Annotated in this window: 48 protein-coding genes (2 of these 48 cut by a window edge); 27 read left to right on the top strand and 21 right to left on the bottom strand. The window is 70.5% G+C overall.

The window, feature by feature from the left end:
• From P0592_RS05260 to P0592_RS05275, 4 genes are all read left to right on the top strand, one after another.
• Window positions 1–1,685, top strand: partial view of a GcvT family protein gene (locus P0592_RS05260; RefSeq protein ID WP_276273226.1) — the 3' portion only. The gene continues 868 nt to the left of window position 1, outside the view; the window shows 1,685 of its 2,553 coding nt (coding positions 869–2,553); the start codon falls outside the window, past its left edge; it ends in the stop codon at window positions 1,683–1,685.
• A 44-nt stretch (window positions 1,686–1,729) separates the two neighbouring features.
• Window positions 1,730–2,980: a threonine ammonia-lyase gene (ilvA, locus tag P0592_RS05265; RefSeq protein ID WP_276273227.1), complete on the top strand. Its 1,251-nt coding sequence runs from the start codon at window positions 1,730–1,732 to the stop codon at window positions 2,978–2,980.
• Window positions 2,981–3,062: 82 nt separating this feature from the next.
• A complete protein-coding gene (locus tag P0592_RS05270; RefSeq protein WP_276273911.1) occupies window positions 3,063–3,506 on the top strand; it encodes a universal stress protein in 444 nt (147 codons plus the stop codon).
• Between the two features lie 346 nt (window positions 3,507–3,852).
• The gene (locus P0592_RS05275; RefSeq protein WP_276273228.1) at window positions 3,853–5,622 is read left to right on the top strand and encodes a BCCT family transporter; all 1,770 of its coding nucleotides are present in this window, start codon (window positions 3,853–3,855) and stop codon (window positions 5,620–5,622) included.
• A gap of 62 nt (window positions 5,623–5,684) precedes the next feature.
• On the opposite strand, the gene P0592_RS05280 is transcribed toward P0592_RS05275, so the two are convergent.
• Window positions 5,685–6,290: a hypothetical protein gene (locus P0592_RS05280; RefSeq protein ID WP_276273229.1), complete on the bottom strand. Its 606-nt coding sequence runs from the start codon at window positions 6,288–6,290 to the stop codon at window positions 5,685–5,687.
• 160 nt (window positions 6,291–6,450) lie between these two features.
• On the opposite strand from P0592_RS05280, the gene P0592_RS05285 reads away from it, so the two are divergent.
• The 6 genes from P0592_RS05285 to P0592_RS05310 all read left to right on the top strand — a co-directional run bounded on the left by P0592_RS05285 (window position 6,451) and on the right by P0592_RS05310 (window position 12,374).
• Complete coding sequence (locus P0592_RS05285) at window positions 6,451–6,816, top strand: hypothetical protein (protein WP_276273230.1); 366 nt, start codon at window positions 6,451–6,453, stop codon at window positions 6,814–6,816.
• A gap of 44 nt (window positions 6,817–6,860) precedes the next feature.
• On the top strand, window positions 6,861–7,031 hold the full coding sequence (locus P0592_RS05290) for a hypothetical protein (RefSeq protein WP_276273231.1): 171 nt from the start codon (window positions 6,861–6,863) through the stop codon (window positions 7,029–7,031).
• A 331-nt stretch (window positions 7,032–7,362) separates the two neighbouring features.
• Window positions 7,363–9,897, top strand: coding sequence for a GcvT family protein (locus tag P0592_RS05295; protein ID WP_276273232.1), 2,535 nt, complete (start codon window positions 7,363–7,365; stop codon window positions 9,895–9,897).
• Between the two features lie 52 nt (window positions 9,898–9,949).
• The gene (locus tag P0592_RS05300) at window positions 9,950–10,720 is read left to right on the top strand and encodes an electron transfer flavoprotein subunit beta/FixA family protein (protein ID WP_276273233.1); all 771 of its coding nucleotides are present in this window, start codon (window positions 9,950–9,952) and stop codon (window positions 10,718–10,720) included.
• Window positions 10,721–10,722: 2 nt separating this feature from the next.
• Window positions 10,723–11,691: an electron transfer flavoprotein subunit alpha/FixB family protein gene (locus P0592_RS05305; RefSeq protein WP_276273234.1), complete on the top strand. Its 969-nt coding sequence runs from the start codon at window positions 10,723–10,725 to the stop codon at window positions 11,689–11,691.
• An 80-nt stretch (window positions 11,692–11,771) separates the two neighbouring features.
• Window positions 11,772–12,374, top strand: coding sequence for a cyclodeaminase/cyclohydrolase family protein (locus tag P0592_RS05310; protein ID WP_276273235.1), 603 nt, complete (start codon window positions 11,772–11,774; stop codon window positions 12,372–12,374).
• Here the strand turns inward: P0592_RS05310 and P0592_RS05315 are convergent.
• From P0592_RS05315 to folP, 3 genes are all read right to left on the bottom strand, one after another.
• A complete protein-coding gene (locus P0592_RS05315; RefSeq protein ID WP_276273236.1) occupies window positions 12,371–14,533 on the bottom strand; it encodes a (Fe-S)-binding protein in 2,163 nt (720 codons plus the stop codon). The two genes, P0592_RS05310 and P0592_RS05315, sit on opposite strands and share 4 nt — an antisense overlap.
• A 190-nt stretch (window positions 14,534–14,723) precedes the next feature.
• On the bottom strand, window positions 14,724–14,945 hold the full coding sequence (locus tag P0592_RS05320; protein ID WP_276273237.1) for a hypothetical protein: 222 nt from the start codon (window positions 14,943–14,945) through the stop codon (window positions 14,724–14,726).
• Between the two features lie 39 nt (window positions 14,946–14,984).
• Window positions 14,985–17,372 (bottom strand): dihydropteroate synthase, encoded by a 2,388-nt coding sequence (gene folP, locus P0592_RS05325; protein WP_276273238.1) that lies wholly within the window; start codon window positions 17,370–17,372, stop codon window positions 14,985–14,987.
• Window positions 17,373–17,469: 97 nt separating this feature from the next.
• Between folP and P0592_RS05330 the strand changes: the two genes are divergently transcribed.
• Together P0592_RS05330 and P0592_RS05335 are read left to right on the top strand one after the other, a co-directional pair.
• A complete protein-coding gene (locus P0592_RS05330) occupies window positions 17,470–18,666 on the top strand; it encodes an alanyl-tRNA editing protein (RefSeq protein ID WP_276273239.1) in 1,197 nt (398 codons plus the stop codon).
• Between the two features lie 133 nt (window positions 18,667–18,799).
• A complete protein-coding gene (locus P0592_RS05335) occupies window positions 18,800–20,527 on the top strand; it encodes a formate--tetrahydrofolate ligase (protein ID WP_276273240.1) in 1,728 nt (575 codons plus the stop codon).
• A gap of 204 nt (window positions 20,528–20,731) precedes the next feature.
• Here P0592_RS05335 and P0592_RS05340 read toward each other — a convergent pair whose 3' ends face one another.
• Both P0592_RS05340 and P0592_RS05345 read right to left on the bottom strand, forming a co-directional pair.
• Complete coding sequence (locus P0592_RS05340; protein ID WP_276273241.1) at window positions 20,732–21,112, bottom strand: Rid family detoxifying hydrolase; 381 nt, start codon at window positions 21,110–21,112, stop codon at window positions 20,732–20,734.
• Between the two features lie 91 nt (window positions 21,113–21,203).
• Window positions 21,204–21,617 (bottom strand): EamA family transporter, encoded by a 414-nt coding sequence (locus P0592_RS05345; RefSeq protein WP_276273242.1) that lies wholly within the window; start codon window positions 21,615–21,617, stop codon window positions 21,204–21,206.
• Window positions 21,618–21,781: 164 nt separating this feature from the next.
• Between P0592_RS05345 and P0592_RS05350 the strand changes: the two genes are divergently transcribed.
• Window positions 21,782–23,017 (top strand): NAD-binding protein, encoded by a 1,236-nt coding sequence (locus P0592_RS05350; protein ID WP_276273243.1) that lies wholly within the window; start codon window positions 21,782–21,784, stop codon window positions 23,015–23,017.
• A gap of 45 nt (window positions 23,018–23,062) precedes the next feature.
• Window positions 23,063–24,919, top strand: a complete 1,857-nt coding sequence (locus P0592_RS05355) for a BCCT family transporter (protein ID WP_276273244.1) — start codon at window positions 23,063–23,065, stop codon at window positions 24,917–24,919.
• Here the strand turns inward: P0592_RS05355 and P0592_RS05360 are convergent.
• Together P0592_RS05360 and P0592_RS05365 are read right to left on the bottom strand one after the other, a co-directional pair.
• Window positions 24,916–25,488, bottom strand: a complete 573-nt coding sequence (locus P0592_RS05360; protein ID WP_276273245.1) for an anthranilate synthase component II — start codon at window positions 25,486–25,488, stop codon at window positions 24,916–24,918. The two genes, P0592_RS05355 and P0592_RS05360, sit on opposite strands and share 4 nt — an antisense overlap.
• The gene (locus tag P0592_RS05365; RefSeq protein ID WP_276273246.1) at window positions 25,485–26,990 is read right to left on the bottom strand and encodes an anthranilate synthase component I family protein; all 1,506 of its coding nucleotides are present in this window, start codon (window positions 26,988–26,990) and stop codon (window positions 25,485–25,487) included. Before P0592_RS05365 ends, P0592_RS05360 begins: the two co-directional genes overlap by 4 nt.
• A 318-nt stretch (window positions 26,991–27,308) precedes the next feature.
• Between P0592_RS05365 and P0592_RS05370 the strand changes: the two genes are divergently transcribed.
• Window positions 27,309–28,202 (top strand): bifunctional methylenetetrahydrofolate dehydrogenase/methenyltetrahydrofolate cyclohydrolase, encoded by an 894-nt coding sequence (locus tag P0592_RS05370; RefSeq protein ID WP_276273247.1) that lies wholly within the window; start codon window positions 27,309–27,311, stop codon window positions 28,200–28,202.
• Window positions 28,203–28,280: 78 nt separating this feature from the next.
• Here P0592_RS05370 and P0592_RS05375 read toward each other — a convergent pair whose 3' ends face one another.
• Complete coding sequence (locus P0592_RS05375) at window positions 28,281–28,481, bottom strand: hypothetical protein (protein ID WP_276273248.1); 201 nt, start codon at window positions 28,479–28,481, stop codon at window positions 28,281–28,283.
• A gap of 123 nt (window positions 28,482–28,604) precedes the next feature.
• Between P0592_RS05375 and epsC the strand changes: the two genes are divergently transcribed.
• A complete protein-coding gene (epsC, locus tag P0592_RS05380) occupies window positions 28,605–29,471 on the top strand; it encodes a serine O-acetyltransferase EpsC (RefSeq protein WP_276273249.1) in 867 nt (288 codons plus the stop codon).
• Here the strand turns inward: epsC and P0592_RS05385 are convergent, their stop codons facing one another.
• Complete coding sequence (locus tag P0592_RS05385) at window positions 29,472–29,624, bottom strand: hypothetical protein (protein ID WP_276273250.1); 153 nt, start codon at window positions 29,622–29,624, stop codon at window positions 29,472–29,474.
• 661 nt (window positions 29,625–30,285) lie between these two features.
• Here P0592_RS05385 and P0592_RS05390 point away from each other — a divergent pair.
• Genes P0592_RS05390 through P0592_RS05410 form a run of 5 tightly spaced genes read left to right on the top strand, consistent with a single transcriptional unit; the run spans window position 30,286 to window position 37,680 of the window.
• Complete coding sequence (locus P0592_RS05390; protein WP_276273251.1) at window positions 30,286–31,773, top strand: NADH-ubiquinone oxidoreductase-F iron-sulfur binding region domain-containing protein; 1,488 nt, start codon at window positions 30,286–30,288, stop codon at window positions 31,771–31,773.
• 1 nt (window position 31,774) lies between these two features.
• Window positions 31,775–32,737 (top strand): 2Fe-2S iron-sulfur cluster-binding protein, encoded by a 963-nt coding sequence (locus tag P0592_RS05395; protein WP_276273252.1) that lies wholly within the window; start codon window positions 31,775–31,777, stop codon window positions 32,735–32,737.
• 29 nt (window positions 32,738–32,766) lie between these two features.
• Window positions 32,767–35,001 (top strand): formate dehydrogenase subunit alpha, encoded by a 2,235-nt coding sequence (gene fdhF / locus P0592_RS05400; RefSeq protein ID WP_276273912.1) that lies wholly within the window; start codon window positions 32,767–32,769, stop codon window positions 34,999–35,001.
• A gap of 1 nt (window position 35,002) precedes the next feature.
• On the top strand, window positions 35,003–35,740 hold the full coding sequence (locus P0592_RS05405) for a helical membrane plugin domain-containing protein (protein ID WP_276273253.1): 738 nt from the start codon (window positions 35,003–35,005) through the stop codon (window positions 35,738–35,740).
• Window positions 35,741–35,751: 11 nt separating this feature from the next.
• Window positions 35,752–37,680, top strand: a complete 1,929-nt coding sequence (locus P0592_RS05410) for a molybdopterin oxidoreductase family protein (RefSeq protein WP_276273254.1) — start codon at window positions 35,752–35,754, stop codon at window positions 37,678–37,680.
• A gap of 198 nt (window positions 37,681–37,878) precedes the next feature.
• Here the strand turns inward: P0592_RS05410 and P0592_RS05415 are convergent, their stop codons facing one another.
• Window positions 37,879–38,040, bottom strand: coding sequence for a hypothetical protein (locus P0592_RS05415; RefSeq protein WP_276273255.1), 162 nt, complete (start codon window positions 38,038–38,040; stop codon window positions 37,879–37,881).
• 508 nt (window positions 38,041–38,548) lie between these two features.
• On the opposite strand from P0592_RS05415, the gene P0592_RS05420 reads away from it, so the two are divergent.
• Window positions 38,549–40,465, top strand: coding sequence for an archaea-specific SMC-related protein (locus P0592_RS05420; protein WP_276273256.1), 1,917 nt, complete (start codon window positions 38,549–38,551; stop codon window positions 40,463–40,465).
• Here the strand turns inward: P0592_RS05420 and rdfA are convergent, their stop codons facing one another.
• From rdfA to P0592_RS05450, 6 genes are all read right to left on the bottom strand, one after another.
• Complete coding sequence (gene rdfA / locus P0592_RS05425) at window positions 40,466–41,062, bottom strand: rod-determining factor RdfA (RefSeq protein ID WP_276273257.1); 597 nt, start codon at window positions 41,060–41,062, stop codon at window positions 40,466–40,468.
• A 156-nt stretch (window positions 41,063–41,218) separates the two neighbouring features.
• Entirely contained in the window at window positions 41,219–42,061 is an 843-nt protein-coding gene (locus tag P0592_RS05430; protein WP_276273258.1) for an alpha/beta fold hydrolase, read from the bottom strand.
• 308 nt (window positions 42,062–42,369) lie between these two features.
• Window positions 42,370–43,362 (bottom strand): ribonucleotide-diphosphate reductase subunit beta, encoded by a 993-nt coding sequence (locus P0592_RS05435; protein ID WP_276273259.1) that lies wholly within the window; start codon window positions 43,360–43,362, stop codon window positions 42,370–42,372.
• 32 nt (window positions 43,363–43,394) lie between these two features.
• Window positions 43,395–45,833, bottom strand: a complete 2,439-nt coding sequence (locus P0592_RS05440; protein WP_276273260.1) for a ribonucleoside-diphosphate reductase subunit alpha — start codon at window positions 45,831–45,833, stop codon at window positions 43,395–43,397.
• On the bottom strand, window positions 45,830–46,333 hold the full coding sequence (nrdR, locus tag P0592_RS05445; RefSeq protein WP_419181129.1) for a transcriptional regulator NrdR: 504 nt from the start codon (window positions 46,331–46,333) through the stop codon (window positions 45,830–45,832). Before nrdR ends, P0592_RS05440 begins: the two co-directional genes overlap by 4 nt.
• Before the next feature lie 203 nt (window positions 46,334–46,536).
• Entirely contained in the window at window positions 46,537–47,244 is a 708-nt protein-coding gene (locus tag P0592_RS05450) for an SDR family NAD(P)-dependent oxidoreductase (RefSeq protein ID WP_276273262.1), read from the bottom strand.
• A gap of 96 nt (window positions 47,245–47,340) precedes the next feature.
• Here P0592_RS05450 and P0592_RS05455 point away from each other — a divergent pair, with 96 nt between their 5' ends.
• Window positions 47,341–51,207, top strand: a complete 3,867-nt coding sequence (locus P0592_RS05455; protein WP_276273263.1) for an outer membrane protein assembly factor BamB family protein — start codon at window positions 47,341–47,343, stop codon at window positions 51,205–51,207.
• A 22-nt stretch (window positions 51,208–51,229) separates the two neighbouring features.
• On the opposite strand, the gene P0592_RS05460 is transcribed toward P0592_RS05455, so the two are convergent.
• Together P0592_RS05460 and P0592_RS05465 are read right to left on the bottom strand one after the other, a co-directional pair.
• On the bottom strand, window positions 51,230–52,417 hold the full coding sequence (locus tag P0592_RS05460) for a cation:proton antiporter (RefSeq protein ID WP_276273264.1): 1,188 nt from the start codon (window positions 52,415–52,417) through the stop codon (window positions 51,230–51,232).
• The gene (locus P0592_RS05465) at window positions 52,410–52,898 is read right to left on the bottom strand and encodes a cation:proton antiporter regulatory subunit (protein WP_276273265.1); all 489 of its coding nucleotides are present in this window, start codon (window positions 52,896–52,898) and stop codon (window positions 52,410–52,412) included. Before P0592_RS05465 ends, P0592_RS05460 begins: the two co-directional genes overlap by 8 nt.
• Before the next feature lie 118 nt (window positions 52,899–53,016).
• Here P0592_RS05465 and P0592_RS05470 point away from each other — a divergent pair, with 118 nt between their 5' ends.
• Both P0592_RS05470 and P0592_RS05475 read left to right on the top strand, forming a co-directional pair.
• Window positions 53,017–53,301, top strand: a complete 285-nt coding sequence (locus P0592_RS05470; protein ID WP_276273266.1) for a DUF6360 family protein — start codon at window positions 53,017–53,019, stop codon at window positions 53,299–53,301.
• 76 nt (window positions 53,302–53,377) lie between these two features.
• Window positions 53,378–53,677 carry a CPCC family cysteine-rich protein gene (locus tag P0592_RS05475; RefSeq protein WP_276273267.1) on the top strand — a complete coding sequence of 100 codons (300 nt, stop codon included), beginning with the start codon at window positions 53,378–53,380 and terminating at the stop codon, window positions 53,675–53,677.
• A gap of 38 nt (window positions 53,678–53,715) precedes the next feature.
• On the opposite strand, the gene P0592_RS05480 is transcribed toward P0592_RS05475, so the two are convergent.
• Window positions 53,716–54,570 (bottom strand): ZIP family metal transporter, encoded by an 855-nt coding sequence (locus tag P0592_RS05480; RefSeq protein WP_276273268.1) that lies wholly within the window; start codon window positions 54,568–54,570, stop codon window positions 53,716–53,718.
• Window positions 54,571–54,652: 82 nt separating this feature from the next.
• On the opposite strand from P0592_RS05480, the gene P0592_RS05485 reads away from it, so the two are divergent.
• On the top strand, window positions 54,653–55,990 hold the full coding sequence (locus tag P0592_RS05485) for an aryl-sulfate sulfotransferase (RefSeq protein WP_276273269.1): 1,338 nt from the start codon (window positions 54,653–54,655) through the stop codon (window positions 55,988–55,990).
• Here the strand turns inward: P0592_RS05485 and P0592_RS05490 are convergent.
• Window positions 55,987–57,123 (bottom strand): site-2 protease family protein, encoded by a 1,137-nt coding sequence (locus P0592_RS05490; RefSeq protein WP_276273270.1) that lies wholly within the window; start codon window positions 57,121–57,123, stop codon window positions 55,987–55,989. The genes P0592_RS05485 and P0592_RS05490 overlap by 4 nt on opposite strands.
• A 78-nt stretch (window positions 57,124–57,201) precedes the next feature.
• Here P0592_RS05490 and thiE point away from each other — a divergent pair, with 78 nt between their 5' ends.
• Window positions 57,202–57,671, top strand: partial view of a thiamine phosphate synthase gene (gene thiE / locus P0592_RS05495; protein ID WP_276273271.1) — the 5' portion only. 181 nt of this gene lie beyond the right edge of the window; only the first 470 of its 651 coding nucleotides appear in the window; the start codon lies at window positions 57,202–57,204; its stop codon lies beyond the right edge, outside the window.

Genomic DNA, 57,671 nt, shown 5'->3' on the forward strand with positions numbered 1-57,671 from the left:
ACAACCACGAGACGCTGTCGGTCGACCCCGAGGCGATGGGGACGAACAGCGAGGAGCGCCAGGCCTCGGTGCGGGGGTTCACCGAGGAACACTGGACCAAGCCGACTCACCGCGGCCGGGACAAGTCCGCCAAGCAGGCGTTCGACGAACTGCTGCCGGCCACCGCGGACCAGGAGTACGCCGTCACCGAGAACGGCATCTTCGTGTTCACGCCCGACGGGATGCCCGCCGTCGGCCCCACCGCGGCGGTCGACGGGCTCTGGAGCGGCCTGGCCATCTGGTGGACCCACTCGGGCGGCTACGGCCGCATCCTCGCGGAGTGGATGGAGAACGGCGTCCCGCGGCTCCCCTCCGGCCCGGTCGACACGGGCGGCATCCACGTCCAGCGGTTCGAGCCCCACGCCGGCGAGAAGGACTTCTTCGTCGACCGCGGGGCCAAGCGCTACGAGCAGGTCTACAGCATCGTCGAGCCCCGCTGGCAGCCCGACGACCACCGGAACCTCCGGACGAGTCCGTTCTACCACCACCAGCAGGAGCTGGGCGCGGAGTTCTACCAGAGCGGCGGCTGGGAGTCCCCGCAGTACTACGAGTACAACGCGGACCTCGTCGAGGAGTACGAGGACCAGATCCCCGAGCAGGACGGCTGGCAGGGGATCAACCGCTCGCCCATCGAGGCCGCCGAGCACCTCCACACCCGCGAGAACGTCTCGATGTTCGACATGACGACCTTCGCGTCGATCATGGTGGAGGGATCGGACGCCGAGGCGTTCCTCCAGCGGGTGTGTAGCAACGACGTCGAGATCGACGTCGGCCAGGTGCGGTACTCGCTGCTGTTGAACGAGGGCGGCGGTATCCTCGCCGACGTCACCGTCGTCCGGCTGGACGACGACGAGTACATGGTCACCACCGGGGGCGGCAACAGCCCGCAGATCCACGGCAACTGGCTGAAAGAGCACGCCCCCGAGACCGTCTCCGTGAGCGTCGAGGAGGGCGGCAAGACGACCATCGGCCTGTGGGGACCGAAGTCGCGGCTCCTGCTCCAGCGGTGTACGGACGCCGACATCACGAACGACGGCTTCCCGTACTTCCGTGCGAAACAGCTGTACGTCGGCGAGGTGCCGGTGATCGCGCTGCGGGTCTCCTACGTCGGCGAACTGGGCTGGGAGCTGTGGGCGCCCGTCGAGTACGGCCAGAAGCTCTGGGACACCCTCTGGGAGGCCGGCCAGGACCTCGACGTCCGCCCGATGGGCGGCGGCGCGCTGAGCTCGATGCGCTTGGAGAAGGGGTACCGCCTCTGGGGGACGGACATCGACACGGACTCGAACCCGCTGGAGGCGGGCCTGCCCTTCGCCATCGACATGGACACCGACTTCATCGGGAAGGAGGCGCTCCAGACGGCCAAAGAGGAGGGGGTCGACAACCGCATCACGCCGCTGACGCTGGACGACTCGACGGACATCCTGCTGTCGGGCCGCCCGGTCCTCAAGGACGGGGAGGCCATCGGCTACGTGCAGGCCGCCGACTTCGGCTACACCATCGGCGAGTCCATCGCCTACACGTACGTCCCCGGCGAGTACGCCGAGGCCGGCACGTCCGTGCAGGTCCGGTGCGAGGGCGAGACCTACGACGCGACGATCCGCGACGAACCGCTGTTCGACGCCGGCCGGGACAAGATCATCAGATGAGCCGACCGCGCGGCTGACCCACTCGCGGACACCGACTCAAACCTATGACCACGAGCGAATCAGACGAACTCCCCGTCACGTACGCCGACATCGAGCGCGCCCGCGAGCGACTGGACGACGACAGCGTCGTCAAGAAGACACCCGTCGAGCGGAGTTCGTCGCTGGACGAGTTCGTCGGCGGCGAGGTGTACCTGAAGATGGAGCACCTCCAGTGGACGGGGTCGTTCAAGACCCGCGGGGCGTACAACAAGATCAGCCAGGACGTCGCCGACGGCGTCACGGAGTTCGTCGCGGCCAGCGCCGGCAACCACGCACAGGGGGTCGCGCTCGCGGCCACCGAGTGCGGGGCCGAATCGACCATCTTCATGCCGGAGAACGCGCCCCAGGCGAAGGTCGACGCGACCCGGGGCTACGGCGCGACGGTCGAACTGGTCGGCAAGGACTTCCAGGAGACGATGGCCCGCGCACAGGAGGCCGTCGAGGGCACCGACGCGGCGTTCGTCCACGCCTACGACGACCTCGACATCATCGCCGGCCAGGGGACGCTGGGCACGGAGATGTACCACGACCTGCCCGACGTCGACACGGTGGTCGTCCCCATCGGCGGCGGCGGCCTGATGAGCGGCGTCTCGACGGCGATCAAGCACCTCGCCCCCGAGACCCGCGTCGTCGGCGTCCAGGCAACCGGTGCCGAGACGGTCCACGAGAGCCTCGACAAGGGGATGCCGGTGACGCTTGAGGAGGTCGACACGATCGCCGACGGCATCGCGACCGGCGGCATCTCGGAGACGACGCTGCGGATCATGGAGCGAAACGTCGACGAGGTGGTGACGGTCACGGACACGGAGATCGCCCGCGCCATCCTCCTGCTGATGGAGCGGGCCAAGCAGGTCGTCGAGGGGGCGGGCGCGGCCTCCGTGGCCGCCATCCTCAGCGACGACCTCGACGTCAGCGACGAGACGGTGATGCCGCTGCTCTGTGGCGGGAACCTCGACATGACGCAGCTCCGGGAGGTGCTCATCCACGCGATGACCGAGCGCCAGCAGCTGCTGCAGCTGCGGGTCCGCATCGACGACCACCCCGGCGTGATGGAGGAGATCTCCGGCGTCATCGCCGATCAGGGGGCGAACATCCACGACGTGCGCCACGAGCGCTCCGTCGACGACCTCGACATCGGCGAGGCATACCTCGTCTTCAACGTCGAGACCAGCGGTGCCGAGCACGCACAGGCCATCGTCGAGGCCATCCGGGCGGCGGACTACCCCGTCGACGACGTCGCTCGGACGTCCGGGTAGCACCGCCCGTCCTCCCGCCGTAGCTCCGCGCTGTGGGAAAATTATTTGCCGTCAGTCGTGGAAATCTGTGTGTATCGTCACCATGTACGAGCACATGCTGATTCCCTACGACGGGAGCAAGGAGGCGAAGAAGGGGGCAGAGCACGGAATCGAACTCGCGGCGGAGCTGGGCTCGACGGTCCACGGGCTCTACATCGTCGACCTCCCCGGGACGCCGAGGGCGATGTCCCTCCGGGACGACGAGGAGGAGATGCGCGAGGAGTACCGCGAGTACGGCGAGCGCGAGCTGGACGCGCTGGGGAAGATCGCCGCCGATCACGGCGTCGAGTTCGAGCGACACATGCGCAGCGGGTCGCCGAGCGACCAGATCGTCGACTTCGCCGACGAGGAGGAGATGGACGTGATCGTGATGGGGTCGGCCTACCGTGGGAAGCTGGGGAACCTCCTCGGCGGCACCACCGACCGCGTCGTCCGGTCGTCGACGGTCCCGGTCATCACACAGCGGATGGACGTCAACGACACGTGAGACCGGCCGCGGGAGGGGGAACGGCGACGAAACACGACCTATCGAAAGGCAATCAGGTTCGGCGAGGGCGTCCGGGAGACGCGATTCTCCCGCAACAGAGCCACATTCCCGAGTAAAGTTTAATATAGTCCACTCAAACCTATGGATGAGGTTGTGTAACACGCCCGAGAGGCGAATCACCGACCAGACACACTGACGGGGAGGCTCGTCACGCGGGGGCACAGCACGACGACCGAGACCGGTTCGACCAGACTCGCCGTGTCGGCGAGCGGCGAACCGCGGGCGGAGCGGACAAGACCAATGAAACGTGGAGACTCAGCGCGCTATCGAACGATGGGGGTAACGTATGTCAGACGGTGACGAGACCACCGGCGAGATGTCGGACGGGCTCCAGGTGGAGCTGTTCCACCCGGAGTCCGACAGAGAACCGGGTGACACGAACTGGCAGGGCTACGGGTTCGACGTCCACCCCGTCGTGTTCCCGGTCGCACTGGTGATCATCGCACTGTTCATCGCGGTCACGGTCCTGCTCGGCGACACGGCGTCGCAGGCGTACACGTGGCTGTTCAACACGATCGGCAGCACGTTCGGCTGGTTCTACCTGCTGGCCGTGAACGTCTTCATCGTCGTCTTGCTGTTCTTCGCGTTCAGCAAGTACGGGAAGATCAAGATCGGCGGCGTCGAAGCCGAAAAGGAGTTCAGCGACTTCTCCTGGATGGCGATGCTGTTCAGCGCCGGCATGGGCATCGGTCTGATGTTCTTCAGCGTCACCGAGCCGATGTTCTACTTCAACACCACGCCGAGCTACTTCGGTGCCGAGGCCGGAACCGGGGGCGCGGCCGCGGCCGCGATGGCACAGACGTTCTTCCACTGGGGCTTCCACCCGTGGGCCATCTACGGCCTCGTCGGCCTCGGCCTGGCGTTCTTCTCGTTCAACCGCGGCCTGCCGCTGACCTTCCGGTCGATCTTCTGGCCCCTGCTGGGCGAGCGGATCTACGGCTGGCCGGGCCACATCATCGACCTCGTGACGGTGTTCGCGACCCTGTTCGGGCTGTCGACCTCGCTCGGACTGGGCGTCGCGCAGGTCAACAGCGGTCTCAGCTACGTGTTCGGCAGCGAGATGCTCGGGATCGCAAACGTCCCCACCGGGACGATCCCGCAGGTGTTGCTCATCGCGGGCATCACGCTCATCGCCACCGCCTCCGTCGCCGCGGGGCTTGACGGCGGCGTCAAGCGGCTGAGCACCATCAACCTCTACCTGATGTTCGCGCTGCTCGGGTTCCTCCTGCTCGCGGGCCCGACCGTGTTCATCTTGGGCGCGTGGGTCGAGGGCCTGGGCGCGTACTTCCAGAACATCTTCGGCCTGAGCCTGTTCACCGGTACCCTCGCGCCGGCGGCCAACGGCACGCCGACGGCGTGGACGGTGTTCTACTGGGGTTGGTGGATCGCGTGGTCGCCGTTCGTCGGGATGTTCATCGCACGGATCTCCAAGGGCCGCTCCGTCCGGGAGTTCGTCCTCGGCGTGCTGTTCCTCCCGTCGCTGTTCTCGACCATCTGGCTGGCGACCTTCGGCGGCAGCGCGCTGAACAGCGCGCTGGCCGGCGGCGCGGTCCAGCAGCAGTACACCGAACTGGGGTACGGTGCCTTCGAGACGCTCGGGATGTTCATCACGCTGAACCAGTACCCGCTGGGGGTCGTCTCCGGCCTGCTGGCGACGCTGCTGGTCATCACGTTCTTCGTCACGTCGTCGGACTCGGGGTCGCTGGTCGTCGACCACCTGACCTCGGGCGGCAAGCACGACGTGCCCAAGGCCCAGCGCATCTTCTGGGCGCTCATCGAGGGCCTGGTCGCCTCCATCCTGCTCATCGGCGGCGGCCTGACGGCCCTGCAGACGGCGGCCATCACGACCGGTCTGCCGTTCGCGGTCATCCTGACCCTGATGTGTTACACCGTCTATCTGGGGCTCAGCAACGAGTACCAGATCCTCGAATCGGAGGAGTTCGCGGAGACCATCCAGGACCTCAGCGACCGCGAGGACGTGGACGTCGTCACCTCCGGCGACGAGATGGTGACGGACATCCACGACCGCGACGAGTCCCCGAGCAGTAGCGACTGAGCCGGCGCGGGGACAGCGCCTCCCTTCTCGGTTCGCCGCCCGCGAGCGGCGGGTGTCGCCGGCTACTCTGCCCGCTCGGCCTCGACGGTGCGCTCGGCGTGGAACCACCGCCGGACCGCCCCGCCGAGGCCGAACGCGGCGACCAGGACCCAGACGGCGAGCCCGCCGACCGTCGGCAGGACCAGCCACCCGACGGCGCTGAGGACGGCCCCGACAGCGAGCCCGTAGGTCGGTCGCCGCCGTCCCCGCACGTCGGTGACGAGCGTCCCGACGACGAGGAAGCCGAAGGCGGTCAGCGCGACGACGGCACAGACCAGCAGGAGGGCGAGCAGCTGGCCCAGCCGCGTGTTCGCCACGCCGATACGGCCGAGCTGGCTGAGCCCGTACAGTCCCACCGCCAGCGCGAGGACGTAGCCGAACAGCCCGTACGGGACGGCGCTGTAGGGACGGTCGAGCAGGGCGTCCAGCGCACGATGGACCCGCGGCTCCGCCCGTCGGAGGTACAGTACGCCGAACGCCGCCACGAGCAGGAACGACCCGGCGGCCTTCACCGTGCCCGGGAGGCCGTCGAGCGTGGCCACGTCGACGGGCTGTGCCGCCGCCACGCCCGGGACGACTGCGACGAGGGACAGGGCCGTCGCCGGCCGCCGGACGCCGAGGGATGTCATGGCCCGTCTTTCGCCGGACGCGGGGAAAAGGTGTCGCCGGGCGCGTGTGCCGCGGAGACGGACGCGCGGGTGATTTATACAGACACAACACTTAGCGGCGGTCGTGCCGGGCCGACTCGGACGCCTCGTGGCGAAGCTCAGGTGGGTGGGGGAGAGGCTGGTGGCCCCGCTCAGGCGGGGCGACGGCCCGAACAAGTTCCGGCTGTCGAGCGTGGACACGGCGACCACGACCTACGAGGGGGACACCGGGTGGGCCAAGCGGCCGCCGGCGACGGTCGCGTGCGGCCAGTGCGGGAGCGAGATCTTCCAGCACAGCGCCCGGGACGACCTGGACTGCCCCCGCTGTGTCGCCGAGTACGGCCCAGAGGAGTTCGGCGACCTGGAACTGCTGCACCTGACCTGTCCGGTCTGCCGGAGCCGGATGGCGCAGGGCCAGCGCCACCCCGAGCAGTTCGACATCCCGGAGTGGGCCACCTGCGAGCGGTGCCGCTACCACTGGGAGTTCGAGCACTCCTACGACGGCTGACCCGGGGGACTATTGAGGGAGGGGACCGTTGACGGGGACGACAGATGGCCGACCTGATCCCGACCGCGCTGGCCGTCCTGGCGACTGCCCTCATCGGCACCGCGCTGATCGCGATGACCGTCGGGAACCTCCGGGCCGCCGGCTTCAGCTTCCTGAGTGCCAGCCTGGTGATCTACCTGCGCGAGACGCGGTACGGCGAGCGGCAGGCGGCGTAGACGGCAGCGGACGACGACGTGCCGCGCGTCTGCGAGCCATCGGCGCGGAGACGACCGCCACCACATCTCGCCGAACTGTCATACTGTGTTTTCGGCGACGCGAGCCGCGCTCACGGCCCGCCAGACCGGAGAACGGGGCCCGGAACGGCGGCTCGAACCCCCCGAGTCGGCCCCCGACCGAATAAAAGCCCGAAGAAGATTGGTGTCCATTTCACCCCCGCTGATTCGGACGGTTCACGTGTACGATGCGACGCACACACAGACCGATCAGTGTCCCGCCCGTCGCCCACGGCGGACACGAGCGACAGTATCGAGCGGGGGGACGAAGCCGATGAGCTCGCAGGACCTCCCACAGTCCGCGCAGACGGTCGTCGTCGGTGCCGGGATCGTGGGCAACAGCCTCGCGTACCACCTCGCCAGGCTGGGCCGCGAGGAGATCGTCCTGCTGGACAAGGGGCCGCTGCCCGACCCCGGCGGCTCGACCGGCCACGCCTCGAACTTCCTGATGCCGGTCGAACACTCCAAGGAGATGACCCACCTCACCCGGGACAGCATCGAGCAGTACCGGGACATGGACACCTTCACCGAGAGCGGCGGCATCGAGGTGGCCCGCACCGAGGAGCGGATCGAGGAACTCAAGCGCCGCGTCCAGTCCGCGAAGGCCTGGGGCGAGGAGGCCGAACTGCTCACGCCCGCGGAGGTCGAGGAACTGGTCCCGTACGTGAACACCGACCTCATCGAAGGGGGCTTCTACAGCAAGGGCGCGGGCACGTGTGACCCGCTCCGGGCCGGCGAGGTGATGCGGGCCCGCGCCGAGGAGTACACCGACGGCGGGCTCCACGTCTCGCCCAACACCGAGGTACTGGACCTCCACGTCGAGGACGGCGAGATCCGGGCCGTCGAGACCGACCGGGGCACCGTCCGCGCCGACGAGGTGGTCATCGCGGCCGGGCTCTGGAGCCCGAAGATCGCCGAGCTGGCCGGGGTCGACATCCCGCTGACGCCGGCCGTCCACCAGATGGTCAGCGTGGGGCCGATCTCGTTCTTCGAGGACTACGAGGGCGAGATATCCTTCCCGGTGGTCCGGGACATGGACACGCAGATGTACGAACGCCAGCACGGCAACGACCTCGAGGTGGGGTCCTACCAGCACCGGCCGATCCTCTGGGACGTCGAGGACGTCCCCTCCATCGACGAGGCACCGCTGTCGCCGACGCAGCCGCCGCTGACCGACGACGCCTTCGAGCAGTCGATGCGGGACGCCCTGGAGATGGTGCCGGACCTGCTCGACGACCCCGAGGCGGGGGTCCGCCACGAGATCGACGGCCTGCTCTCCCAGACGCCCGACGGCGCGCCCCTGGTCGGGCCGCTGCAGGACGTCGAGGGGCTCTGGTCGTGTGCGGCCATCTGGATCAAGGAGGCTCCGGCCATCGGCAAGGCGCTGGCCCAGTGGATGACCCGCGGGTGGTCGGACATCGACCTGCACGCGGGCAACGTCAACCGCTTCTACGAGTACGGCACCTCGAAGTCCTTCGTGAAAGACCGCGCCCACGAGGGGTTCCAGAAGATCTACGACATCGTCCACCCCCACGAGCAGTGGCAGTCGGCCCGGGAGCTGCGGACGACTGCGTTCTACGACCGTCAGGACGACCTGGACGCCCGCTTCTTCGAGGCGGCCGGCTGGGAGCGCCCGCAGTGGTACGAGTCCAACGAGGACCTCCTGGAGCGGTACAGCGACGAGCTCGAGGGGCTGGACCGCCCTAACGAGTGGGATTCGCGGTGGTGGTCGCCGATAATCCTCGCCGAGCACCTCCACATGCGGGACGAGGTGGCGATGGTCGGCGACATGGGCTTCAGCATCTTCGACTTCCACGGCTCGGACGCCACCGACTACCTCGAGCGGATGGCGGTCGGACGGATGGACGTCGATATCGGCAAGACCGTCTACACGCCGATCCTCGCGGAGAACGGCGGGTTCGTCTCGGACCTGACCGTCGCGCGACTGGGGCCGGAGCACTACCGGGTCGTCACCGGCGGTGCCGCCGGCGGCTCCGACCGCGCGTGGTTCAAGCGCCACATCCCCGAAGACGGCGACGTGACCCTCGTCGACCGCTCGGAGTCGCTGTGTACCCTCGGCGTGTGGGGCCCGAACGCCCGCGAGGTCGTCCAGTCGGTCACCGAGGAGGACGTCTCCCACGAGGCGTTCGCCCCCTACACCGCACAGGAGATCACCGTCGGCGAGGTCGACGCCTGGGCGATGCGCCTCTCGTACGTCGGCGAACTCGGCTGGGAGATCTACGCCCCGATGGGCCAGGGCCGCAAGCTCTGGGACACCCTCTGGGCGGCCGGCCAGGAGCACGACGTCCGCCCGGTCGGGATGGGCGTCTACGGGACCACCGGCCGGATGGAGAAGGGCTACCGGCTCTACGGGCACGAGCTCGAACTCGACTACGACCCGGCCGAGGCCGGCCTGACGTTCCACGGGGTCAAGGACGCCGACTTCGTCGGCAAGGAGGCCTACGCCGCGGCCGTCGACGGGGAGAACGCGGCCACGCTGTGTACCCTCTCCGTCGACGACCACGCGCCCGACGGCGGCGAGCGCCGCTTCATACTGGGCAACGAGCCGGTCCAGGACCTCGACGGGAACGTCCTCGTCGACGAGGAGGGCCGTCGCTCGTACGTCACGAGCGCCGGCACGGGCCCGAGCGTCGGCAAGCACCTCCTGATGGCGTACCTCCCGCGGGAGTACGCCGAGGAAGGCCGGAGCCTGCAGGTCGAGTACATGGGCCAGCAGTACCCGGTCACCGTCGAGGTGGCCGGCAGCCGGCCGCTGTTCGACCCCGAGAACGAGCGAATCAGACAGTAGCACAGGGACGCAACCACACCCGACCCACCGAGACAAGCGACAGAGTCACGATATGGACACGCTAGCTTGCATCAAGCGCGTGCCGGACACCGGCGCGAAGATCACGCTGACGGAGGACGAACAGGACATCGACACGAGCAACCTCGGGTTCACCATCTCCCCACACGAGGAGTGTGCGATCGAGGCGGCCGTCCAGCAGGTCGAGGACCACGGTGGCACCGCGACCGTGCTGTCGCTGGGTCCCGACGACGCCGCCGAACAGCTCCGGACGGGACTGGCGATGACGGCCGACGAGGCGACGCTGCTGGAGACCGACGGCGAGGAGTGGACGCCGCGGGCGACCGCGAACGCGATCGCCGACGCCGCCCGCGGGGACGACGGAGGTCCGGCGTACGACCTCCTGCTGTTCGGCAACGAGTCGGCCGACGCGGCCAACCACCAGGTCGGCGTCCGCGTCGCGCGGGCGCTTGACGTGCCGTTCCTCGCGGGCGTGACCGGCCTCGACGTCGAGGACGGCACGGCGATCGCGAGACGTGAGGTCGGCGGCGGCACGGAGGTGTACGAACTCGACCTCCCGGCGGCCGTCGCCGTCAAGGAGGGCATCAACGAGCCGCGCTACGCCTCGATGCGCGCCAAGATGCAGGCGCGCAAACAGGAGATCCGGCGGCAGACGCCCGAGCGCGACGGCGGCAGGGGCACCTTCGAGAAGGTCCGGCTGGAGGCCCCCGAGACCGACGACGCCGACGCCGAGGTGCTGGGCGAGGGACCCGAGGCCGTCCCCGACGTGGTCGAACTGCTCCGCGACGACCTGGAGGTGGTCTGACCGTGATACTCGGACTCGTCGAACACGCGGGCGGCGAACCGACCGAAGAGTCGCTGGAGGCCCTCACGCTGGCCCGCGAAGTGGCGGCCGACACGGACGCGTCGCTGGATGCCGTCGTCTTCGGCGTCGAGGGGGCCGCCGCCACCGATCGCCTCGGGGACCACGGCGTCGAGACGGTCCACCACGTCGCCGACCGGCGGCTGGACACGTACGCGCCCGAGGCCCGCGGCGAGGCCGTCGCCCAGCTCGTCGACGCGGTCGACCCGGCGGCCGTCGTCGCGCCCGGGACGACCCGGGGCAACGAGGTGCTGGCCCACGTCGGTGCCGTCCGCGACCTGCCGATGGCCGCCAACTGCACCGACGTCGACGCCGGCGAGGAGTACGAACTGGCCCGGCAGCGCTGGGGCGGGAGCCTCGTCGAGCACGCCCGCCTGGACGCGCCGACCGCGCTCCTGACCGCCGCGGCACACGAGTTCTCCCCGGAGCCGGCCGCCGAACGCGTCGAGCCGTCGGTCCGGGAGTTCGAGCCGTCGCTGGACGACGCGGCCTTCCGGGTCGGCGTCGACCGGGTCGAGGAGTCCGACGTCGAGGGCGTCCCGCTCGGCGAGGCCCGGGTCGTCGTCGGCGGGGGACGCGGCGTCGGCAGCGCCGAGGACTACGACGAGCTGGAGGACCTCGCCGACCTGCTCGGCGGGACCGTCGGGGCGTCCCGTGCCGCCGTCAACGAGGGCTGGCGGCCACACGACGACCAGATCGGCCAGACCGGGACGAAGATCAGCCCGGACCTCTACGTCGCCTGCGGCATCAGCGGGGCCGTCCAGCACATGGTCGGCTGCAAGGGTGCCGACAGCGTGCTGGCGATCAACACCGACCCGGAGGCGGCGATCATGCAGAAGGGCGACTACGCCGTCGTCGGCGACCTCCACGAGGTCGTCCCGGAGCTCAACGAGGCGCTGCGATCGGAGGCCTGAGGCCGTCACGCCCGTCCGGCTCGCGATCGGCGGACGGCATTCGGGGAAACCCCTTATTGTGACGAGCACCAGGGGTCGGTATGTCCGAGGACCGAGTCAGCGTCGCGGACCTGTCGATCGCGGAGTTCCTCGACGCGGTCGCCTCCAGAGCCGTCGCGCCGAGCGCGGGGGCCGTGACGGCCGTCAACGGCGCGGCGGGCGCGGCCCTCTGTGAGATGGTCGCGATCCACACGAGCGAGCCGTCGGCGTCGCTGTCGGACGCCCGAGACGACCTCGCCGACGCCAGGCAGCGCCTGCTGGCGTTGGCCGACGACGACGCGGCGGCCGTCGACCGCGTCCAGACCGCCTTCGAGGCCGAGACGCGGACCGACCACCCGGAGGCGGCCCTGCGCCGCGCCACCGAGGTGCCACTCGCCATCGCCCGGACGTGTTGCGTGGTCGTCGAGGCGGCCGTGCCGGTCGCCGAGGAGGGGACGCGGAACGCCGCCGTCGACACCGTCGTCGGGGCGCGGCTGGCCCGGGCGGCCCTGTCCTCGGCCGCGACCGTCGTCCGGGCGAACCTGGAGCTGCTGTCGGACGAGTCGTTCGTCGCGGACGCGAGAGGGGACCTCGACGCCGCCGAGACGATCGCCGACGAGGCCCTGTCGGACGTCCGGACGGCGACGGGGATCGGGGCCGACTAACCGTCCGCCGACGCCGGAGCGACGGCGTCGCCCCGCTCGTCGGTGACGGCCTCGACGAGCAGTTCGGCCACGTCGACGACCTCGATCTCGTCCTCGTAGCCGCCGGTCTTGCGGCCGTCCTCGTACATGGTCATACACATCGGGCAGGCGACGACGAACTTCTCGACCGCGTCGCCCGCGTCGGTGTCTTCCAGGGCCTCCCGCAGTCGTTCCTCGCTGGGTTTGGGCTCCTCGTCGAAGTCCATCCAGAGGCCGCCCCCGCCGCCGCCACAGCAGAACGAGTCCGCGCGGTTGCGCGGCATCTCGACGAGCTCGCAGCCGGTCGCCCGGACGAGCGCCCGCGGGGCCTCGTACTCGTCGTTGTACCGCCCGAGGTGACAGGGGTCGTGGTAGGTGACCGTGTAGTCGAGCTCGTCGCCCGACAGGCCCAGCCGGTCCTCCTCGACCAGCTCCTCGACGGCCTGCGTCCAGTGGTACACCGGAGCGCCGTCCCAGGAGCCGCCGTCCGGGACCTCGAGCATCGGGTCGTCGGCGAACTTCTCGAAGTCGACTTCCGGGTACTCGTTCCGGAAGGCGTTGTAGGCGTGGGGGTCGGTACAGACGAGCGTCTCGAACTCGCAGTCCTCGAAGGAGTCGATCAGCTCGGCGGCCTGCTGGAGGAAGAGGAACTCCTCGCCGACCCGCCGGACGTCGTTGCCGTCGTAGACCTCGTCCTCGTAGAGGATGCCGTACTCGACGTCGGCGCGCTCGAGCAGCGTCGCCAGCGACCGCGCGACCTGCTTGTTGCGCTCGTCGTAGCTGGGGTAGTCGCCGACGTACCAGAGGTACTCGACCTCGGTCTCGCGGGCGTCGTCGACCCCGAAATCGAGGGGATCGGTCCAGTCGCCCCGGCGGCGCTGGGGGTCGCCGAAGGTGTTGCCGTCCCGCATCACGTTCTGGAACGTGTCCTGGAGGTTCGGGTCGACCTCGCCCTCGTCGACCAGCTGGCGGTTCAGCCGGGTGAACGACTTCAGGTGCTCGACGTCGACGGGACAGGCGTCCATACAGGCCATACAGGCCATACAGGACTCCATCGTCCGGGCGTCGATGACCGAGGTCCCACCGTCGGCGACGATCGGGATCGGCTCGTCGCCGGCGGCCCGCCCCTCGCGGTACTCCTTGAGGTCGAGGACGACGTTCCGGGGGTCCAGCGGCCGACCGGACGCCTTCGCCGGACAGACCGCGGAACAGCGGCCGCACTTCGTGCAGGCGTCCTGGTCGAGCAACTCCTTCCAGGTGAAGTCCTCGACGGACGCGGCGCTGGTCGCCTCCAGGTCCGAGGGGATGCCGGGTAACCGTCGCCCGGCGTCCTCGTCGCGGGCGACGAGGTTGGCAAACGAGGAGAGCATGTGGAACGGCTTGGCGTACGGGATCCAGGCGACGAACCACAGCGCGAGGAGGGCGTGGGACCACCAGACGAACGGGTAGGCCGCCCGCGCGAGTCCGGGGGTCAGGCCGGCCCCCCGCAGGCCGAGTGCCACCCCCCAGCCGACGAAGCTCACCGTCTCGAAGTCGGGGAACCCCTGGCCGAGGATGCGGACGCCCTCGGTGAGGTACCCGCCGACGCCGAGGGCGAACAGCGCCCAGAGGAACAGGTCGTCCTCGCGGCCGGTGTGGCGGTCCCAGAGGCGGTCGGCACGGGCCACGTAGCGCCTGCCGAGCGCGAGGCCGAGCCCGAGGAGGAACACGAGTCCCATCGCGTCGACGACCAGCGAGTACGAGAGGTAGAAGTCGCCGACGAAGAACGAGTCGCCGGTCAGCGGTCGGTAGAGATCTATGTCGATCCCGAGGATGGTCGTCGCGATCAGCAGCGTCAGGAACCCCCAGAACACCATCGCGTGCATCGCCCCGGCGACGGCGTCCCGGTCGAACAGCGGCCGGTTCGTGAGGAGGTCGGCCGCGGCGGCGAGGACCCGCCGCGGCAGCGCGTCGAGCCGGTCGAACTCGTCCGCCCGGCCGTCGGTGTACCGCGCGACTCGCTGGTAGCTCCGCACGAGGAACACGGCGATCGCCAGCGCCGCGAGGTAGTAGAAGACCGCCTTCCCCGTCGGGCCGATGCGCCAGAACGTCGGCCGGGTGACCTCGGCCGACTGCAACGGAATCGTGTGTTGCAGTGTCATAGCTGTCTCTACGGGTCGGTGGACGCAGGTCCGGCTGCCCGGTCACGTCAACACGGTCCGTCAGGTGGCAAAACGACCTACCCTAAGCAGTTCCGTGTTTTAAACCGACGGCGGGGCACGCACCGCGATCCGGGGACCGAGTCGTGGCTCCGCGAGGGCTCCCCGCCGTCGACGAAGCGGCGCGAGTGCCTCAGTAGAACTCCCACTCGTCGTCGTCGCCGCCCCGCCTGACGCCGTCGCCGTCGTCCTCGGGCTCCTCGTCGGGCCACTCGACGCCGCCCCGCAGGCTCTTGTACGCGAAGCTCCCGAGCGCGACGAGCATCAGCAACAGGACGACCGCGCCCGCGCCGACGACGACCTGTGAGAACGCCTCGGTGAGCCCGCCGATCTGGAGCGGGTAGGACACGTGCATACCGGCCCTTGGGTCGCCAGCGGGAAAGCGTTGTCTCGGCTACCGGTCCCGCGTCGCCGCGACGCTCCGGACGACCGCGGCGTTCTCGGCGACGTCGTGGACCCGGACCACGTCCGCGCCGCGCTCGGCGGCCATCGCGGTGACGGCCAGCGTCGGCGGCAGGCGGTCGCCGTCGGGACCCGCGACGTCCGCGAACATCGACTTCCGGGAGTGACCGACCATCACGCCACAGCCCAGGGCCTCGAACTCCCCGAGGCGGTCGACCAGCTCGAACGACTCGGCGGCGTCCTTCCCGAAGCCACAGCCCGGGTCGACGAGGATCTGCTCGCGCCCGACGCCGGCGCGCTGGGCGAGCAGCACCTGCTCGGAGAGCTCCCGGAGCACGTCGTCGACGACGTCGTCGTAGGCCCGCGAGCGACCGGGGTCGACTGGGGCCGACAGGCTGTGCATCAGGACGAGGCCGGCGTCGTGGTCGGCGACGACGAACCGCATCTCCGGGTCCGACAGCCCCGAGACGTCGTTGACGATGTCCGCCCCCGCCGCCAGCGCGGCGTCGGCGACGGCGGCCTTGCGGGTGTCGACCGAGACCGGGACGTCGAGGTCGGCGATCGCCTCGATCACGGGGACGACGCGGTCGATCTCCTCGGCGACGGAGACGGGGTCGGCCCCCGGCCGCGTGCTCTCGCCGCCCACGTCGATCACGTCGGCCCCCGCCGCGACCATCGCCTCGGCGCGCTCGACGGCGGCCGCGAGCTCGTCGTACTCCCCGCCGTCGTGGAAGCTGTCGGGGGTGACGTTCAGGATGCCCATCACGGCCGTCCCGTCGGTTTCGAGCGGGTCCGGCGGGCCGTCGAGGGTCCGCCGGACCCGGCCCGCGACGTGGGAGAGCCCGTGGCCGTCCGTCTCGACGGCGTCGGCCAGCGCCGAGAGCTGGCGCTCGGTGCCACAGAGCACCGTCGCGACGAACTTCCCGGGCGCGCCGGTCGCCGACCGGTGGCAGTCGCCGCCGGCCTCGTCGAGCCGCCGGGCGACCCGCTCGGCCTGCTCGGGGCGCAGGTAGCCCGCCAGGACGCGGTGGTCGACGTCCGCGGCGGTCGCCTCGGGGAACGAGGCGGCGGCGAGAGCGCCGTGGTCGCTGGCTGGGCGGCCTGTCCCCTTCGGGATCAGGAGCCTGGTCCAGCGGTCGCGGGCCTCGGCGACGGCGTACAGCGACCCGGTGACGAGCACGAAGTCGTCCGGGTCGGCCCCAGAGAGCGCCCGCTCGGTGGCCTCGGGGACCGACGGGACGCGCTCGATCTCGGCCGCGTTACCTTCGAAGGCGGCGGCGAGCGTCGCGGGGTCCTCGGCGCGGTCCAGCCCCGGTCTGGCGACGAACGCCGTCTCGACCGGCGGGAGCGCCTCGACCATCCGCTCGTGGTCCTTGTCCGACATCGCGCCGAAGACGACCCGGAGGCCGTCGTAGTCGAACCGGTCCAGCGTGGCCGCGAGCGTCGTCATCGCGCCGGGGTTGTGCGACCCGTCCAGCACCGTCGTCGGGTCGGTGTCGATGATCTCGAACCGGCCCGGGAGCGTGGCCTGCCGGAGCCCCGCCGCGACGTCCCGCGTGTCGACGTCGGCGACCTGGCGGGCCAGCGTCGCGGCGACGCCGGCGTTGGTCGCCTGGTGCTGACCCAGCAGCTGGAGGTTCGTCTCCAGCGCCCAGTCCGGGCCGGTGATCGACACCTCGCTCTCGACGTCGCTGTGCATCCCGTTCTCGACGGCGATCACGTCGGCGTCGCTCGGTCCGACCGTCACCACGTCGGTCTCCTCGCGGACGGCGGCCAGCGCGTCCCCGGTGGTCCCGGTGACGAGCGGCGCGTCCGTCGGCGCGACCTGTGCCTTGTCGCGGGCGATCTCCTCGACCGTGTCCCCCAGCAGGTCGGTGTGTTCGAGGCTGACGCTGGTGACGGCGCTCGCGACCGGGTCGACGGCGCTGGTCGCGTCGTAGCGGCCGCCGATGCCCACCTCCAGGACGGCCACGTCGACGTCCTCGCGTCCGAAGTGGTCGATCGCCAGCGCCGTCAGGACCTCGAAGTGGGTCGGGGTGTCGTCCTCGGCCGCGAGGCGGTCCAGGCAGGGGTCGATGCGCTCGACGAAGTCGACGACGCGGGCCTTCGGAACCGAGGTCCCGTTGACCCGGACCTGTTCGCGGAAGTCGGTGAGTCCCGGCGAGGTGAACACGCCCACGTCGAGGCCGGCGGCCCGGAGCGCGTGTTCCAGCATCCGCGAGGTGCTGCCCTTCCCGTTGGACCCAGCCACCTGGACGCAGTCGACGCCGGCCTGCGGGTCCCCGAGGTGCGCGAGCATCCGCGCCGTGGTCTCGGTCCCGAGCTTGGGCCGACGCCGCTGTAGGGACTCCAGGTAGTCGGCGGCCTCGTGGTACTGCATAGCACATATCGTCGGCGCGCACCTGATTAAGCTATCGCCGGGCGACGAGCCTGCGGACAGCGCGGGGTTTATTCGGGTCCGCCGCCACGCCGGGCATATGTCAGACGCGCCGACGAACCACGCGGCCGCGGACCCCTACGTGACGGCGTTCGAGGCGACGGTCCGGTCGGTCGACGGCCGGGACGTGACGCTCGCGGAGACGTACTTCTACGCCGAGGGCGGCGGCCAGCCGGCCGACCGCGGGACGCTGGGGGGCCACGAGGTGGTCGACGTCCAGAAACGCGACGGCGTGACGGTCCACACCCTCGCCGCGGCCCCCGACTTCGGGGCCGGCGAGACCGTCGCCGGCGACGTGGACGACGCGTTCCGGACCTACAGTATGCGGGCTCACACCGCCAGCCACGTCGTCTACGGGGCCGGCCGGAAGCTGTTCGGCGAGCACGGCTACGGCGGCTTCGACATCGGCGAGGACAGCGTCCGGCTGGACTTCGCGACCGACGCGGACGCCGACGAGGTCAGCCCGCTCAGCGTCCAGCGGCTGGCCAACGAGGCCGTCTGGGACGACCGCGACGTCGAGTGGTACGAGGCCGACGCCGACGAGGCCGAGGCCGACGACGAGATCGTGTTCAACCTCCGGGACGACGCCGACCCGACGGAGACGGTCCGCATCGTCGAGATCGAGGGCTGGGACGTCTCGGCCTGTGGCGGCACCCACGTCGCCCGCACGAGCGAGATCGGCCCGATCAAGGTGCTGGATGTCTCGAACCCCGGCGCGGACCTGGTCCGGGTGGAGTACGCCGTCGGCCCGACCGCCATCCGGCGGCAGGTCGAGGAGACCCGCGCCGCGACGCGTGCGGCCGACGTCCTCGACACGAGCGTCGAGGATCTGCCCGGCCGCGCCCAGAGCCTGCGCTCGGAGAACAAGGAGCTGAAAGACGAGCTGGCCGCCCTGCACGAGGAGCTGCTGGACGCCCGCATCGACAGCCTCGCGGCCGAGCCGGTCGCCCGGGACGGCGGCGAGTGGGTCGTCGGGACCGTCGAGAACGTCGGTCCAAACACCGTCGCGGACCGTCTGGGCGACCGCGAGTTCGACGCCGACGTGGTCGTCCTCGTCGGCCGCGACGGCTCGACGTTCGTCGTCGCCGCCACCGACGGCGAGCGCGACGCCAACGACGTGATCGGCGAGGTGACCGACGAGTTCGGCGGTGGCGGCGGCGGCCAGCCGACGCTCGCACAGGGCGGCGGCCTCGACGCGGCCCCGGCGGCGGTCGTCGACCACCTCCGGTCCGAGTGAGCGCGCCACGACACCCTGTCGAGCTGTCAGGACGAGCGAGACGCGCGGGGCGGCGGCGACCAGAACTTATCGTATCCGGGGTGTGTCACCTTCACGAACTTTCTTGAATTGAGGGTAGGAACGTCCGGGCGAGATGGCCTCATCCGACGAGAACCAAGAGCCGATTCCGACGGACTACGACATCGCACAGTCGACGGACATGGAGCCGATCTGGGAGCTGGTCGAGCCGTGGGGGCTGGGCCTCGACGACCTCCAGTACCACGGCGAGTACACCGCGAAGGTCAAACACCACGCGATCGACCGGCTGCGCGACCAGGCCGACGAGAAGGAGAACAACCTCGTGCTCGTGACGGGGATGACGCCGACGCCCAAGGGCGAGGGCAAGACGGTGACGACGGTGGGGCTGGGACAGACGCTGAACCACCTCGGCGAGGACGCGATGATCGCCATCCGCGAGCCCTCGCTCGGCCCGGTGTTCGGCGTGAAAGGCGGCGCGGCCGGGGGCGGCCGCTCGCAGGTACTCCCGATGGAGGACATCAACCTCCACTTCACGGGCGACCTCCACGCGCTGACCTCGGCGCACAACCTCATCGCGGCGATGCTCGACGCCCGCCTCTCGCAGGGCAACGACCTCGACATCAACGTCAACGACGTCGCCTGGAAGCGCTCGCTGGACATGAACGACCGGGCGCTCCGGGAGACCGTCGTCGGCCTGGGCGGGGAGTCCGGCGGGACCCCCCGCGAGGACGGGTTCAAGCTCACCGCCGCCTCCGAGCTGATGGCCGTCCTCTGTCTCGCCGAGGACCTCGGCGACCTCAAGGAGCGGGTCGCCCGCATCATCGTCGCCTACGACACCGACGGCGAGCCGATCACCGTCGACGACATCGAGGCGACCGGCCCCGCGACGATGCTGCTGCGTGACGCGCTCAAGCCCAACATCGTCCAGACCATCGAGGGCACGCCCGCGTTCGTCCACGGCGGTCCCTTCGCGAACATCGCCCACGGCACCAACTCCCTCATCGCCGACAAGGCCGCGTTCGGCATGGGCGACTACCTCGTCACCGAGGCCGGCTTCGGCTCGGACCTGGGGGCCGAGAAGTTCATGAACATCGTCTGCCGGCTGGGCGACATGACGCCCAACGCCGTCGTGCTGGTCTCGTCCGTGCGGGCGCTGCAGTACCACGGGCTGGACCAGTGGCCGGTCGACTTCGACGAGATCGACGAGTCCGGCGTCGACGCCGTCGAGGCCGGCTTCGAGAACCTCGACAAGCACGTCCGGAACCTCCAGCAGTTCGGCGTCCCGGTCGTCGTCGCGCTCAACCGCTTCCCCGACGACACCGAAGAGGAGGTCCAGGCGGTGCTGGACCACTGCGAGGAGGACCTCGGCGTGCGGGTCGCCGAGTCCGAGGTCTTCGAGAAGGGCAGCGAGGGCGGCGAGGACCTGGGGAACCACGTCATCGACGCCGTCGACGAGAGCGACGAGGACGAGTTCGAGTACCTCTACGACGAGGAGGCCCCGATCAAAGAGAAGATCGAGACCATCGCGACCGAGATCTACGGGGCCGACGGCGTGAAGTTCACCGGGAGCGCCCTGGACGACATCGAGCGGATGACCGACCTCGGCTTCGACGACGTGCCGGTCTGCATGTCAAAGACCTTCCACTCGTTCAGCGACGACGCCTCGAAGAAGGGCGCACCGGAAGGCTGGGAACTGGAGATCAGCGAGGTGTACCCCTCGGCGGGTGCCGGCTTCATCGTCGCGCTGACCGCCGACGCGCTGACGATGCCCGGTCTGCCGGCCCGCCCGGCCGCCGCGGACATGGACATCGACGAGGACGGGGAGATCACCGGCCTGTTCTGAGCGGCGGGCCGACACCGACCGTCGGACGGCCGCGCTCTTCTCTCGCGACGCGGTTCCAGCCCACCGGATAACAGCGTTAACGGTGTGAAGAATCGGCTGACGGAACCGCGTCGAGCTACCGAGCCAGCGGCCGCGGGTCGGTCACCGACGCGACGGCCGTGGGAACACGGCCGGGATCGGCGGCCGTCGCCCCGGGCCGCGTCGTCACTCGGTGGTCGCGATGGCCTCGATCTCGACGGCCGCGCCCTTCGGGACGGCACCCGCCCCGACGGCGCTGCGGGCCGGCGGCTCCTCGTCGAAGAACTCGCTGTAGGCCTCGTTGAACGCCTCGAAGTCGTCGATGTCGTCGAGGAAGACGGTCGTCTTGAGCAGGTCCCCGAGGTCAAGCCCCTCGGATTCGAGGATGGCCTCGACGTTGCGCATACACTGCCGGGTCTGGTCGGCGACGGACTCGTCGTCGAGCAGGTCGCCGTCGGCCGTCAGCGGCAGCTGGCCGGCCGTGATGAGGAGGCTCCCGTTCGTCGTCGCCTGACTGTACGCCCCGACCGCCGCCGGCGCGTCGTCGGTACTGATGGTTCGTTTCACGGTCGCTCGTTCGCCTGGAGCCGGCTTAAATCCCGGTCCGGGGCGGCGCTCGCGCACATCCGATCAGAGAGGAGACACGTCGTGGGACCGCCTACTGGTTGACGACGACGATCGCCGCGATGGCCAGTCCGATGCCGGCGACCTTGTTCAGCGACAGCGGCTCGCCGAACGCGACGGTGCTGATGAGCGCCGCCGTCACGAAGTACATCCCGCCGATGGTCGAGACGACCGCCGTCGGGCCGACCGTGACGCCGATGAACGTGGAGACGACGCCGATCGCGGCCGCGACGCCGGCCACGCAGGCGAACAGGAGCCCCCGGTTCGTCACCGCGAGCGAGGCGTCCGAGACGACGACGAACAGGCCCGTGACGACGGCGGCGGTGGCGTAGGAGACGAACGCCGCCGTCTTCGGGTCCATCGTGTTCGAGGCCACGTCGCCGAAGATGATCCAGAAGCCCCACGCGATCATCGTCCCGAGTCCGAACAGGACCGCGGAGTTGTTCACCGCCGGCCCTCCGGGGGAAGACGGGTGCGTGGCGGTCGTCTCGGTCGTCCCAGCGGTGGCGCTGTGCGAAGGCGGAGCATCGACGCCACCTACGACGCTTCCCCTGTTGAGTGTCACGACATCGGGGGCGAGATTTTTATGCCCGCTCGCGCAAGATCGTGGTAGTGGTTGACGCACCGGACGAGGCGACCGAACCGGCGCTGGAGGAGGTCTTCTACCCGGCGGACCGCATCCCGTTCGTGGAGTGGGAGGCGTTCACCGGGGGGAAGTCGACGGTGTTGCTCGTCGGCGCGGTGACGATCCTCTCGTTTCTGACCGGGCTGTCGAACCTGAGCCAGTCGACGCCGGCCACGGACGGCCCCCTCGCGGTCTTCCTGTCGCTGCCGCCCGGGGTCGTCCAGTTCGGCGGCGTCCTGTTCGCGTTCGTGCTTGGGATCGTCACCGTCGGCCTCCAGCAGCGCAAGGACGTCGCCCTCCGGGCCGCGATCGTGCTGTTGCCCGCGCTCGCGGTGCTGCCGCTGACGACGTTCCAGACCACGGACGTGCCGCTGTTGCTGGGGATCGTCGTCGCCTACCCGCTGCTCGTGCGCAACCGCGCCCAGTTCGACCAGACGGTGGACCTCTCGCCGCTGCAGATCGCGTCGCTGTCGGCCATCGGCGGGGTCGGCCTCTACGGCACCGTCGGCGCGTACGCGCTGCGCACCGAGTTCACCGGCGACCCGCTGACCTGGGGCGACGCCGTCTACTTCGTCATCGTCACCATCGCCACCGTCGGCTACGGCGACTTCACGCCGACGACGCCGCGGGCCCGCTGGTTCGCCCTCTCGATCATCCTGTTCGGGACCGGCGCGTTCACCGTCGCCGTCGGGGCTCTGATCGGGCCGGTCATCGAGTCGCGGATGGCGACCGCATTCGGAATCATGACTGCATCAGACCTCACCCTGTTGGAGGACCACGTCGTCGTCCTCGGCTACGGGGACGTGACCGACTCGCTGCTGGACGAACTGGACGAGGAGACCGAACTCATCGTCGTGACCGACGACGCCGAGGCCGCCTCGACGCTGGACGACGCGGGCCTGAACGTCCTGACGGGGGACCCGACCGACGAGGACGTGCTGGTCGACGCCCGCGTCGGGAGCGCCAGCGGCGTGGTCGTCGGCAGCGACGACGACGCCCGCGACGTCCTGGCCGTCCTCGCGGCCAAGTCGATCGACCCGGACGTCCGCGTCGTCGCCGCCGCCACGGAGGCGAAACACGTCGACAAGTTCCGGTCGGTGGGTGCCGACGAGGTGGTCAACCCCCGCAGCATCGGCGGGACGCTCCTGGGCCGGTCGGTACTGGACGGGACCGCGCCCGACGCGGCGCTGTCGGACCTCGACGACGGGGCGGGCGAGGAGTAGCCCCCCGCGACACTACTATACGTACACGCTACCGTACCACACAGTATGGCCGCCTCCGAGGGCAGCGGCATCGAAGCGCTGGTGGCGAAGCTGCTGGTCCCGGTCGCCGCCGCGTCGGGTGCGATCGTCTTCGTCGGGTTCTTCTTCCGGGACTTCGTCGGCGAGGCGGTGACCGGCCAGGGGTGGGTCGCCATCTCGCTGGTCTTCTTCGGGTCCGGGCTGGGCTACCTGGCGGTGCTGCCCTACCGCGACGAGGCCGACGACGAGCCGACCGCGGGCTACCTCCTGCGCGTCCGGCGGGCGAGCGTGACGTCGACGCTCCGGTCGTTCGCGCGCGGGCAGGACCCGCTGACGATGGGCCTCCCGGTGACGGTGTTCGCCGCGTTCTTCCTGTTGCAGGCGGCGTTGCCGGCGCGGACCTCGGCCGCCGTCACCGCCGTCTCGGGGACCATCCTGCGGGTCGGCGGGCCGCTGTTCCTGGCCGCGATGCTGCTTGCGGTGTGTTACTGCGCCGTCCTGCTGTTCGGTCCCTGGGGCGAGATCAAGCTGGGCGGGCCGGAGACGGAACCCAGCTACACCTACCCGACGTACTTCACGCTCGTGTTCACCGCGGGCATCGCGGCGGGACTGGTGTTCTGGGGACCGGCCGAGGCGCTGTTTCACTACCGGACGCCGCCGCCGTACTTCGGTGCCACGCCCCAGTCCGCCGCGGCCGCCGGCGACGCGCTCGTCTACTCGCTGTTCCACTGGGGGATCTCCGCCTGGAGCGCCTACGCCGTCATCGGCGTCCCCATCGCGTACTTCGTCTACCGGCGGGGAGCGCCGCTCCGGGTGTCGACGCTGCTGACGCCGTTTCTCGGCGTCGACGGCCTCGATTCGGTCTGGGGACGGCTGGTCGACACGCTGGCGGTGTTCGCCACCATCGGCGGCATCGCCACCTCCGTCGCGCTCGTCAGCGAGCAGTTCCTCGCCGGCGTCGCGTTCAAGTGGAACGTGGCGGTCGGTACCGCCGGGCCGCTGGTGTTCGTCGGCGGCCTGACGCTCATCTTCGTCCTCTCGGCCGCGACGGGCATCCACCGCGGGATCCGCCGCATCGCCGGCCTGAACGTCGTCCTGTTCGGCCTGTTCGCGCTCCTGCTGGCCGTCCTCGGGCCGCGCTCGTACGTCCTCGACCGGGGGGCGACGGCGCTGGGCCGGTACGTCGTCCACTTCGTCCCGCTGAGCCTCCACACCGGCGGCGAGTGGGTCGCCCAGTGGACGGTGTGGAACTGGTCGTGGTGGTTCTCGTGGGCCCCCTTCGCCGGGCTGTTCGTCGCCGCGCTCTCCCGCGGTCGGCGGGTCCGGACCGTCGTGTTCACCACCGTCGTCGCCACGTCGGCGGCGACGATGGTCTGGTTCCTCCTGCTGGGCGGGACCACCCTGTCCGTCCAGCGCAGCGGGGCGGCCGACGTGCTCGCGGCCGTCGCTCAGCGGGGCGGGTCGGAGGCCGTCGCCGGCTTCCCGCTGCTCGCGGCGCTCCCGCTGAGCGAGCTGCTGGTCTTTCTCTTCCTCGCGCTCATCGTCGTCTTCATGACCACGTCGGCCGACACCTCGACGCTCGTCGTCGCCATCCTCGCGACCCGGCGGGGCTTGGCCCCCTCGACCGGCAGTATCGTCTTCTGGGGCGCGTTCCAGGGTGCGGTCGCCGTCGCCGTGTTGCTGGTCGGCGGCGCGGAGACGTTGCAGGCGCTTGCGGTCCTGACCGGCGGCCCCTTCGCCGTCATCTCCCTCGTGGGCATCGCGGGTCTGACCCGCTCGTGGTACCGGAACGAGCGGGGCCACACGTCGATCGTCAGGCGCGTCGCCGACCGGCTGCCGACGGTGCAGGCCCACCACGACGTCGACCCGCCCGAGGAGGACTAAGCACCGGCGACGCTCGTACAGAAGTTCTCGACGATGCACATTCCGGCGTCGGTGAGGATGCTCTCGGGGTGGAACTGGACGCCGAAGTGGGGCCGGTCCCGGTGGCGGACCCCCATCACCACGCTCCGGTCGTCGGTGGTGTGGGCCGTCTCGACGAGCGCGTCGGGGAGGTCGTCGCGCTCGACGGCCAGCGAGTGGTAGCGGCCGACCTCGAAGGGGTCGTCGACGCCCTCGTACAGGGGGGTCCCCTCGTGGCGCACCTCCGAGGGCTTCCCGTGGACGACCTCCGGCGCGTGGCCGACGGCCGAGCCGTTGGCCGCACAGAGCGCCTGGTGGCCGAGGCAGACCCCCAGCGCCGGGTAGTCGGTCTCGGCGAAGACGTCGACCGAGACGCCGGCGTCCTCGGGAGTGCCCGGCCCCGGGGAGACGACGATGCCGTCGGGGTCCAGCTCGCGGATGCCCGCGACGTCGACGGCGTCGTTGCGCCGGACCGCGACCTCGTCGACGGTGCCGACGTACTGGACGAGGTTGTAGGCGAAGGAGTCGTAGTTGTCGACGATGAGGATCATCGGGCACCCCCCGTCTGTTCGGCCCGTTCGACGGCGAACGAGCCCTGCTCGCCCAGCGCCTCGTCGACGGCGGTCACGAGCGCCCGCGCCTTGTCCAGCGTCTCCTGGTACTCGCGTTCGGGGACGGAGTCGTGGACGACGCCGCCGCCGACCCGCAGGCGGTACTCGCCCTCGTGGTGGACCAGCGTCCGGATGGTGATGTTCAGCGTCGCCCGGTCGTCGAAGCCGAAGACGCCGATCGAGCCGGTGTAGGGGCCCCGGCGGGTCGCCTCGAGTTCGTCGATGATCTCCATCGTCCGGGGCTTCGGGCAGCCGGTGATGGTGCCGCCGGGGAAGACCGCCGCGACGGCGTCGGCGATGCTGGCGTCGTCCCGGCGCTGCCCCTCGACCAGCGAGACCAGGTGCATCACCTCCGAGTAGCGGTCGACGCGGCGGTACTCGGCGACGTCGACGGTGCCGTACTCGCTGACCTTCCCGAGGTCGTTGCGTTCGAGGTCGACAAGCATCGCGTGTTCGGCCCGCTCTTTCTCGTCGGTGGTCAGGTCGGCCTCCAGGTCGGCGTCCGCCTCGGGCGTGTCCCCGCGCGGTCGAGTGCCGGCGATGGGTTCGGTGAGCAGGCGGTCGCCGTCGACGTCCAGCAGGAGCTCGGGGCTGGCGCTGACGAGGTCGACGCCGGGGAACTCCACGAGCGCGGAGTAGGGCGCGGGGTTGACCCGCCGGACCGCGGCGAAGGTGTCGACGGGGTTGACCGACGCGGGCGCGACCAGCCGGTGGGAGATGTTCGTCTGGAAGGTGTCGCCGTCGCGGACGTACTGTTTGACCGCCTCGACGCGGTCGGCGTAGGCCGCCTCGCCGCACTCGCTCTCGAAGGTGGCCTGTCGGTTCGCGGTCGGCTGCGCCCGGACGCCGCGGTCGCCGTGTAGCGCCCGCTCGGCGAGGTCGGTCGCCCGTTCGAGCCCCGCCTCGTAGGCCGCCTCGGGGTCGTCGCCGACGACCGGACAGGCCGTGACGCGGAGGGTCGTCTCGCCCTCGCGGGGTTCTTCCCAGGCGGCGACGCGGTCGAACACGCCCAGCTGGAGCCGGGGCAGGCCGTCCGAGCGGGTCGTCTCCGGAATCGCCTCCAGCTCCCGGGCGACGTCGTAGGAGAGCCAGCCGAACGCGCCACAGGGGTAGGGCACCTCGCAGTCGCCGCGGACGAGCAGTTCGCGGTCGAGCAGGCCGTCGATGGCCGCGATGCTCGGGCTGCCCTCGTCTCGGGGGGTCGCTTCCGGCCCCACCCGGACGCGCTCGACCGGGTCGACGGCGAAGTAGCCCCAGCCGGACTGCCCGCCCGTCGTCTCCAGGTAGACCCCGTCGCCGTCCCCGTCGCGGGCGCGGCGGTAGGCCTCGAACGGGTCCGCGACGGTGACCCGTACCTCGACCGGGACGCGGGCACCCGGGGGTGCCGACCGCGCAGTCTCGACGAACGATCCTCGCTCGGTGACGACCGCTTGCTCCTTCATTCGTAGACGTACCTCCACGGGGGCCGAGCGGTCCCCGCGACTATTGTGTAATCAGACCACTGAGGGCGGTAAAAAGCTTGCGTACCTTTGGCATACACCGCCGGACGGTGTGGATGTTCACACGAAACGTCGGGCGAGCGAGACGAACACCGACCGGGGTTTCAAGGGGTGGGATATTCCGTATCGGGAGCTATGTCGTCCGCCGGCGACGTGGGGACAGACCCGCCAGTGGTGGCAGGTCGCGAGCCTCGGCGCTGGGCGGCCACGCCGCGGTCTCGCTCGCGACACGACACCACCGGGACGGCGACAACGCAAACGATGACCCGGATAATCGACGGCAACGAGATCGCGGACGAGATCAGAGCGGACGTGAAGGCGTCGGTCGAGACGCTGACGGACGCGGGGGTACAGCCCGGGCTCGCGACGGTGCTGATGAGCGAGGACGGCGCGAGCGAGACGTACGTCTCGATGAAACAGGAGGCCTGCGAGGAGCTTGGCATCGCGGGCCACCACCACGAGATCGGCCCGGACGAACCGGCCGACGCGCTGTTCGACCGGATCGACGAACTGAACGCCGACCCGTCCGTCCACGGCATCCTCGTCCAGATGCCGGTGCCCAGTCACGTCGACAAGGCGACCGTCCTCGAACGGATCGACCCGGAGAAGGACGTCGACGGCTTCCACCCGGAGAACGTCGGCCGCCTCGTCGCCGGGAACGCCCGCTACAAGCCCTGTACGCCCCACGGCGTCCAGAAGATCCTCGCCGCCGAGGGGATCGACACGGAGGGGAAAGACGCCGTCGTCGTCGGCCGGTCGGACATCGTCGGCAAGCCGATGGCGAACCTCCTCATCCAGTACGGCGACGGCGGCAACGCGACGACGACGGTGTGTCACTCCCGGACCGAGGACCTGGCCGAGAAGACCCGCCAGGCGGACATCCTCGTGGCCGCCGCCGGCGTCCCCGAGATGATCGACGGCGAGATGGTCAAGGAGGGCGCGACCGTGATCGACGTGGGCGTCAACCGGGTGGACGCGGACACCGAGAAGGGGTACGAACTCGTCGGCGACGTCGAGTTCGACAGCGCCAAGGAGAAGGCCAGTGCCATCACGCCGGTGCCGGGCGGCGTCGGCCCGCTCACCATCGCGATGCTGATGTACAACACCGTCAAGGCGGCGAGCGTCCAGTCCGGCGTCGCCGTCGACCTGCCCTGAGACGGAGCGTCGTGGCGATTTCCCGGGACGCGCCGATCCCGCGCTCCGGAACTGATCCACGATGACCCGTCTGAGCGGTCAGGACACCTCGACCTCGCCGCACTCGGGACAGAGGACGGCCGCCTCGTCCGACGGGCCGGGCGACTCCTCGACGACGTCGTGCCCCTCCGCACACTCCTGGTGCAGGAAGACGGCGTGGTCGGCGTGGCCGTCGAGGACGATGTGGCCGGTCTCGCCGTCGAAGACTAAGCCGTGACAGAAGTAGCACTCTCCGCTCATAGGGGCGAGACGGCGGCGCGCGTCAAAATAGTTCGTGTCGAGAGAGCGATACCAGATCGCCGGACCGTCGGTCGCGTCGGGGTTCGGCGGCCGAACTAAGACCGTCGGCCCGGTAGGGTCGGTATGGAGTACAACTACACCGGGGACGCACACCGGCGACTGTTCGAGTCCTACGCGGCCGACGAGGAGCCGTTCCCGACCCAGTCACCGATGGAGTTCCCCCACCGGGAACACGGTCGCGAGGAGGTCGACATCCTGCGACGGGTGTTCTTCCCGACCTGCTGGAACGCCGCCGCGCTGGTCCGGGACGAACTCGCGGTGCTGGACCGGCTCGACGATCTCGGCGGCCTGTTCTACGCCGGGATCCGACCCTACGCCGACGGGGACCCCTCGGAGACGGTCGCGACCATCCTCGACCAGTTGCCGGAGATCCGGGCGACGCTGAAGCGGGACGTGGAGGCGGCCTACAAGGGCGACCCCGCCGCCAAGACCTACCTGGAGATCGTCCGCTCGTACCCCGGCTTCCTGGCGATCCTGGTCCAGCGCGTGGCCCACGCGCTCTACGAGGCCGACGCGGGCGAGTACGCCCGCGAGCTGACCGAGTACGCCAAGACACAGACCGGCATCGACATCCACCCCGGGGCGGAGATCGGCGACTACTTCTTCGTCGACCACGGCACCGGCGTCGTCATCGGCGAGACGGCGACGGTCGGCGACTGGGTCCGCATCTACCAGGACGTGACGCTGGGGGCGCTGCACTTCGAGGAGGACGAGGGCGACGAGCACGCGCTCAAGAAGGGGTACAAGCGCCACCCCGACATCGGCGACCACGTCGTCATCGGGGCCGGGACGAAGGTGCTGGGTGCCATCACCGTCGGCGACCACGTCAGCATCGGGGCCAACTCCTGGGTCACGGAGGACGTCCCGGACGACACGCAGGTGTACGTCAGCGAGCACCCGACACAGGAACGGAAGCGCAACGACCGGTAGTCAGTCGGACGGGAACCCCTGGACCCAGTCGCAGGCGGGACAGATGCCGGCACCGGCCCGCTCGTCCAGTTCCGTGCCACACGTCGGGCAGTCCGTCGGTCGGGCGACGCTCGATCCGGGGCCACCGGTCGCGGGACGTGAGAAGCGTACCATCGTGTGACCGAGAACGGCCACGCTCCGGTTAAAACGTCACGCCGATCTGTCCGCGGTATTAAACGGGGGTCGGGAGACGCCCGTCGGGAGCCGCCGCCGTCGCCGACCCCGATTCGGCGGCCCGACTTAAACCCGCTCAGCAGTCCCGACGTGACTTTATCCGACAGTCCTGCATCGGTCCACCCGGACCCGCGTCCCAGTGAGCGGGTGACCGCGTTCCGGACCGATCGCACGCGTACGATCGCACCGACGAACCGGGAGAGCGGTCACCCGGTGTCGTAGTCCATAACGGGTCCCACCTGGCATTCCGTGGTGTCGTGCCCCACCACGCACCACTTCGTGTGCCGCCCGTCGTCGATCGGCGAGCGACAGCGCCGTCCGATCCGAGGGCCGCGTGAGCGTCCCCGATCCGGCACGAGGCCCGTCCCGGCACCGGAACACAACTGGTTCGCGCTCCGACAGACTGTGCCAGCGTCGCTGGCCGTGAGCAACCACTAAACCCCGCGCTCCCGACGTACGGAGCAGGCACGCGGTAGGCTCCGGTTTCCGCCGCCGACGCCGGGCGAGGCGGGAGTAAGCCCCCTGTTCGCCGGCCGGCGAGGCCGCTCTCACCCGATGATTTAAGCCGGTGACACACCGTTTGTTTAAGACACGGTAGCAAATGACATCCATCATCGCAGCGGACGGAACGACGATACGGATCTCGGGGACGGGGCCGCCGTCGGACCTCCTCGCCGTCGCCAGGGAGTCGGACGTGCGGGCCGTCGCGGTCGGATCGACCGGGGTGCCGGCGCTCGAACCACTCGTGACGGTGACAAACGGCGGCGAGACCGCCGTCCACACCGACTGCTCGACCGCCGAGCTCGACACCGTCGTCGCGAGCGTCTCCGGCGGGTCGGACATCCGGGCGGCGGAGCCGGACGCCGTCGTCGAACACGACCCCGGGACGGCGACGCTCCCGCCCGTCGACCTCCCGGGTCTCGACGTCGGCCGCCGGCGCGTCCTCGGGGCCGCCGGCTGGCGTCGGCCGACCGACGCCGCCGACCACGAGGCCGCCGGCGGGTTCGACGCGCCGGAGACGACGGCGGTGCTGGACGCCGGGGCGGACCTCCGGGGCCGCGGCTGGGGGGACCTCTGCCAGGACGAGCCGCTCGCGCCGACCTGGGAGACCACCCGCGACGCCGACGGCGACCCCACAGTCGTCGTGAACGCCCACGGCAACCCCACCGACGCGCTCCTCCTGGCCAGCGCCCCCTTCGACGTACTGGAGGGCGCGACCGCCGCCGCCGAGGCCGTCGGGGCCGACGGCGTCATCGTCTACGCCTCGACCGCCGACGAACGGGCCGTCGAGACCGTCCGGGCGGCCGCCGCGAACTACCCGGACCCGCCGGTCGCGATCGACGTCGTCACCGGCCCCGCCGAGCACCGCGCCGCCGAGCCGACGATGGCCCTGGAGGCCATCGAGGGCAACCACCGGCTCGAAGCGCGCATCCGACCGCCCGGGCCCGAGTCCGTCGGCCTCCACGGCCAGCCCACGCTCGTCCACACGCCCCGGACGCTCGCCAACCTCGCGGTCGCGCTCCGCGAGGGCGAGGCGGACACCCGGACGGTGACCGTCGAGGGCGACGTGGCCGCGCCGGCGACGGTCGAACTGGCGGCGTCGGACACGCTGTCGACCGCGGTCGACGCCGTCGACGTCGACGGCGAGTTCAAGGCCGCCTGCGTCGGCGGCCGCTTCGGCGGACTGACCGCCGACCTCGATGTCGCGGTCGGCCCGGCGGCGCTCTCGGCGGCCGACCTGGGCACCGAGGGGGTCGTCCAGGTGCTGGCCGACGACCGCTGTGTCCTGGAGTTCGTCGGCCAGCGCACGCAGTTCGCCGCCGACGAGAACTGCGGCCGGTGTGTCCCCTGCCGCGAGGGGACCACCCAGCTCGCCGAGCTGTTGCGGGACATCTACGACGGCACGTACGCCCCCGCGGACATCCGGGAGCTGGTCCGGGTGATGGACGGGTCGAGCATCTGCGCGTTCGGCGTCGAGGCCGGCCGCCCCGCCCGGACCGCCGTCGCGGAGTTCGAAGCGGAGCTACAGGCCCACGCGGACGGGGACTGTCCGACCGACAGCTGCCCCCAGCCAGCAGAGGTGACATGACATGAGTTCAGAGCACGCACACGAGGACGCGCCACCACTGACCGAGGAGATCGCACCGGGCACCGCCGCCGACCCCGCCGTCGGCGGCACCGAGCGGGCGACCGTCACCGTCGACGGGACGCCCGTCACCGTCGAGGCGGGGGCGACCCTGCTCGACGCCGTCGAGGCCGTCGACACCGACGAGTACGTCCCGGCGCTGTGTAGCTACGACCGCCAGGAGATCGGCCCCCGCAGCGAGTGCCGCACCTGTATGGTCGAGACCGAGGCCGAGGGCATCGTCCCGGCCTGCAGCCACCCCGCCGAGGACGGGATGAGCGTCAGCACCGACGCCGAGGCCGCCGCCCAGGCCCGCGACGTCAACCTCGACCTGGTGCTGTCGAACCACAACCTCCGCTGTACCACCTGCGGGAAGAACGGCCGCTGCGAGCTCCAGGACGCCTCCATCGAACAGGAGGTCGAGGAGCCACGCTACGGCGTGCTCGACGAGCGCGACGAGTACGAACCGCTCGACGACACCTCCTCGTTCATCCAGATCGACCGCAACAAGTGCATCCTGTGCAATCGGTGTGTCGAGGCCTGCAACGACGTCCAGGTCGAGGGCGTCCTCCGGATGGAGGGGTCGGGCCAGGACACCCGCATCGGCTTCCAGAGCGACGCCGAGACGATGGAGGACTCGACGTGTGTCTCCTGTGGCCACTGCGCGACCGTCTGTCCGACCGGCTCGCTCGTCGAGAAGGGGATCGAGGACGCGACGACCATCCCCATCCCGGGGTTCACCCAGAAGAACAGCGTCGGCAAGGCCATCGAGAGCAGCGGCGAGACGAAGGGCCCGATGACCCCGAAGAAACGCGACACCGACCGGCGCGAGGACCCCGACGCGGCCGCGTCGACGCCCAACGCGCCAAGCGCCGACGACGTGGCGACGGACGGCTGGGCCGGCTTCGAGGGGGGTGAGTGGCCGTGAGCGACGAGTTAGACGGCGTCGCCGGCTACATGCAGCAGGCCAAACAGCAGGCCCTCGAGAACGTCGAACACGTCGCCGAGGGGGTCGCCGCCGACACCCTCTCGGAGGGCAAGCTGTTCGAGATCGCCCAGTCCATCGGCGACAAGCGCCTCGAAGAGCTGAACGTCGCCGACACGACCTGTGGCTACTGTGCCGTCGGCTGCCGGTTCGACCTCTACTCGGACGGCGAAGAGATCCTCGCGGCCCGGCCGACCGAGGCGGAGGACGCCCCGGTCAACGGCATCTCCACCTGCGTCAAGGGGAAGTTCGGCTACGACTTCGTCAACTCAGACGACCGCCTCACCTCGCCGCTGGTGCGTGACGAACACGGCCAGTTCCGCGAGGCCACCTGGGACGAGGCCCTCGCTCGCGTGGCGGAGGGACTGGGCGACATCAAAGAGGAACACGGCGGCGAGGCGCTGTCGCTGATCGCCTCCTCGAAGGCGACCAACGAGGAGAACTACCTGATGGGCAAGTTCGCCCGCCAGGTGCTCGGGACCAACAGCGTCGACAACTGCAACCGCCTCTGTCACTCCTCGACGGTCGCCGGCCTCGCGAAGACCTACGGCTACGGCGCGGCCTCGATCAAGACCGACGACCTCGAACTGGCCGACTGCATCCTGCTGACCGGCTCGAACACGACCGAGGCCCACCCGGTGCTGGCGACCCGCATCAAGCAGAACGTCCGCGACGGCGCGGACCTGCTGGTGTTCGACCCCCGCGAGATCCAGATCGCCGAGTACGCCGACCAGTACAGCCAGGTCAAGCCCGGCTACGACGCCGTCTGGATCAACGGCATCACCCGCTACATCATCAACAACGACCTCTACGACGAGGAGTTCGTCGCCGAGCGGACCACGGGCTTCGAGGACGTGAGAGAGGCCGTCCAGGAGTTCACGCCCGAGCGCGTCGAGGAGGTCACGGGCGTCCCCCACGAGGAGATCGCCTCGGCCGCCGAGACGATCGCCGCCGCCGACAGCACCGTCTTCGGCTGGACGCTCGGCCTGACCGAGCACTCCCACGGCACGGAGAACGTGATGGCGATGGCGAACCTCGCCGCGGTGACCGGCAACCTCGGCAAGCCCGGCGCGGGCGTCTCCCCGTTCCGCGGCCAGAACAACGTCCAGGGCGGGGGCGGCGACATGGGCCCGCTCCCGGACAACTTCCCCGGCTACCAGGACATCGCCGACGACGAGATCCGCGCGAAGTTCGAAGACGCCTGGGACTGTGACATCTCCGAGGAGTACGGCTACTACACCACCCAGATGTTCCTCGCCGCCGACGACGACGACATCCGCGGGATGTACATCATCGGCGAGAACGCCGCCCTCTCGGAACCCGGCGTCAACCACGCCGAGGACGTGCTGGAGGACCTGGAGTTCCTCGTCGTGCAGGACCTCTTCGTCAACGAGACCGCACAGTACGCCGACGTGGTACTGCCGGCGTGCTCGTTCGTCGAGAAGACCGGCACCTTCACCAACACCGACCGGACCGTCCAGATGGTCAAGCAGGTGATGGAGCCCAAGGGCGACTCCCGGCCCGACTGGGAGATCCTCCAGGACCTCGCCAACCGGATGGGGCGGGACTGGGACTACGACGACACCGCCGAGATCATGCGGGAGGTCAACTCCCTGACGCCGCTGTACGGCGGCGTCACCCACGAGCGCGTCGAGGCCAACGGCGGCCTGCAGTGGCCCTGCTGGGACGAGGACCACCCCGGGACCGAACGGCTCTACACGGAGGAGTTCAACACCGAGAACGGGAAGGCGAACCTCCAGGGCATCGGCTACAGCGAACCCGCCGAGACGCCCGACGACGAGTACCCCTACACGCTGACCACGGGTCGGGTCCTCTACCAGTACCACACGGGGACGATGACCCACCGCGAGGAGGGCATCATGAAGTACACGCCCAGCGACTTCGTGGAGATCCACCCCGAGACCGCCGAGTCGCTCGGCGTCGAGAGCGGCGACCTCGTCACGCTGGAATCCCGGCGGGGCGAGATCGTCGTGCCGGCACAGGTGACCGACCGCGTGGGGCCGGACAACGTCTTCGTGCCGATCCACTTCGCCGAGAGCGCGGTCAACCGCCTGACCGACGAGGAGCACCTCGACCCGGCGGCGGCGACGCCGGAGTTCAAGGTCTCGGCGGTCAGCCTGCGGGCGGCCGGGCCGGGGGCCGAACCGACCGTGACGCCGGCCGAGACCACGATGGGGGACGACTGAGATGGCGGAACCGCAGCGGTCCTACCCGACGACGGCGACGAACGCCGAGCACGAGGACGCCACCGACCGCGAGGGGCGGGCCGCCCTCGAGGAGGCCCTGTCCGAGCGGGGCGACGAGCTCGCGGCGCTGGTCCGGAGCAGCGACGAGCTCGACGACGTACTCACCACCGCGATCCTCGTCGCCGCCAGCGCCGACGAGGACGAACTCGAACACGTCACCGACTCGGCGGCGAACCTCGTCGAGGCCGCCGACGGGCTCTCGACGGAGGGGGCCGCGGAGCTGGCGACCCAGCTGGGGGAAGACGCGGACGACCTCTCGGAGTCGCTGGCGACGGTGGTCGCCCTCCAGCGGGAGGGCCACGTCGACGACCTGGCGACGGTGGCGACGGCGTTCACGGAGTCGCTGTCCCCCGAGGAGGTCGAGGAGCTGGCGACGATGCTGGAAGAGAACGGGAGCGACCTGGTCGACGCGCTGGACGTGGTGCTGGAACTCCAGCGGAGCGGCGACCTCGCGGCGCTGGTCGAGACCGCACAGACCCTCTCGGCGCTGGAGCTGGACGAGGATGCCGTCGAGGGAATGAACAGCTTCGTCGGGGCCATCGGGGAGGCCCAGCGGGAGTCCGAGCCGGTCGGACTGCTGGGTGCGCTCTCGGCGCTGCGGACGAGGGACGCGCGGGCGGGGCTGGGCTACCTCGTCACGCTGCTGAAGGCACAGGGCCGCCGCCTGCGGAACCGGTAGGTGGTCCGACCGTGAGCGACGGGCCGGCCACGGTCTGTCCGCTGTGTGGGGTGGGCTGTCGCCTCGAACCGGGCGAGGGCTCCCGCGCACGCGGCGTCGCCGGTCCCGCCAACCCGGAGGGCCGGCTCTGCGGGCAGGGGGTCGGTGCCTTCGACGTGGGCGAGGAGCGGCTGACCGAGCCGCTGGTCCGCCGCGACGGGACGCTCGAACCGGTCGACTGGTCGACGGCGCTGGACCGCGCCGCCGACGCGCTGGGCGGCGTCCGCGAGACCTCGGGGCCGGACGCGCTGGCGTTTCTGGGCGCGCCCCACTGTACCACCGAGGAGAACTACCTCCTCCAGAAGCTCGCCCGCGTCCTCGGCACCAACAACGTCGACAACCGTTCGCGGCTCTGTCACTCCTCGACCGCACGCACGCTCTCGGAACGGCTGGGCTGGCCGGCGACGACGAACGGCCTCGGCGACCTCGGCGAGGCGGACGTGATCGTCGTCGCGGGCGCGAACCCCGCCGAGCGCCAGCCGGTCGCGTTCAACAGTTTCGTCAGACCGGCGGTCGCCGACGGCACGACGCTGGTCCACGTCGATCCGGTCGGCAACCGGACGACCCGGCTGGCCGACCACCACGTCGCCCCGCGACCCGGCCGGGACGCGACGGTGTTCGACCTGCTGAGCGCGCGACTGTTGGCCGACGGCGGCGTCGACCGGTCGTTCGTCGCCGACCGGACCCGGGGGTTCGACCGGTTCCGCGAGTCGCTGGCGGACCTCGACCGAGCGGCGGCGACCGCGGCCGCCGGCGTCGACGAGGACACGCTGGCCGCGGTCGCGGACGACCTCGCCGCGGCCGACCGCGTCGCGGCGATGGTCGGGACCGGCGTCGAGGGCGGTGCGGCCGACACGCCGGCGGCGCTGCTTGACCTCCTCCTGGCGACCGGGAGCGTCGGCCGCCCCGGCACCGGCCTGTTCGTGCTCCGCGGGCTCGCGAACGAGCAGGGGGCGGCCGACGCGGGCTGTGTCCCCGACTGCCTTCCAGGGTACCAAGAGGTGACGGACCCCGACGCCCGCGAGCGGGTCGCAGCGGAGTGGGGGGTGTCGCCGCCCGCGACCCCCGGGATGGACGCGCGGGAGCTGCTCGCGGCGTTCGGCGGGGACGTCCGGGGCGCGCTCGTCGTCGGCGAGAACCCCGCCGTCTCGAAGCGCGACCGCGAGTGGCTGGGGGAGCGACTGGCCGCGCTGGACTCGCTCGTCGTCGTCGACGTGATGCCGACCGGGACCACCGAGCACGCCGACGTGGTCCTCCCGGCGGCGGCCGGCGTCGAGAAGGCGGGGACGCTCACGAACCTCGAACGCCGCGTCCAGCGGTTCCCTCGTGCGAGGGAGCCGCCCGGGGACGCCCGGCCGGACCTCGCGGTCCTCTCGGACCTTGGGGGCCGGCTGGCCGGCGACGCGTTCGACTACGACGGGCCGGCCGAGGTTTTCGACGAGTTGACGCGTGTCGCGCCGACCCACGCGGGCGTCGACTACGCCGACCTCGACGCCGGCGGCCGCCAGTGGCCCTTCGACGCCGACGGCGTGCTCTACCGGACGACGTTCGCGACGGCCGACGGGCGCGCGCCGTTCGGGACGGCCCGCCCGGTACCGGACCGCGAGACGCGGGACGGCCTCCACCTCGTCACGGGCGGCCGGGCGAGCGAGTTCGCCGACGACGCGGCGGCCGCGGTGGTCAGACTGGCCCCCGACGACGCGGCCCGGCGCGGCATCGAGACGGGCGACGACGTGGTGGTCGGCGACGGCGAGACGACGCTCTCGGTGACGGCGCGAGTCGACGAGGACACCCGGCCGGGGACGGTGTATCTCCCCGCGACGGTCGCCGATCCGCTGCTCCGCTCGGGCGGTTCGACGGTCCGCGTCCGGTCGCCCACGGTCCCGTCCGAGACCGGGTGACAGGCGATCGAGTGGCCGACTCGGGACACGCTCCCGCGGTCGGGGCAGCGCCGAGGCCGTGTCTCACGCTCGCGTCACCGGACCGAAACCGCGTCGGTCTCGCCAGTGTCCGAAGTCGGGAACCGAGAGAATCGGTGTCGTCGGCCTCGCCTCACGACCGCACGCGGGCGAGGTGGTCGGCAGTCGTCACGGGGGTCGTCACTCGTTGTAGCTGTCGGGGATCAGCACGACGCCGTGGAGGTCGAAGAGGTCCTCGACGACCGCCTCGATGCGGTCGAGGTTCGGGGGCAGCGCGACCGCGGGGAGGTAGAACTTCTCGGTCGGCTCGTCGCGCGTCTCGTTTATGACTGTCTCGTTCATCTCACCCGGACGTTGCCTCCCCAAGCGCATACGTGGATGGGGGGATAATTCCACGTATTTATGTCGGCAAAATATGCATAAACGTTCGTTATACTCCCGATCGGGATCGATCGGTGGGGCGGGGTATCCCCGTCTCGACCGCCGCCCGGTCGTGTGTCGTCCGCCGAGAGCGTCGGCTCCGGGCCGTCTCTCGGGACTCGGTGCAGTGACTGTCCCACGCCACCACTTATCACTGTACACTGGGAATATGCAACATATTTTTATTCGACTGCCGGCATACGTCGAGACAGCAGACGAGCCGTGAGCCGAACACCGGCCTGCAGGCCGCCGCGACGCGTCGGTCCCGGTCGATCGGCCGGGATCTCCGTGGCAGCGCCACCGCTCGCCCCGCACCGCGGGGGTTCGACCACCGGACGGGGCAGTTTCGACCTCGTCGGACACCGCGGGGCCGACGGCGCGTGCAGGCAGGTCGCTGTCGTCGGACGACCCACATCACCCACCAAGAGCTATGGAACGCGAACCGACACGCCGAGACGAGGTCACCGGTAGTGCAGTCGAGCTGACGGTCCGCAACGTCGGCGGTATCGCGAGCGCCGACCTCGCCATCTCGGACGGCGTGACGCTGCTGTCCGGGCGCAACGCGTCGAACAAGTCGTCGCTGCTACGCGCGCTTGCCGGCGTGCTCGGCGGCCCGGTCCCACCCGTGAAGAACGACGCCGACAGCGGAGCCGTCCGACTGACCGTCGACGGCACGGAGTACGCCCTCGATCTCGAACGCCGCGACGGGGCGACCGTCGCGACCCGGTCGGACGTCTACTCGTCCCGTGACGACCCGTGTGAGCTGTTCGTCGCGCTCACCGAGACGAACCCGATCCGGCAGGCGATCCTCGCCGGCGACGACCTCTACGACCTGCTGATGCGACCGGTGGACACGGCCGCGATACGGAGCGAGATCCGCCGCCTGCGCGAGCGCAAGGCGGACCTCGACGACCGCCTCGAGGAACTGGACGCGATGGAGAGCCGGCTGCCCGAGCTCCGGACCCGCCGGGAGACGCTCCGGGAGCGCAAGGAGCGGATCGAGGCGGACCTCCGGGCGAAGCGCAACGAGATCGAGGAGCGGGAGGGCGACGCCGGCGACGTCGCCGACGACCTCCAGGCGAAACGCGAGGAGCGCAACGACACCAGAGCCCGGATCAGGACCCAGGAGGACGCGATCGAGTCGCTGTCGGCGGAACTGGACGACGTCACCGCGGAACTGTCGTCGGTGGAGCCGACCGCGACCGACGACGGCTCGATCGAGGACGTCTCGGCCGAACTCGACCGGCTCCACCGCCGGAAACAGGAACTCACCTCCACCATCAACGCTCTCAGCCCCATCGTCGAGATGAACTCGAAGCTGCTGGACGGCGACCTCCCCGACGCGATGACCGACGACGACGTGGTTCCGAAACTCGACCCCGACGCCCGACACGTCACCTGCTGGACCTGCGGGAGCACCGTCGAGGAGGCGGCGATCGCCGAACAGATCGGGGCCATCGAGGACCTCGTCAGGGAGAAGCGGGACCAGCGGGACACCATCACCAGCCGAATCCAGGCGCTGACCGAGCGCCGCCGCGAACTCGAGGACCGGGCCGAGCGCGTCCGGCAGCTCCGGGAGCGACGCGACGACGTCGAGTCGGAGCTCGAACAGCGTCGGGCCGCACTCGACGACCTCCAGACCGACCTGCGCCGCCTGGAGTCCGAGATCGAGACCCTCCAGCGAGACGCCGGGGACGGGGAAGAGGACCGACTGCGCGAACTCTACGACGACGTCAGCGACCTCGAGTACGAGCGCGGCCGCGTGGCGACCGACCTCGAGTCCGTCGAGCAAGAGGTCGACGAACTGGAGTCGCGGGTCGCCACCCGCGAGTCCGTCGCGGCAGAGCGCGAGTCCGTCGCGGCCGACCTCCGGGAGCGACGCGAGCGTATCGAGACCGTCGAGCGGGACCTCGTGAGCACGTTCAACGAGATGATGCAGGATGTACTGGACGCGCTGGAGTACGACGCCGTCGAGCGGATCTGGCTGGAGCGGCGGTCGGAGGGGCCCGGCGACGACGCGACGACGTTCGAACTCCACGTCGTCAGAGCCGCCGACGACGGGGCCGTCTACGACGACACGGTCGACAGCCTGAGCAAGAGCGAGCGGGAGGTCATCGGGCTCGTCGTCGCGCTGGCCGGCTACCTCGTCCACGACGTGGGCGAGGCGGTCCCGTTCCTCGTCGTCGACGCCGTCGAGATGTTCGACGCCGACCGCATCGACGGGCTGATGGACCTGTTCGACGAGCACGCCGAGTACGTCGTCGCGGCCGTCCTCCCGGAGGAGGCCGACGAACTCGAAGAGGCCTACGAGACCGTCTCGACCCGGTCGTTCGCCGGGACGCCCTGATCACTCCGCCGGGCAGGAACAGCCGCCCCCGTCCAGCAGCGCCGAGAACGTGTACTCGTCGTTGCACTCCGAGCAGGCCACCCGGACGCTGACCGTCACCGACGGCGCGGCGATCGACAGCGCCCCCGTCCCGCAGAGGCGCTCGATGGTCCGCAGCGTGACCGATTCGGTCCGGGAGACGAGCTTGTGGACCGTGTTCCGCGCGTCGGCAGCGGTGAACGTGCTCTCGCGAGCGGTCCCGACCCCGAGACAGTCGTTGAGGTGGGTCCGAACCGTCTGGTAGCTCACGAAGTCGTCGACGACCGCGTCCGGGTCGACGCCGTTCCGCCGCAGGCGTGACTCCGCGTCGACCCGCTTGCCGGCGGTGACCGAGTCGTCGGTCAGGAGGCGGTAGAGGTTCGACGGCTCGCCGTCGATGGTCTCCATCCCCGCGGCCGTCATCGCGGCCCGCAGGACCGCCTCGTTGAAGAACGCCTCCAGGTCCCGCAGGCTCTCGCCGTCCGCCCACCGGTCGGCGAGTCGCTCGTCGATGGCTGTCAGCCCCCGCCGCTCGGCCACGCGGTCGACCTTGCACGCTGCGTCGGACTTCGCTGGCATCGCCGGGACGGTACGCGACCGCCTCACATTAACTGCCGGTTCTGTCCCCCGCTCGGACGCGGCCGTCGATCAGCGAGTTCTGTATAGCGAGATATGATATACATCGGGCGGCGACGGGCGTCCGCCGAGGCGTCTCGCCAAGCGGTGAGAGCGTCGCTACCGTCCGGCAGCGGCGTCGCTGACCAGCGCCGCGACGGCGTCGGGGTCCTCCCGTGGAGCCCAGTGGCCACAGTCCTCGAACACCCGGAGGTCGGCGTCGGGGATGCGGTCGGCGGCGCGCTCGGCCCACGGGAGCGGGAACAGCTCGTCGTGTGCGCCGTGGCCCAGTACCGTCGGCACCGACAGCGCCTCGAAGCGGTCGAGAAAGGTGGTCCGGTAGCCGTCGCTGGTCACCTCGGCCTCGCGGAACCGTCGGAACGCCGCACCGGCGGTGGGCCGCTGGACCTCGCTGTGGACGGCGTCGACGGCGTCGGCGGGGAGCGCGTCCAGGTCGTGGACGATGCCGGCGAGGCTCGCCCGCGTGAGCCGGCGGCTCCGCCGGAAGGCCGCGATCGCGACCCGGTTGCACACCTGTACCTCGGCGAGGAGATACGAGAGCGTCCCGTTGGGGAGCCGCTCGCCCAGCCCGTACGGGTCCAGCGGGACGAGCGTCTCGACGAGGGCGGGCCGCTCCAGCGCCACCTGGATGGCGACGGCTCCGCCCAGCGAGGTGCCGACGAGCGTGACCGGGCCGCAGTCGAGACCGTCCAGCAGGCTCGCGACCACGTCGGCGTGGCGGGGGATCGAGTACGGCCCGGGGGCCAGCTCGCTCTCGCCGTAGCCCAGCAGGTCCGGGGCGACGACCCGGTAGTCGGCGGCGAGTCGCTCGCGCACGGGCGGCCAGGAGACGTGTGCCGCGTCGATGATGCCGCCGTGCAGGAGGACGACCGGGTGCCCCTCGCCGGCCGTCTGGTAGTGGACGTCCACGCCGTCGACGCTCGCGACGCTGTCGGAGACCATGGTCGAGGGTCGCGAGCCAGTCACTGAAACGTTTCGCCGTGTTGCGGTCCGAACCGCGGGGTGACGGACCGCTCGCGCCTCTTTCGGGGGGACCCGTCGACGAGGGACGCGAGGCGTGGTAAATCACTATCCGCTATACGAAACTCGGGCTGTGGAGTCGGATCGCGGCCAGCGAGGCCAGGCGAACCGCGCTCGACCCGGCCGAATACTGCGGTGGTCGTGGTCCCTCCGCGTCTCGGCCGCTGACGGGCAACGGACGGCGGTGCCGACCAGCCGCACGATCGCCCCGGTGCCGAGCGCCTCGAGTGCTACCAGTCGAGGCTGCCTCCGCTCTGGTACTCCGTCACCTGCGTCTCGAAGAAGTTCTTCTCCTTGTTCAGGTCGACCTGCTCGGACATCCACGGGAACGGGTTTTCCGTCCCGTACTGTTCCGGTAAGTCGAGTTGTCCGAGCCGCCGGTCGGCGACGTGTTCTACGTACTCGGCGAACTGCTCGGGACTCATCCCGAGGATCTCGTCGGGACACGCTTCGTACGCGTATATCTTCTCCAACTCGACGGCTTCGGTTATCAGACCGACCACTTCGTCACCGAACTCGTCGGTCCACACCCCAGGGTTCTCCGTCCGGATCTGGTTGATGAGGTCGACTCCGAACCCGACGTGGAGTGACTCGTCGCGCATTATGTACTCGAACTGTTGGCCGACACCGACCATCTTGTTCTGCCGTTTCAGCCCGAGCATCATGGCGAACCCGGCGTAGAAGAAGATCCCTTCCATAATGACGTAGAACCCGACGAGGTCGCGGAGGAAGTTGCGCAGGTCTTCGTCCGTCTGGATGGTGAAGCCGTCCGTGTTGATCACCCGGGTCAAGTCGACCACGAACTCGTCTTTCTCCTGTATCGACGGGACACGATCGTACATCCCGTAGAGGTACTCGGGGTCGAACCCCAGCGAGTCACAGCAGTAGATGAACGTGTCCGTGTGGATCGCTTCCTCGTAGGCTTGCCTGAGCAGGTACTGGCGACACTCGGGGGCAGTGACGTGGTCGTAGAGCGCGAGCACGACGTTGTTCGCGGTCAGGGACTCGGCGGTCGAGAAGAACCCGAGGTTCCACTCGACGAGTTGGCGCTCGGCGTCCGAGAGCGCGTCGCCGTTCCACTGGGTGACGTCGTCCTGCATCGGGATCTCCTCGGGCACCCAGTTGTTGTTCACCCCCGCGTCGTAGTACTCGCGGGCCCAGTCGTAGTCGATCGGCAGTATCTTGTTCGGGTCGTGTTCGGCGTCGTCGTTGATTATCGGCATAGTCGTAGTGGTGGGAGGTTCGTGTCCGCGCGTTACTGACAGGCGTCGCAGGTGGGATCCTCGACTCGACAGAGGTCGCCCTCGTCGGTGGGGCGGCCACCGTCGGATTCCAGGGACGCTGACGAAGACTCGGTCCGATGCTGAGTCTTGCCGTACTCGGAGAGATCCAGTGTTGACTTCTCGATCTGTGACGCGCCGAGCGTTCGGAGGTAGTAGGTCGTTTTCAGCCCCAGCTCCCACGCGGTTTCGTACACCTCCGTGAGGAGGGACCCGTCGGTGGAGGGGAAGAAGACGTTGTGCGAGACGGACTGATCGATCCACGTCTGTCGGTGTGCCGTCAGTCGAAGCTGATGGCGCGGGTCGATCTCGAAGGCCCCGCGGTACAGTCGCTTCAGTTCGTCCGGGACGGCATCGATCTCCTGGATCGACCCGTCGTGGTACTTGATGCGATCGACCAGTTCGTCGTCCCAGAGACCGGCCTCCCGCAAGTCCTCGACGAGGTGGTCGTTGATGATCGTGAAGTCCCCGGACATATTCGACTTCACGTAGAGGTTCGAGTACAGGGGCTCGATCGACGGCGTCGTCCCGTTGATGGTCGAGACGGTCGCCGTCGGAGCGATGGCCATGGTGTTCGAGTTCCGCATCCCGTGTTCCTCGACGTGTTCGCGGACGACGTACCAGTCGAGCGTCTCCTCGCGCTCGGTCGGAATCTCCCGGCCCCGCTCCGATTCGAGGAGGTCGACGGTGTCCTGAGGGAGGAGGCCGCGGTCCCACTTCGACCCCTCGTAGGACGGGTACGGCTCCCGTTCGGCCGCGAGCTTCGAGGAGTTGAGAATCGCGTGGTAGGAGACGAACTCCTGCCAGCGGTTGGCCTTCTCGACCGCCGTCTCGGAGTCCATCGGGATCTCCAGCCGCATGAGCGCGTCGTGGAATCCCATCGTGCCGAGCCCGACCGGTCGGTGTCGCATGTTCGAACGTTCGGCCTCGTCGGTCGGGTAGAAACAGAGGTCGACGACGTTGTCGAGCATCCGCATCGCGGTCTCGATGGTGTCCGCGAGGTACTCCCGGTCGAGTTCGCCGTCCGAGACGTGGGTCGCGAGGTTCACGCTCCCCAGATTACAGACGGCGTGCTCGTCCGCACTCGTGTTGAGTGTGATCTCCGTACAGAGGTTCGAGGAGTGGACCGTTCCGACGTGGTCCTGTGGGGAACGGACGTTGCAGGGGTCTTTGAACGTCAGCCACGGGTGTCCCGTCTCGAACAGGCGAGTGAGCATCTGCCGCCAGAGATCCTCGGCGTCGACGCGCTCGTACTGTCTGAGTTCCCCCTCTTCGGCCCGCCGTTCGTACTCGCGGTAGCGCTCTTCGAACGCCTCGCCGGTCAGGTCGTGGAGATCGGGGACCTCGTCGGGGCTGAACAGCGTCCACTCGCCGCCGTTCTCGACGCGCTTCATGAACAGGTCGGGGACCCACGCGGCGGTGTTCATATCCGGCGTGCGTCGCCGCTCGTCGCCCGTGTTCCGCTTCAGGTCGATGAACTCGGGGAAGTCCAGATGCCAACACGCGAGGTACGCACACGCCGCACCGCGGCGTTTGCCCGAGCGGTTGATCGCAGCCGTGACGTCGTTGCTGATCCGGAGGAACGGCACCACGCCGGTCGACTCGACGCCCGTACTCTCGATGAGCGCACCGGCCGACCGGAGGTTCGTCCAGTCGTTGCCGAGCCCGCCGCTCCACTTCGAGAGCTGTGCGTGGTGTTTGTACGAGTCGAAGATGTCCGCCAGGTCGTCCTGGACCGTCGTCAGGTAACACGACGAGAGCTGTGGATGCGTCGAACCGCTGTGGAACAGTGTCGGCGTCGAGGGGGTAAACTCCAGCTTCGAGAGGACGTCGTAGAACTCCTTGGCCCGGGATTGCGGATCGTCCTCCTCGACCGCGATCCCCATCGCGACCCGCATCCAGAACGCCTGCGGGAGTTCGAGATGGGCACCGTTCTGCTCGGTCCTGAGGAAGTACCGCTGGTAGAGCGTCTCCATCGCCATATACTCGAACTGCCGGTCGCGAGCGGGTTCGAGGTAGTCGGCGAGGTCGTCGAGGTCGAATCGCTCGGTGAGGCGCTCGTCGAGGAGGTCGAGATCGACCGCGCGTCGGAGGTTCGTGACGAACGTCTCACGGTACGCGCGGTCGAGATCGAACCCGGTGAGGTCCTCGCCGAGTACCTCGCGGTAGTAGCGCTGTCGGAAGACCGCGGCTGCGACGCGTTTGAGCTTCGGCTCCTCCTCCACGCGCGCAGTCAGCGCCTGGACGGCAGCCCGATACACCTCGTCGGCGGATGCGCCGTCGTAGAGATTGCGCTCGATCTCGGTGACGATGTCGTTCCAGTCTGCCGCGGTGAGGTTCGTCTCGATGTCTGTGCGTGCCCGGTCGACGATCGACCGGATGTCGGTGGTCGTCGCGGTGGATTGCTGGCTCATGTGTCAGTCGATCTGTCGTCTGCTGTCGCCGCTTCGAAGTCGTCGACTTCCGCATCGAGGACCGCGTCGAGCTCGCGGAGGAACTCCGCCGGTTCGGAGAAGGCCTTGTAGACCGAGACGAATCGGATGTACGCGACCTTGTCGACGTCGCGTAGCCGATCGGAGACGTGCTCGCCGACGAGACTCGACGAGACGATGCGTGTCTCCCGGTCTTGGAGCGTGCTCTCGACGTCGTCGACGAGACTCGTCACCCGTGTCTCGGCGACGTCGCGCTTCTCCACGGCGCGTTCGATGCCCGCGCGGAGTTTCTCCCGGTCGAAGGGTTCGATGGTTCCGTCGCGTTTCTTTACCTGGAGGGCGTCCCACTCCGGACGTTCGTAGGTCGTGAAGCGGAACGAACAGCGTCGACACTCACGTCGCCGCCGGACAGAAGCGCCGTCGCTACTGGTCTCGGTGTCTACGACGCGTGTCCGTTCGTTCCCGCAGTCCGGGCAGTCCATAGTTGTCACTGCTTGCTCCTCCAGCTCCTTAACCCCAGATGTGGGGTCTATCGTTGGTAGCCGCAATATCTGGTGGTGGCGGCACCCACATAAAATCTTCCCAACTGCGTTGATGTAATACAAGTAGGATTGTATATCGCGTACTCGGTAACCGCGACTACGCGTGTCGAGGGCGGCCGGTCCCGACTACCGCGGGACCGCCGTCACCAGTCGACTGGGTCGCGGTCCTTCCAGAGGCGGCCCGCCGGCGCGCCGGGGCGGAACCGGGAGAGCCAGACGGCGGTGTCGGCTCCCTCTTCGGGGGTTCGTGGTGCGCCGGAGCCGCCCATGTCGGTCCGCACCCAGCCCGGGTCGGCCGCGTTCGCCAGCAGCCCCCGTCCGCCGTACTCGGCGTCGAGGTACGCCGTCAGCCCGCCGACGCCGACCTTCGAGAGCCGGTAGGCGGGGTAGTCCCCGCCCATCCGCCCGCGGGTGAACCGGCCCAGTCCCGAGGACATCGTCACCACCCTGGGGCCGTCGGTGTCGAGCAACAGCGGGAGGGCGTGTCTGGTGACCAGCACCGGCCCGCGGAGGTTCACGTCGAGCGTGTGGTCGAGGTCGGCGGTCGACATCTCGTGGAGCGGCCCGGAACGGTGGAAGACGCCGGCGTTGTTGACGAGCACGTCGAGGCGGCCGGCCTCGTCGTCGATCCGGTCGACGGCGGCGGCGATCTCGGCCTCCTCGGTCACGTCGAGTTCGACCGGCCGCTGGGCCGGTGCGGTGACGTCGTCGGTGTCGCGAGCGCCGGCGTACACCGTTGCGCCGCGGTCGGCGAGGGCGGCCGCGATGCGTGCGCCGATGCCGCGGGTCGCGCCCGTGACCAGCGCCACCTGACCGTCGAGGCTGTCGTGGACCGGTGGGTCGTCGCCCATACCGGACCTGGGGTCGCCGGGCGTATGTGTGTTCGGCGGGGCCGACCGGCCGTCCAAATACTTATCATGTGACTCACGTCACTGTACCAGCAACGTATGGACAGCGAGCGCGAGACCGGGCGTCGGCGGTTCATCGGGAGCGCCGTGGCGGGACTGGCGGGCGTCACGGGTCTCGGCGGCGGGCTGCCGGAGGCGGCGGCCGGACAGACCGAAGGGCGGGCCGCGGGCGTCGGCGAACTGTGGCGGTTCGACCGATACGGGGCTCCCGACGCCTCGATCGAACCGGTCGTCCGCGACGGCCTCGTCTACGGGATCGGGGACGGCGTGGTGTACGCCGCCACCGCCGAGGACGGGACCGAGCGGTGGGCCACGGACACGATCGGCGAGGTACGCCGGCCGCCGGTCGTCCGCGACGGGACGGTCTACGTGGTGAGCGAGGGGCTGGCCCTCCAGGCGTTCGACGCCGAGACCGGAGCGGTCCGCTGGACCGTCGCGATCGGCGAGCGGACCAGGACGACGGTCGCGGACGGCGGGGTCTACCTCAGCGACCGGACGACCGTCACGGCCGTCGACCCGGGCGACGGCGACGTCCGCTGGCGGGCGGACCTCTCCCAGGAGTACGGGCTCTCGGCACCTGCGGTGGCCGGGGGGCGGGTCTACGTCATCAGCGACGACGAGGAGGTGATACACGCGTTCGACAGCGCCAGCGGGGACGAGCGATGGCAGCGCGAGGTCGGGCAGGCACCGAGCGCGCTCGTCGCGGCGGCCGGGACAGTCTACGTCGGGAACGAGAACGGCGTCGCGGCGCTGGCCGCGGCCGACGGGAGCCGGCGGTGGCGTCACGAGACGCTGAACAGGACGGAGGGTCTCGAACTCGCCGGCGACGCCCTCTATCACTGGACCGACTTCGGGTTCGAGGCGCTCGACCCGGGCGACGGCGGCGTCCGCTGGCGGTGGGACGGCGACGTCGAAAGCGCGCCCGTCGCCCGCGGCGGGACGGTCTACGTGGCGGGGTTCGACACGCTGTACGCGCTGGACGCCGGCGACGGCGGCGAGCGGTGGCACCGGGAGTTCCGATACGTCGACTCGGGGCCGATCGTCGCCGACGGCCGCGTCTACGTCGAGGACAGCGGGGGCCTGTACGCCCTCGACACCGACGGCGACCTGCGCTGGTACTTCGGCGGCGGCCGGTTCGACAGGTCCTCGCGGCCGACCGTCGACGACAGGCGGCTCTACCTGACCGTCGGGGGGACCGGCATCGTGGCGATCGGCGGCGACGGCCCGCGACTGAACGCGGCGGGGCGGGGCCAGTTGCCGCGGCTCCTCGGTGGCGTCAGCCCGACCTGGCTCGTCGGTGGCGTCGGGGGCGTCGCGGTCGGTGGCGCGGTCCTCCGGACCTTCGGCGAGTTCGGGGTCGGCACCACGGTCGGGAACGCGCTCGGCGCGTCGCCCGACGACGACTGGCAAGGCGTCCTCGAGAAGACGGCGCTGATCGGCGCGTGGATCGCGGCGTCGCTGGCGTATCTCGCCCTCGCCCTGGAGTACCGGGCTGCCATCCAGGTCACGCTCCCGGCCTACCTCGCGACCGGCCCGGCCCGCTGGCTGAGCGTCGTGGCGCTCGTCGGTGCCGGCGTGGCCGCGGTGGCCGGGACGCGGGTGCTCGCGGACGCGTTCGACTACGACCTCGGACCGTTCCCCGAGTCGGCGGTGGTCCCCGGCGGACTGGCCGTCCTCGGGGCGCTCCTGCTCCCGCACGTGTCCGGCCTCCTCCCGTCGGGCAGCGTGTGGTTCGTCACCTTCGGCGTCGCGACCCTGGTCTGGTTGGGGGCGACGGGGGCGTTCCTCGTCTACTGGCGGAACCGCCGGTACAGCCCGCCGTCGTACGGCGTGTTCCTGCTGTCCGTGATGGCCGTCGCCTACGTCCCGCTGCAGGCGTGGCTGTTCGTCGGGGGCGGGGCCTCGCTGACGGCGTACTACAGGGCCGCCACGGTGGCGGCGTTCGGCCACGCCGTCGCGCTCGGGTTCTGCGGTCTCGTCCTCGGGCGGCGGTTCCTGGCGGCCTGCTTCCCACGGGACGACGGCCTGCCGCTGCCGACGACGCTCGGGCAGTGGCGCGGCGGTGCCGGCGACCCCGGCAACGCGGCCGCCGTCCCCGACGCGACCCTCGACGTCTCGCCGTCCGGGGCCGACGCCTGGACGACCGTGGACGGCGTCGCGACGCCGCCGGCGGTCGCCGGGCCGGTGGTCGTGGCCGGGACCGACGACGGCGCGGTCCGGGCGACCGACGCGACGACCGGCGAGCGCCGCTGGACGGCCGCCGTCGGCGAGGGGGCGGCGACGGCCCCCGCGGTCGGCGACGGCGTGGTGTACGCGGCCGCGGGGACGACGCTTGCTGCGCTGGACCGCGTCGAGGGGACCGAGCGGTGGACGGCGACGCTCGACGCGCCGCCCGCGGGCGCGCCGGCCAACGACAGCGGACGGCTGTTCCTCGCGCTCGCCGACGGCACGGTCGAGTGCCGCGACGCCGCCGACGGGGAACGACGTTGGGCGACGGCGTACAGCAGCACGATCGCCCGTCCGCCCGCGGTCGGCGTGGGAACTGTCTACGTCGCGCGGGAGGACGGCGTCGTGGTCGCGCTAGACGCAGACGACGGGACCGAGCAGTGGGCGACCGACCTCGCGGTGACGCGCCCGACCGCGCCGACGCGCGTCGGCGACACCGTCTACGTCGCCGACGGCGACGGCTACCTCCACGCGCTGTCGGCGGCAGACGGCGACCACCGCTGGCGGCTGGAGACGGGGACCGACCCCCTGGCCCGCCTCGCCGCGACGAAGGAGGCGGTGTTCGTCGCCGGGTCGGGCGGCCGCGTCGCCGCGGTGGGTCCCGACGGGAGCGGACTGGGCGTCCACGAGACCGACACGCTGGTCGCCCCGCCGGTCGTCGTCGGGGAGACGCTCTACCTCCCGACCGGGCGCGCGCTGCGTGCCCTCGACGCCCGGAGCGGTGAGACCGACTGGTCGCTGCCGACGGACGGCGTCGCGACCGGTCTCGCCCCGACGACCGGCGCGCTGTATCTCGGCACCGACGCCGGCCTGCGGGCGTTCCCCGCCGGCGAGACGGTCGAGCAGTGGGGTGCCCGCGTCGCGGACGACGAACCGGCCGCCGGGGACGAGGCGGTCGAGACGGCGGCCCCGGACACCCCGGCCGGCCGGTTCGCCGGCGGCTGCGACGCGGTGACGGCCGTCGAGTCGGTCGACGAGTCCGGCCCGATCCACGTCTACGGCGGGCGACTCGCCGACGAGGACCGGCGCGTCGCGGTGCTGGTCCTGGCACCCGGGGCCGACGACGCCGCGGCGGCGTTCACGCGGGCCGTCGAGCGCTGGGCCGGGATCAGTCACAACCCCCACGTCGTCACCGTCTACGACTCCGGCCGGACCCCGCGACCGTGGGCCGCCGTCGAGACGGGCGATCCCCTCTCGGAGACCGACGACGTGGCCGCCCCGCTGGCCGTCCTCGACGGTGTCGTCGAGGGGCTGAACACGGCCGGCCTGTACAACGTCTCCCACGGGACCGTCGCCCCCGAGACGGTCGTCCTCGACGACTCGGCCGACGAGACCGTGGCGATGCTGCGCGACTGGGGCCTCTCGCGGGCCGTGGCGGGCGAGCCGCCGGTGACGCCGTACACCGCCCCCGAGCAGCTCGACGGCGGGACGGCGGCGACGACCGACGTCTACCGGACCGCGCTGGTGGCGTACCGGCTGCTGACGGGACGGGACCCGTTCGCGGGGGCCGACGACCTCGAAGCGGCGATCCGCGACGGCTCCCTCGTGGCCCCGTCGACGGCCGCCGACGTGCCCGAGGCCGTCGACCGCGTCGTCGGTCGAGCGACGGCGACCGAGCCCGGCGAGCGGTACGACTCCCCGACCGACTTTCGGGACGCGCTCCGGGCGGCGCTGGACTGAGACGGACGGTCCGGGCGGGCGGTCACTCCCCGGGCCGCGCGAACAGGTCGGTCACCCGGTCGGCTTCCCCGACCAGGACGGAGCCGACGACGCTCATCACCAGCACGTAGCCGACGGTAAACGCCGGCAGGACGCCGCCGAGGCGGCCGGTCCCCACCTCGACGGCCAGCGCCACGAGCACCAGCGAGAACTCCCCGCGCGGGACCAGCGCGAGGCCGACCCGCAGCGAGCGCCGTCGGTCCAGGCCGTAGACGCGCCCGGAGAGGACGCCGCCGACCAGTTTTCCCAGCGTCGTCAGGCCGACGGCGACGGCCAGCAGGCCCAGCACGCCAGCGACGAGGGTCACGTCGGTCGCCAGCCCGATGGCGAAGAAGAAGACGGCGGCGAAGAGGTCCCGGGCGGGCGCGACGACGTGTTCGATGCGCTCGACGTGGCTGGTCTGGCTCAGGCCGGTCCCGAGGAAGAAGGCGGCGACGGCCTCGCTGACCCCCAGGGCCAGCGCCGCACCGGCGACGACGGTGGTGACCCCGACCACCCGCAGGACGAACTGCTCGTCGGAGTCGGTGTCGAACGCCCGCTCGAAGAGGCCGGCTCCGTACCACGCGACCCCCGCCAGCGCCCCGAGGAAGGCGAAGGCGGTGCCGACGGAGACGGCGGCCGACCGGAGCCCGCCCCCGCCGGTGACGGCCGCAAGCAGCGCGAGGTAGACGGCGATGAGGAGGTCCTCGAAGACGAGCGTCCCGAGGATGGGGTCGCTCTCGTCGTTGGCGATCCAGCCGGTCTCGATGAGCGACTTCGTGACCACGGCCGACGAGGAGATGTAGACGACGCCGGCGAGAAACAGCGTCTCGACGAGCGTCCACCCGAAGGCGACCCCGATGGCCAGGCCGAGCCCGAAGTTCAGGGCGAAGTCGACGACGCCGACGGCGGTGATCTTCCGGCGGTCCCGCAGCAACTGGTCGACGCTGAACTCCAGCCCGAGGAAGAAGAGGAGGAAGACCACGCCCAGTTCCGCCAGCACGTCGACGAACTCCCGGTCGCCGACCAGTGCCGTCGAGAGGCCGAGCCACTCGGTCGGGGCGTTGGGCCCCAGCAGGACGCCCGCGAGGATGTACGCGGGGATGACCGACAGGCCGACCCGGCGGGCCAGCAGGCCGGCGGCGGCCAGGCCGGCGACGGCGACGCCCAGTTCGAGGAGGAGCTCAGCCATCCTCGGGGGCGACGAGTGCTTCGACGGCCGCCTGCTCGTCGCGGGTCCCCAGGGTGACGAGGATGTCCCCGGCTGCGATCGTGTCGTCGGGGCTGGGGTTGGGGATCGTCTCGGCCCCGCGCTGGATGGCGATGACGGAGACGCCGGTCTGCTGGCGCAGCTTCGCCCCCGAGAGGGTCCGCCCGGCGACCGGCGAGTCGGGGTTGACGTCCAGCCACTCGATGATGGCGTCGCCCAGCGGCACGTCCACCGAGTCGGTCTCGACCGGCTGGAAGTACGCCCCCTGGAGGATGGCCCCGACCTTCCGGGCGCGGTCCCCCGAGAGGCTGAACAGGCGCTGGGCGTCCGCGTCCGGGCCGTCCTTGTGGAACACCTCGCGCTTGCCGTCGTGGTGGACGAGGACGACGAGGCGCTGGTCGCCGTCCAGTTCCACCTCGAACTTCTTGCCGACGCCCGGGACGTCGGTCTCGTAGACGGTCATACGGGGAGCCACGTGGGGCGTACACATAGCGGTCGGGGTGGCCCCGCTGCGAGCCATCCGTCGGCAGCCCGCCGCTCCGAGGCGACGCATCTTAGACCCCGAACCGCCAATCACGGGTATGGTCGACCGCATCCTGAAGGTCAACGCGTACACGACGTTCGACCTGCTCGACGGCGAGGTGGAGGGACACGGCTTCTCGGAGGAGGCGCTGGCGGTGCTGAACGTCACCGCGCCCCGCGAGGACCCCGACCACGTCGAACTGCAACTGGAACTGGACAACACCCAACTCGAGGAGGTCCGGCCCCACGCCGAGCGGGTCACGCTCTCGGCCGACCAGGCCCGGGAACTGGCCGGGGAGCTGGAGAAGTACGCCGACAGGGTCGAGGCCGCACAGACGGAGTGAGCGCCCGCCGACGCGGGAGCGGCAACGCCTGAACGAACCGAGGGTTCTTTGTCGTGTGGTCACGTACCACGCTCCGATGTCCACGGACTCGCCCGGCAACCCCGCGGCGCGGGAACTGGGGTACTGCCCGTGCTGTGGCTACCGGACGCTCCCGAAAGCCCCGCCGGGGTCCTACGAGGTCTGTCCCGTCTGTGGCTGGCTGGACGACCCCCACCAGTTCGGCGACGTCGACTACGTCAGCGACACGAACCACGTCTCGCTCGCGACGGCCCGCGAGAACGTCCGGGAGTACGGGGCCGCCACCCCCGACCAGGTCGAGGAGTGTGTCGCCCCCGACGAGTTCGACCGGGACCCGAACTGGCCCTACGACGGCTGAGCCGCGCACGGCCGGTGGTCCGGCGGGCGACGGCGTGGCTACCCCGCGAGCGAGATGTCGAGGTACAGCATCACGACCGTCCCGGCCATCAGCCCCAGCGTCGCCACCCGCTCGTAACCGCGGCGGTGGGTCTCGGGCACGATCTCGTCGGAGATGACGAACAGCATCGCCCCGGCGGCAAAGCCCATCGCGTAGGGCAGCAGGGGTTCGACGAGCGTGACGGCGACCGCGCCGAGGATCGCCAGCGGGATCTCGACGATCCCGGCCCGCACGCCGGCGACGACGGCGTAGAACCGCCGGTCGAGGCCGGCGTTGATGGCGGCGACGGACACCGCCAGCCCCTCCGGGACGTTCTGGATCCCGATGGCCAGCATCAGCGCGACGGCCCCGCCCAGTTGCCCCGGATCCGTCGCCGCCGCCCCGAAGCCGACGCCGACCGCCAGCCCCTCGGGCATGTTGTGGAGCGTGATCGCGAGGACGAACAGGACGACGCCGGCGAGGCGCTCGTCGCTGACCGGCAGCGTCTCCCCCGGCTCGGCGGCGTCCTCGCGCCGGCGGCCGGTCAGGAGGTAGTGGGCGTGCGGGAGGAAGCGGTCGGCCTGGTCGAGAAAGAGCGCCCCGAGCGCGACGCCGAACAGCGTCGGTAGCGGGTCCCCGCCGGAGTACTCCTCGATGCCGGGGATGATGAGGCTCGTGAACGCCGCCGCCAGCATCACGCCCGCGGCGAAGCCCAGCGCCCCGTCCAGCGCCCGCTCGGAGGGGTCCCGCCAGACGAACACCAGCGACGCGCCCAGCAGATTGAGCCCGGCGATGACGACGCCCCCGACCAGGCCAGCCACCAGCGGATCCGTCCCGACGGTCGCCCGGAACAGATCGACCAATCCTGCCTGCATACCCCCCAGTGTACGGCGCGCCCGCTTGTAGCTACCGCCGGCCCGGAAGGCTTTTGCCCGCCGTCGGCGGAGTCGTGAGTCGATGGCACGTGCCACGCGCGGAGCCGCCCTCGTCGCCGTCAGCCTCCTCCTGCTCGCCGGGACGCTCGCCGTCGGCGCGGCGACCGCCCCCGAGCGCGGGATCGCCGACGACACCGCGACCAACGACACGCTCGTCGGCTCGCAGGGCGGCGGGCCGGGCTGGCACGAGCGGGGCAGCGTCTACCTCGTCCGGGGCGGCGAGGTCGCCTGGGCGGAGGGCAGCGCCGACAGCTACTTCGACGTGACTCGGCTGCCCAACGGCTCGGTGATGGCGGGGTTCATGCACTCGGGCTACGAGGCGGGGTGTGGCCCCTACGAGCCGCCCTGCACCAAGACCGGCTTCCGGATCATCGACCCCGACGCCTCCGGCGGCCCGGCGGTCACCGGCGAGTACGCCTTCCCGGTCCGGACGGCCAAGAACAGCGAGACCCACGACGTGGAGCGGCTCCCCTCCGGCGAGTACCTGCTCTCGGACATGGAGCACGAGCGGATCTTCACCGTCCGCGACGGGGAGATCACCTGGCAGTGGAACGCCTCCTCGTTCTACGACGCGCCGCCGGACCCGACGGCGCGGGACTGGCTCCACATCAACGACGTGGACGCGCTCAACGACACTCACTACCTCGTCTCCGTGCGCAACGCGAACCAGCTGGTCGTCGTCGAGCGCGGCGCGGGCGTCGTCGAGGTGGTCAACGCGGACCGCGCGGCCGGGAACGACGACTCCTGCCGGAGCTCCACGCAGCTGCACGACTTCGACGGCGACGGCGAGATCCGGTGTGGGAACCCCGAGGTGCTGGACCACCAGCACAACCCACAGTGGCTCGGCGACGGCGCGGTGCTTGTGGCCGACTCCGACAACGACCGCGTGGTCGAACTCCACCGGGAAGACGGCCGCTGGACGCCCGCCTGGACCCTGGAGCGGGCCGGCGGCATCGAGATCCACTGGCCCCGGGACGCCGACCGGCTGGACAACGGCAACACGCTGGTGACGGACACGCTGAACAAGCGCGTCTTCGAGGTGACGCCCAACGGCACCGTCGTCTGGAGCACCCGCACGCCGAGCGACTCGCCGATCCCCTACGAGGCCGAGCGGCTGCCGGAGGGCGAGCGGGTCGGGGCGGTCAAGTACGACGCGAGCGGGGAGCAGCAGCCGGGAGACACCGACACCGGGACCGCGACGCCCTCGGGCGGCGTGCCGGGCCTGTCGCTGCTGCTGGTCGGGGTCAAGGCCGTCGCGCCGTGGCTCCCGTTCTGGTTCGGGGAGCCCCACCTCCTGCTGTCGCTGCTGTCGGGCGGCGGCGTGGTCGTCGGCGGCGTCGACTGGTACCGGGAGCGCTAGAACGGCGTCCCGGAGCCGACGAGCCGCCGCATCTCCATCGCCGAGGAGAAGTCCTCGCGGGAGACGACGTGGACGCCGTCGGGTCCCTCGACCAGCGCGGCGCTGGCTCGGGATCCGCTCAGTGCCACGAGGGCGTCGAACGCGGGGGTGTCGGCCGACAGCCGCGGCAGGTCCGTCTCCATCAGGTCCGCGACGGTGTCGGCCTCGCGCTGGGCCTTCGAGAGTTCGCGGAAGTCGGCGACGGTGACGACCCCGACGGCCTCGCCGTCGCGGGTGACCGCGAACTCCGGCGAGCGGTCGGCGAACATCCGGTCGACCAGCTCCTCGACGCTGGCGTCGGCCTCGATGGACAGTTGAGTCGGACGGGCGACGTCGCCGACGGTGAGCCCCTCCAGCAGGTCCGACAGCGCCACCGTCCGGGACTCGCCCGTGGCGGCGGCGTAGATGAACAGCGCGAGCAGGAGGAGGATCGGGCTAAAGGAGAGGACGCCGAAGACGGCAAACAGCAGCGCGAACAGCGTCCCGATGCGGGCGGCGATGCGGGTCGCACTGGCGTAGGGCCGCGAGCGGGCCAGCAGCGCCCGCAGGACGCGCCCGCCGTCCATCGGGAACGCCGGCAGCATGTTGAACACCGCCAGCGTCACGTTCGTCACCGCCAGCCAGCCGACGACGAACAGCGCCACCGTCGCCGACGACGGGATGGCAAGCAGCGCGGCGTAACAGACGACGCCGACGAGGACGCTCGTGATCGGGCCGGCGACGGCGATCCAGAACTCCCGGTCCCACTCCCGGGGCATCTCCGTGAAACTCGCGAGGCCGCCGAGGATCCACAGCGTGATGGACTCGACTCTGAGGTCGTAGCGCATCCCGGCCCACGCGTGGCCCAGTTCGTGCAGGGCGACGCTGACGAACAGCCCGATCGCGGCCGCGCTCCCGACGAGCCACTCCGTCGGTCCCGCCTGCAGGCGCGCCAGGTCGAGCTCCGTGCCGGCGAGGCCGCCGACGATCCCGGCGTACAGCTCGATCTGCTGGCCGCTGCCGATGAGCCACGCCAGCACCGGGAGGAAGATCAGTAGGGAGACGTTGACCTTGATGGGGATGCCCCAGACGGTCGTGATACGGTAGTTTCGCACGCCGGAGAGACGACCGGCCGATTGGTAAGCGCTTCGCCGAGACCAAAGAGTCAGGCCGGCGGCCGCCCGAGGGCCGATATGGTCGACTGGGGCGTGTATCTGGTGACCGGCGAGTCGCTGTCGGCGGGCCGGACCACCCGCGAGGTGGTCGAGCGGGCCGTCGCCGGCGGCGTCGGCGTCGTGCAGTTGCGGGAGAAAGACCGGTCGGTGCGGGAGCGCTACGAGATGGGGCAGGCGCTCCGCGATCTGACCCGCGAGGCCGGCGTGGCGTTCGTCGTCAACGACCGCGTGGACCTCGCGCGGGCGCTCGACGCCGACGGGGTCCACCTCGGCGACGACGACCTGCCGGTCCCGGTCGCGCGGGACCTGCTGGGCGCGGACGCGATCGTCGGCCGGTCCGTCTCGACGGTCGCCGACGCCGAGGCCGCCGAGAGGGGCGGCGCGGACTACCTCGGCGTCGGTGCCGTCTACGCCACCGGCTCGAAGGAAGACATCCCCGAGGACGAGCAGGGCATCGGCCCAGAGTGCGTGGCCGCCATCGCCGACGC

Origin of the sequence: Haloarcula litorea (assembly GCF_029338195.1) — an archaeon.
Taxonomy (GTDB): domain Archaea; phylum Halobacteriota; class Halobacteria; order Halobacteriales; family Haloarculaceae; genus Haloarcula; species Haloarcula litorea.

Bases quoted from the DNA above. Each gene is read 5' to 3' on its own strand.
- ilvA (WP_276273227.1), top strand. From the start codon at position 1,730: ATGACCACGAGCGAATCAGACGAACTCCCCGTCACGTACGCCGACATC.
- P0592_RS05270 (WP_276273911.1), top strand. From the start codon at position 3,063: ATGTACGAGCACATGCTGATTCCCTACGACGGGAGCAAGGAGGCGAAG.
- P0592_RS05275 (WP_276273228.1), top strand. From the start codon at position 3,853: ATGTCAGACGGTGACGAGACCACCGGCGAGATGTCGGACGGGCTCCAG.
- P0592_RS05280 (WP_276273229.1), bottom strand. From the start codon at position 6,290: ATGACATCCCTCGGCGTCCGGCGGCCGGCGACGGCCCTGTCCCTCGTC.
- P0592_RS05290 (WP_276273231.1), top strand. From the start codon at position 6,861: ATGGCCGACCTGATCCCGACCGCGCTGGCCGTCCTGGCGACTGCCCTC.
- P0592_RS05295 (WP_276273232.1), top strand. From the start codon at position 7,363: ATGAGCTCGCAGGACCTCCCACAGTCCGCGCAGACGGTCGTCGTCGGT.
- P0592_RS05300 (WP_276273233.1), top strand. From the start codon at position 9,950: ATGGACACGCTAGCTTGCATCAAGCGCGTGCCGGACACCGGCGCGAAG.
- P0592_RS05310 (WP_276273235.1), top strand. From the start codon at position 11,772: ATGTCCGAGGACCGAGTCAGCGTCGCGGACCTGTCGATCGCGGAGTTC.
- P0592_RS05315 (WP_276273236.1), bottom strand. From the start codon at position 14,533: ATGACACTGCAACACACGATTCCGTTGCAGTCGGCCGAGGTCACCCGG.
- P0592_RS05320 (WP_276273237.1), bottom strand. From the start codon at position 14,945: ATGCACGTGTCCTACCCGCTCCAGATCGGCGGGCTCACCGAGGCGTTC.
- folP (WP_276273238.1), bottom strand. From the start codon at position 17,372: ATGCAGTACCACGAGGCCGCCGACTACCTGGAGTCCCTACAGCGGCGT.
- P0592_RS05330 (WP_276273239.1), top strand. From the start codon at position 17,470: ATGTCAGACGCGCCGACGAACCACGCGGCCGCGGACCCCTACGTGACG.
- P0592_RS05335 (WP_276273240.1), top strand. From the start codon at position 18,800: ATGGCCTCATCCGACGAGAACCAAGAGCCGATTCCGACGGACTACGAC.
- P0592_RS05355 (WP_276273244.1), top strand. From the start codon at position 23,063: ATGGCCGCCTCCGAGGGCAGCGGCATCGAAGCGCTGGTGGCGAAGCTG.
- P0592_RS05360 (WP_276273245.1), bottom strand. From the start codon at position 25,488: ATGATCCTCATCGTCGACAACTACGACTCCTTCGCCTACAACCTCGTC.
- P0592_RS05365 (WP_276273246.1), bottom strand. From the start codon at position 26,990: ATGAAGGAGCAAGCGGTCGTCACCGAGCGAGGATCGTTCGTCGAGACT.
- P0592_RS05370 (WP_276273247.1), top strand. From the start codon at position 27,309: ATGACCCGGATAATCGACGGCAACGAGATCGCGGACGAGATCAGAGCG.
- P0592_RS05375 (WP_276273248.1), bottom strand. From the start codon at position 28,481: ATGAGCGGAGAGTGCTACTTCTGTCACGGCTTAGTCTTCGACGGCGAG.
- epsC (WP_276273249.1), top strand. From the start codon at position 28,605: ATGGAGTACAACTACACCGGGGACGCACACCGGCGACTGTTCGAGTCC.
- P0592_RS05385 (WP_276273250.1), bottom strand. From the start codon at position 29,624: ATGGTACGCTTCTCACGTCCCGCGACCGGTGGCCCCGGATCGAGCGTC.
- P0592_RS05390 (WP_276273251.1), top strand. From the start codon at position 30,286: ATGACATCCATCATCGCAGCGGACGGAACGACGATACGGATCTCGGGG.
- P0592_RS05395 (WP_276273252.1), top strand. From the start codon at position 31,775: ATGAGTTCAGAGCACGCACACGAGGACGCGCCACCACTGACCGAGGAG.
- fdhF (WP_276273912.1), top strand. From the start codon at position 32,767: ATGCAGCAGGCCAAACAGCAGGCCCTCGAGAACGTCGAACACGTCGCC.
- P0592_RS05405 (WP_276273253.1), top strand. From the start codon at position 35,003: ATGGCGGAACCGCAGCGGTCCTACCCGACGACGGCGACGAACGCCGAG.
- P0592_RS05415 (WP_276273255.1), bottom strand. From the start codon at position 38,040: ATGAACGAGACAGTCATAAACGAGACGCGCGACGAGCCGACCGAGAAG.
- P0592_RS05420 (WP_276273256.1), top strand. From the start codon at position 38,549: ATGGAACGCGAACCGACACGCCGAGACGAGGTCACCGGTAGTGCAGTC.
- rdfA (WP_276273257.1), bottom strand. From the start codon at position 41,062: ATGCCAGCGAAGTCCGACGCAGCGTGCAAGGTCGACCGCGTGGCCGAG.
- P0592_RS05430 (WP_276273258.1), bottom strand. From the start codon at position 42,061: ATGGTCTCCGACAGCGTCGCGAGCGTCGACGGCGTGGACGTCCACTAC.
- P0592_RS05435 (WP_276273259.1), bottom strand. From the start codon at position 43,362: ATGCCGATAATCAACGACGACGCCGAACACGACCCGAACAAGATACTG.
- P0592_RS05440 (WP_276273260.1), bottom strand. From the start codon at position 45,833: ATGAGCCAGCAATCCACCGCGACGACCACCGACATCCGGTCGATCGTC.
- nrdR (WP_419181129.1), bottom strand. From the start codon at position 46,333: ATGGACTGCCCGGACTGCGGGAACGAACGGACACGCGTCGTAGACACC.
- P0592_RS05450 (WP_276273262.1), bottom strand. From the start codon at position 47,244: ATGGGCGACGACCCACCGGTCCACGACAGCCTCGACGGTCAGGTGGCG.
- P0592_RS05455 (WP_276273263.1), top strand. From the start codon at position 47,341: ATGGACAGCGAGCGCGAGACCGGGCGTCGGCGGTTCATCGGGAGCGCC.
- P0592_RS05460 (WP_276273264.1), bottom strand. From the start codon at position 52,417: ATGGCTGAGCTCCTCCTCGAACTGGGCGTCGCCGTCGCCGGCCTGGCC.
- P0592_RS05465 (WP_276273265.1), bottom strand. From the start codon at position 52,898: ATGACCGTCTACGAGACCGACGTCCCGGGCGTCGGCAAGAAGTTCGAG.
- P0592_RS05470 (WP_276273266.1), top strand. From the start codon at position 53,017: ATGGTCGACCGCATCCTGAAGGTCAACGCGTACACGACGTTCGACCTG.
- P0592_RS05475 (WP_276273267.1), top strand. From the start codon at position 53,378: ATGTCCACGGACTCGCCCGGCAACCCCGCGGCGCGGGAACTGGGGTAC.
- P0592_RS05480 (WP_276273268.1), bottom strand. From the start codon at position 54,570: ATGCAGGCAGGATTGGTCGATCTGTTCCGGGCGACCGTCGGGACGGAT.
- P0592_RS05485 (WP_276273269.1), top strand. From the start codon at position 54,653: ATGGCACGTGCCACGCGCGGAGCCGCCCTCGTCGCCGTCAGCCTCCTC.